This is a genomic window from Sneathiella sp. (assembly GCF_036960985.1).
Lineage (GTDB): Bacteria > Pseudomonadota > Alphaproteobacteria > Sneathiellales > Sneathiellaceae > Sneathiella.
In genome coordinates, this window is sequence record NZ_JBALWD010000003.1 from 1 (window position 1) to 57,671 (window position 57,671).

56 protein-coding genes (1 of these 56 running past the window's edge) are annotated in these 57,671 nt (G+C 47.4%); 43 read left to right on the forward strand and 13 right to left on the reverse strand.

Annotated features, from left to right (window positions below; all coding sequences use genetic code 11):
* The 26 genes from V7723_RS02135 to gloA all read left to right on the forward strand — a co-directional run.
* On the forward strand, window positions 1-524 hold a 524-nt coding region (locus tag V7723_RS02135), incomplete at its 5' end, for a biotin--[acetyl-CoA-carboxylase] ligase (RefSeq protein ID WP_335682770.1).
* Window positions 525-546: 22 nt separating this feature from the next.
* Complete coding sequence (locus tag V7723_RS02140) at window positions 547-1,314, forward strand: type III pantothenate kinase (protein WP_335682771.1); 768 nt, start codon at window positions 547-549, stop codon at window positions 1,312-1,314.
* A gap of 8 nt (window positions 1,315-1,322) precedes the next feature.
* The gene (locus V7723_RS02145) at window positions 1,323-3,002 is read left to right on the forward strand and encodes a ribonuclease J (RefSeq protein ID WP_335682772.1); all 1,680 of its coding nucleotides are present in this window, start codon (window positions 1,323-1,325) and stop codon (window positions 3,000-3,002) included.
* Window positions 3,003-3,016: 14 nt separating this feature from the next.
* Window positions 3,017-3,421, forward strand: coding sequence for a methylmalonyl-CoA epimerase (gene mce / locus V7723_RS02150; protein WP_335682773.1), 405 nt, complete (start codon window positions 3,017-3,019; stop codon window positions 3,419-3,421).
* Window positions 3,422-3,433: 12 nt separating this feature from the next.
* Window positions 3,434-3,694 (forward strand): DUF1467 family protein, encoded by a 261-nt coding sequence (locus tag V7723_RS02155; RefSeq protein ID WP_335682774.1) that lies wholly within the window; start codon window positions 3,434-3,436, stop codon window positions 3,692-3,694.
* Between the two features lie 16 nt (window positions 3,695-3,710).
* Window positions 3,711-4,121, forward strand: a complete 411-nt coding sequence (locus V7723_RS02160) for a hypothetical protein (protein ID WP_335682775.1) — start codon at window positions 3,711-3,713, stop codon at window positions 4,119-4,121.
* A gap of 110 nt (window positions 4,122-4,231) precedes the next feature.
* Window positions 4,232-5,545, forward strand: coding sequence for a proline--tRNA ligase (gene proS / locus V7723_RS02165; protein ID WP_335682776.1), 1,314 nt, complete (start codon window positions 4,232-4,234; stop codon window positions 5,543-5,545).
* Between the two features lie 29 nt (window positions 5,546-5,574).
* Window positions 5,575-6,795, forward strand: coding sequence for a lipoprotein-releasing ABC transporter permease subunit (locus V7723_RS02170; RefSeq protein ID WP_335682777.1), 1,221 nt, complete (start codon window positions 5,575-5,577; stop codon window positions 6,793-6,795).
* The gene (locus V7723_RS02175; protein ID WP_335682778.1) at window positions 6,788-7,471 is read left to right on the forward strand and encodes an ABC transporter ATP-binding protein; all 684 of its coding nucleotides are present in this window, start codon (window positions 6,788-6,790) and stop codon (window positions 7,469-7,471) included. The genes V7723_RS02170 and V7723_RS02175 overlap by 8 nt, the downstream gene beginning before the upstream one ends.
* A 336-nt stretch (window positions 7,472-7,807) precedes the next feature.
* Window positions 7,808-11,335: a DNA polymerase III subunit alpha gene (gene dnaE, locus V7723_RS02180; protein ID WP_335682779.1), complete on the forward strand. Its 3,528-nt coding sequence runs from the start codon at window positions 7,808-7,810 to the stop codon at window positions 11,333-11,335.
* A gap of 192 nt (window positions 11,336-11,527) precedes the next feature.
* Window positions 11,528-12,394 (forward strand): 30S ribosomal protein S2, encoded by an 867-nt coding sequence (rpsB, locus tag V7723_RS02185; protein WP_335682780.1) that lies wholly within the window; start codon window positions 11,528-11,530, stop codon window positions 12,392-12,394.
* Window positions 12,395-12,470: 76 nt separating this feature from the next.
* Window positions 12,471-13,394, forward strand: coding sequence for a translation elongation factor Ts (gene tsf / locus V7723_RS02190; protein WP_335682781.1), 924 nt, complete (start codon window positions 12,471-12,473; stop codon window positions 13,392-13,394).
* A 176-nt stretch (window positions 13,395-13,570) separates the two neighbouring features.
* A complete protein-coding gene (gene pyrH / locus V7723_RS02195) occupies window positions 13,571-14,287 on the forward strand; it encodes a UMP kinase (protein WP_335682782.1) in 717 nt (238 codons plus the stop codon).
* 71 nt (window positions 14,288-14,358) lie between these two features.
* Complete coding sequence (frr, locus tag V7723_RS02200; RefSeq protein WP_335682783.1) at window positions 14,359-14,916, forward strand: ribosome recycling factor; 558 nt, start codon at window positions 14,359-14,361, stop codon at window positions 14,914-14,916.
* 3 nt (window positions 14,917-14,919) lie between these two features.
* Window positions 14,920-15,651, forward strand: a complete 732-nt coding sequence (locus V7723_RS02205) for an isoprenyl transferase (RefSeq protein WP_335682784.1) — start codon at window positions 14,920-14,922, stop codon at window positions 15,649-15,651.
* Complete coding sequence (locus tag V7723_RS02210) at window positions 15,651-16,463, forward strand: phosphatidate cytidylyltransferase (protein ID WP_335682785.1); 813 nt, start codon at window positions 15,651-15,653, stop codon at window positions 16,461-16,463. The genes V7723_RS02205 and V7723_RS02210 overlap by 1 nt, the downstream gene beginning before the upstream one ends.
* 1 nt (window position 16,464) lies before the next feature.
* Complete coding sequence (gene dxr / locus V7723_RS02215; protein WP_335682786.1) at window positions 16,465-17,670, forward strand: 1-deoxy-D-xylulose-5-phosphate reductoisomerase; 1,206 nt, start codon at window positions 16,465-16,467, stop codon at window positions 17,668-17,670.
* 28 nt (window positions 17,671-17,698) lie between these two features.
* The gene (gene rseP / locus V7723_RS02220; RefSeq protein ID WP_335682787.1) at window positions 17,699-18,850 is read left to right on the forward strand and encodes an RIP metalloprotease RseP; all 1,152 of its coding nucleotides are present in this window, start codon (window positions 17,699-17,701) and stop codon (window positions 18,848-18,850) included.
* Between the two features lie 70 nt (window positions 18,851-18,920).
* Window positions 18,921-21,197 (forward strand): outer membrane protein assembly factor BamA, encoded by a 2,277-nt coding sequence (gene bamA, locus V7723_RS02225; protein WP_335682940.1) that lies wholly within the window; start codon window positions 18,921-18,923, stop codon window positions 21,195-21,197.
* Between the two features lie 8 nt (window positions 21,198-21,205).
* Entirely contained in the window at window positions 21,206-21,775 is a 570-nt protein-coding gene (locus V7723_RS02230) for an OmpH family outer membrane protein (protein ID WP_335682788.1), read from the forward strand.
* Window positions 21,775-22,803, forward strand: coding sequence for a UDP-3-O-(3-hydroxymyristoyl)glucosamine N-acyltransferase (gene lpxD, locus V7723_RS02235; RefSeq protein ID WP_335682789.1), 1,029 nt, complete (start codon window positions 21,775-21,777; stop codon window positions 22,801-22,803). The genes V7723_RS02230 and lpxD overlap by 1 nt, the downstream gene beginning before the upstream one ends.
* Window positions 22,800-23,264, forward strand: coding sequence for a 3-hydroxyacyl-ACP dehydratase FabZ (gene fabZ / locus V7723_RS02240; RefSeq protein ID WP_335682790.1), 465 nt, complete (start codon window positions 22,800-22,802; stop codon window positions 23,262-23,264). The genes lpxD and fabZ overlap by 4 nt, the downstream gene beginning before the upstream one ends.
* A gap of 105 nt (window positions 23,265-23,369) precedes the next feature.
* The gene (gene lpxA, locus V7723_RS02245; RefSeq protein WP_335682791.1) at window positions 23,370-24,155 is read left to right on the forward strand and encodes an acyl-ACP--UDP-N-acetylglucosamine O-acyltransferase; all 786 of its coding nucleotides are present in this window, start codon (window positions 23,370-23,372) and stop codon (window positions 24,153-24,155) included.
* Complete coding sequence (locus V7723_RS02250; RefSeq protein WP_335682792.1) at window positions 24,133-24,990, forward strand: LpxI family protein; 858 nt, start codon at window positions 24,133-24,135, stop codon at window positions 24,988-24,990. Before lpxA ends, V7723_RS02250 begins: the two co-directional genes overlap by 23 nt.
* A complete protein-coding gene (gene lpxB / locus V7723_RS02255; RefSeq protein WP_335682793.1) occupies window positions 24,990-26,156 on the forward strand; it encodes a lipid-A-disaccharide synthase in 1,167 nt (388 codons plus the stop codon). The genes V7723_RS02250 and lpxB overlap by 1 nt, the downstream gene beginning before the upstream one ends.
* Window position 26,157: 1 nt before the next feature.
* The gene (gene gloA, locus V7723_RS02260; RefSeq protein WP_335682794.1) at window positions 26,158-26,565 is read left to right on the forward strand and encodes a lactoylglutathione lyase; all 408 of its coding nucleotides are present in this window, start codon (window positions 26,158-26,160) and stop codon (window positions 26,563-26,565) included.
* 203 nt (window positions 26,566-26,768) lie between these two features.
* On the opposite strand, the gene gltA is transcribed toward gloA, so the two are convergent.
* On the reverse strand, window positions 26,769-28,076 hold the full coding sequence (gltA, locus tag V7723_RS02265) for a citrate synthase (protein WP_335682795.1): 1,308 nt from the start codon (window positions 28,074-28,076) through the stop codon (window positions 26,769-26,771).
* A 134-nt stretch (window positions 28,077-28,210) separates the two neighbouring features.
* Window positions 28,211-29,617, reverse strand: a complete 1,407-nt coding sequence (gene gltX / locus V7723_RS02270) for a glutamate--tRNA ligase (protein WP_335682796.1) — start codon at window positions 29,615-29,617, stop codon at window positions 28,211-28,213.
* Between the two features lie 110 nt (window positions 29,618-29,727).
* Here gltX and V7723_RS02275 point away from each other — a divergent pair, with 110 nt between their 5' ends.
* A complete protein-coding gene (locus V7723_RS02275) occupies window positions 29,728-31,818 on the forward strand; it encodes a ComEC/Rec2 family competence protein (protein ID WP_335682797.1) in 2,091 nt (696 codons plus the stop codon).
* Window positions 31,819-31,862: 44 nt separating this feature from the next.
* Here V7723_RS02275 and lexA read toward each other — a convergent pair whose 3' ends face one another.
* The 6 genes from lexA to V7723_RS02305 all read right to left on the reverse strand — a co-directional run bounded on the left by lexA (window position 31,863) and on the right by V7723_RS02305 (window position 36,822).
* Window positions 31,863-32,594 (reverse strand): transcriptional repressor LexA, encoded by a 732-nt coding sequence (lexA, locus tag V7723_RS02280; protein ID WP_335682798.1) that lies wholly within the window; start codon window positions 32,592-32,594, stop codon window positions 31,863-31,865.
* A 93-nt stretch (window positions 32,595-32,687) separates the two neighbouring features.
* Window positions 32,688-33,917 carry a molybdopterin molybdotransferase MoeA gene (locus V7723_RS02285; protein ID WP_335682799.1) on the reverse strand — a complete coding sequence of 410 codons (1,230 nt, stop codon included), beginning with the start codon at window positions 33,915-33,917 and terminating at the stop codon, window positions 32,688-32,690.
* The gene (moaC, locus tag V7723_RS02290) at window positions 33,914-34,390 is read right to left on the reverse strand and encodes a cyclic pyranopterin monophosphate synthase MoaC (protein ID WP_335682800.1); all 477 of its coding nucleotides are present in this window, start codon (window positions 34,388-34,390) and stop codon (window positions 33,914-33,916) included. The genes V7723_RS02285 and moaC overlap by 4 nt, the downstream gene beginning before the upstream one ends.
* Window positions 34,391-34,403: 13 nt before the next feature.
* Window positions 34,404-35,198: an indole-3-glycerol phosphate synthase TrpC gene (gene trpC, locus V7723_RS02295; protein ID WP_443024165.1), complete on the reverse strand. Its 795-nt coding sequence runs from the start codon at window positions 35,196-35,198 to the stop codon at window positions 34,404-34,406.
* Window positions 35,198-36,220, reverse strand: coding sequence for an anthranilate phosphoribosyltransferase (trpD, locus tag V7723_RS02300; RefSeq protein ID WP_443024166.1), 1,023 nt, complete (start codon window positions 36,218-36,220; stop codon window positions 35,198-35,200). The genes trpC and trpD overlap by 1 nt, the downstream gene beginning before the upstream one ends.
* A gap of 8 nt (window positions 36,221-36,228) precedes the next feature.
* The gene (locus V7723_RS02305; protein WP_335682803.1) at window positions 36,229-36,822 is read right to left on the reverse strand and encodes an anthranilate synthase component II; all 594 of its coding nucleotides are present in this window, start codon (window positions 36,820-36,822) and stop codon (window positions 36,229-36,231) included.
* A 220-nt stretch (window positions 36,823-37,042) separates the two neighbouring features.
* Here V7723_RS02305 and V7723_RS02310 point away from each other — a divergent pair, with 220 nt between their 5' ends.
* Window positions 37,043-38,185, forward strand: a complete 1,143-nt coding sequence (locus tag V7723_RS02310; protein WP_335682804.1) for a divergent polysaccharide deacetylase family protein — start codon at window positions 37,043-37,045, stop codon at window positions 38,183-38,185.
* A gap of 3 nt (window positions 38,186-38,188) precedes the next feature.
* Here V7723_RS02310 and trpE read toward each other — a convergent pair whose 3' ends face one another.
* Together trpE and V7723_RS02320 are read right to left on the reverse strand one after the other, a co-directional pair.
* A complete protein-coding gene (gene trpE / locus V7723_RS02315) occupies window positions 38,189-39,706 on the reverse strand; it encodes an anthranilate synthase component I (RefSeq protein ID WP_335682805.1) in 1,518 nt (505 codons plus the stop codon).
* Window positions 39,707-39,708: 2 nt separating this feature from the next.
* On the reverse strand, window positions 39,709-41,595 hold the full coding sequence (locus V7723_RS02320) for a SurA N-terminal domain-containing protein (RefSeq protein WP_335682806.1): 1,887 nt from the start codon (window positions 41,593-41,595) through the stop codon (window positions 39,709-39,711).
* A gap of 196 nt (window positions 41,596-41,791) precedes the next feature.
* Here V7723_RS02320 and tpiA point away from each other — a divergent pair, with 196 nt between their 5' ends.
* The 14 genes from tpiA (at window position 41,792) to V7723_RS02390 (ending at window position 54,851) form a co-directional block, all read left to right on the forward strand.
* Window positions 41,792-42,550, forward strand: a complete 759-nt coding sequence (tpiA, locus tag V7723_RS02325; RefSeq protein WP_335682807.1) for a triose-phosphate isomerase — start codon at window positions 41,792-41,794, stop codon at window positions 42,548-42,550.
* A gap of 102 nt (window positions 42,551-42,652) precedes the next feature.
* Window positions 42,653-43,009, forward strand: a complete 357-nt coding sequence (gene secG / locus V7723_RS02330) for a preprotein translocase subunit SecG (protein ID WP_335682808.1) — start codon at window positions 42,653-42,655, stop codon at window positions 43,007-43,009.
* Between the two features lie 88 nt (window positions 43,010-43,097).
* On the forward strand, window positions 43,098-44,729 hold the full coding sequence (locus V7723_RS02335) for a CTP synthase (RefSeq protein ID WP_335682809.1): 1,632 nt from the start codon (window positions 43,098-43,100) through the stop codon (window positions 44,727-44,729).
* A 2-nt stretch (window positions 44,730-44,731) separates the two neighbouring features.
* Window positions 44,732-45,565 (forward strand): 3-deoxy-8-phosphooctulonate synthase, encoded by an 834-nt coding sequence (gene kdsA, locus V7723_RS02340; RefSeq protein ID WP_335682810.1) that lies wholly within the window; start codon window positions 44,732-44,734, stop codon window positions 45,563-45,565.
* Window positions 45,566-45,583: 18 nt separating this feature from the next.
* Window positions 45,584-46,861, forward strand: a complete 1,278-nt coding sequence (gene eno / locus V7723_RS02345; protein ID WP_335682811.1) for a phosphopyruvate hydratase — start codon at window positions 45,584-45,586, stop codon at window positions 46,859-46,861.
* A 90-nt stretch (window positions 46,862-46,951) separates the two neighbouring features.
* Entirely contained in the window at window positions 46,952-47,263 is a 312-nt protein-coding gene (locus V7723_RS02350; RefSeq protein ID WP_335682812.1) for an FtsB family cell division protein, read from the forward strand.
* A 289-nt stretch (window positions 47,264-47,552) separates the two neighbouring features.
* On the forward strand, window positions 47,553-48,587 hold the full coding sequence (gene pdhA, locus V7723_RS02355) for a pyruvate dehydrogenase (acetyl-transferring) E1 component subunit alpha (protein WP_335682813.1): 1,035 nt from the start codon (window positions 47,553-47,555) through the stop codon (window positions 48,585-48,587).
* 72 nt (window positions 48,588-48,659) lie between these two features.
* A complete protein-coding gene (locus V7723_RS02360) occupies window positions 48,660-50,009 on the forward strand; it encodes a pyruvate dehydrogenase complex E1 component subunit beta (RefSeq protein ID WP_443024167.1) in 1,350 nt (449 codons plus the stop codon).
* 13 nt (window positions 50,010-50,022) lie between these two features.
* Window positions 50,023-51,300, forward strand: coding sequence for a pyruvate dehydrogenase complex dihydrolipoamide acetyltransferase (locus V7723_RS02365; protein ID WP_335682815.1), 1,278 nt, complete (start codon window positions 50,023-50,025; stop codon window positions 51,298-51,300).
* A gap of 10 nt (window positions 51,301-51,310) precedes the next feature.
* Window positions 51,311-52,714, forward strand: a complete 1,404-nt coding sequence (gene lpdA / locus V7723_RS02370) for a dihydrolipoyl dehydrogenase (protein WP_335682816.1) — start codon at window positions 51,311-51,313, stop codon at window positions 52,712-52,714.
* A gap of 35 nt (window positions 52,715-52,749) precedes the next feature.
* The gene (locus V7723_RS02375) at window positions 52,750-53,151 is read left to right on the forward strand and encodes a hypothetical protein (RefSeq protein WP_335682817.1); all 402 of its coding nucleotides are present in this window, start codon (window positions 52,750-52,752) and stop codon (window positions 53,149-53,151) included.
* Window positions 53,152-53,186: 35 nt separating this feature from the next.
* Window positions 53,187-53,360, forward strand: a complete 174-nt coding sequence (locus tag V7723_RS02380) for a hypothetical protein (protein WP_335682818.1) — start codon at window positions 53,187-53,189, stop codon at window positions 53,358-53,360.
* A 40-nt stretch (window positions 53,361-53,400) separates the two neighbouring features.
* Window positions 53,401-54,351, forward strand: coding sequence for a lipoyl synthase (gene lipA / locus V7723_RS02385; protein WP_335682819.1), 951 nt, complete (start codon window positions 53,401-53,403; stop codon window positions 54,349-54,351).
* Between the two features lie 32 nt (window positions 54,352-54,383).
* Window positions 54,384-54,851, forward strand: a complete 468-nt coding sequence (locus V7723_RS02390) for a type II toxin-antitoxin system RatA family toxin (RefSeq protein ID WP_335682820.1) — start codon at window positions 54,384-54,386, stop codon at window positions 54,849-54,851.
* Here the strand turns inward: V7723_RS02390 and V7723_RS02395 are convergent.
* The 3 genes from V7723_RS02395 to V7723_RS02405 are packed head-to-tail and all read right to left on the reverse strand — an operon-like array spanning window position 54,841 to window position 56,991.
* Window positions 54,841-55,338 carry a CinA family protein gene (locus V7723_RS02395; protein WP_335682821.1) on the reverse strand — a complete coding sequence of 166 codons (498 nt, stop codon included), beginning with the start codon at window positions 55,336-55,338 and terminating at the stop codon, window positions 54,841-54,843. The genes V7723_RS02390 and V7723_RS02395 overlap by 11 nt on opposite strands.
* Window positions 55,339-55,354: 16 nt before the next feature.
* Entirely contained in the window at window positions 55,355-55,843 is a 489-nt protein-coding gene (locus tag V7723_RS02400; RefSeq protein WP_335682822.1) for a phosphatidylglycerophosphatase A family protein, read from the reverse strand.
* Window positions 55,840-56,991, reverse strand: a complete 1,152-nt coding sequence (locus V7723_RS02405) for a bifunctional 2-C-methyl-D-erythritol 4-phosphate cytidylyltransferase/2-C-methyl-D-erythritol 2,4-cyclodiphosphate synthase (protein WP_335682823.1) — start codon at window positions 56,989-56,991, stop codon at window positions 55,840-55,842. The genes V7723_RS02400 and V7723_RS02405 overlap by 4 nt, the downstream gene beginning before the upstream one ends.
* A 128-nt stretch (window positions 56,992-57,119) precedes the next feature.
* Here V7723_RS02405 and dusB point away from each other — a divergent pair, with 128 nt between their 5' ends.
* Window positions 57,120-57,671, forward strand: partial view of a tRNA dihydrouridine synthase DusB gene (gene dusB / locus V7723_RS02410; RefSeq protein WP_335682824.1) — the 5' portion only. 435 nt of this gene lie beyond the right edge of the window; 552 of the gene's 987 nt are visible here — the first part of the coding sequence; its start codon is at window positions 57,120-57,122; its stop codon lies beyond the right edge, outside the window.

Consider the following 57,671-nt stretch of genomic DNA (forward strand, 5'->3'; position numbering starts at 1 on the left):
CTCGCTTATCCTTTTTAATCGCGGTAGCATTACATAAAGCGATTGCCGCTGAATTGCCGACTGAAGCAGATGTTAAAGTCAAATGGCCTAATGATGTCCTTATCAAGGGCCGCAAAACATCCGGAATATTACTCGAAAGTAAAACACGGGCTGACGGCATACTAGACTATGTTGTTGTTGGTACGGGTGTGAATGTGATTTCGTTTCCCGAAGTCACCGATGGGTTAGCCGCGACATCGTTGAAGCAACATGGTGCAAATCCCAAACTTGAAACATTGCTGTCCGCCTATCTTCATAATTTTTTAGAATTATACATGATGTGGAAGCAAGCCGGATTCGCACCAATTCGCCGGGAATGGCTTGAAAGAGCCGTGGGAATTGGCCAAAGAATCACTGTCAAATTGAGTGATGAGACCATATTCGGCATATTTTCTGATTTGGATCAAGATGGCGCGTTAATTCTTCGCATGGACTCAGGCGAAGAAAAGCTGATTACTGCGGGAGAAGTGTTTATAGTCCCGTGAAAGTTACAAATAGGAGATTGAGATGTTACTGGCAGTAGATGTTGGAAACACAAATATTACCTGCGCGGCATATAGTGGTCGCGAATTAGTGAACGAGTGGCGGATCGCGACGTCCAGCTCGCGAACAGCGGAAGAGTATGGGGTTTGGCTTAGCCAGGCCATGGCGCTTGATGGTCTGGTTCTGAGTGAGATCAAGAATGTCATCGTGGCCACAGTCGTTCCGGAAGCGACTTTCAATATCAAGGGATTTTGTAAAAGATACTTTGGTGTATCACCTATGATAATCGGCGAAGACGGCGTTGATCTTGGGATGAAGCCACTGATTGATAACCCCAAAGAAGCGGGCGCGGATCGATTGGTGAACGCAGTTGGCGCTCATGTTATTTACGGCGGCCCGTTGGTCGTGATTGATTTTGGAACGGCAACGAATTTTGATGTTGTTGATGGCGATGGGAACTATATCGGTGGTGTTATTGCGCCAGGAGTAAATTTGAGTCTCGATGCTTTACATAAAGCCGCCGCGAAATTACCTCGTATTGCCATTGACCGGCCGGAACGCGTAATCGGGAAAAATACAGTAGAATGTATGCAAGCCGGTATATATTACGGTTATTTAGCGATGACCGAAGGACTGATTGTCCGGATTCGTGAGGAATATGGGGAAAAAATCAAGACAGTGGCGACAGGTGGATTAGCGCCGTTATACCACAAAGGAACAGACATTATTGATCATGTCGATAGCGATTTAACGCTAACCGGGTTGGTCGAAATTTTTTACAGGAATAACTGAACTAACCAATGAATGAATTTAAAGGCGATCTGAAAGACTCTCTTATTTTTCTACCCCTTGGGGGAAGTGGAGAGATAGGCATGAACCTGAATTTATATTGTTGCAATGGTAAATGGTTGATGGTCGATTGTGGTATTTCTTTCGCCGATGATCGTGCCCCTGGCATTGATGTCATTGTTCCAGACGCTTCATGGATTTCAGAAAGAAAAGAAGATCTTCTGGCAATTATTGTTACTCATGCTCATGAAGACCATGTTGGTGCGGTTGCGCGCCTATGGCCATTATTTCAATGCCCGGTTTACACCAGTCCGTTCACGGCAGAGATTCTATCGTTGAAATTAGCGGAAGAAGGGCTGGAAAAAGAGGTTGAGGTCAACGTAATTGCTGCCGGGAGTTCCATGTCGATCGGCGAGTTTCACATAGATTTTGTCGACCTGACTCATTCAATACCTGAAATGCAGGCGTTGATGATTACGACGCCTTATGGCCGCGTCCTTCATAGTGGGGACTGGAAGCTTGATCCCAATCCTGTCGTCGGCCCGGCGAGTAATCTTACTAAAATGGCTGCTGTTTCAGAGCAGGGCGTTCTCGCAATGATTTGCGACTCTACCAATGTTTTCAAAGAGGGGGTATCCGGGTCGGAGTTGGATGTTCAAGCAAGCCTGGACAAGCTACTAGGAACTATAACAACCGGCCGTGTTGCCGTGACAACTTTTGCATCAAATATTGCTAGGCTGATGACCATCGCCAGTGTGGCTGAACGGCATGACAGGCATGTGGTGCTCGTTGGCCGGTCGTTGCATCGAATGACACAGGCCGCCAAAAAATCTGGCTATCTCGGTGATTTACCACCGTTTCTTGATGAAAAAGATGCAGGACATATTCCGCGAAATAAAATTTTACTTTTATGTACAGGAAGTCAAGGAGAGCCGCGCGGTGCAATGGCGCGGATAGCGCGGGACGAACACTCCCATATCTCACTTTCTTCCGGTGATACGGTGATTTTTTCGTCGAAAGTGATCCCCGGAAACGAGAAAACACTCTATGCCATGCATAATAAACTGACAGAATCTGGCGTCAATGTCATCACGGAAGCGGATGAATTTGTTCATGTTTCTGGACATCCTGCACGTGCTGAACTAACGGACATGTATAATATCGTAAAACCTGAAATTGCCGTTCCAGTGCATGGAGAAGCGCGACATTTAAGGGCTCATTGTGATCTTGCATTGTCCTTGGGCGTTAAATCGGCAATTGAAATTACTAATGGTAATCTTTTGAAATTGGCGCCTGGAAACGCAGAAATAATAGGTTCAGTGCCTTCCGGGCGGTTTGCGGTAGATGCAGGTGGGTTGACGGCATTAGATGGTGATTTTCTAAGCACTCGCCGACGTCTAGTTTATAATGGTGCAATCAGTGGTATTGTTATTGTTAATGAAAATGGGAAAATAACGGAAGACCCTGAAATTCGTTTGCGGGGTGTCGTGGATGAAGGTCTGTTTCCAACGTTGCAAGCTGATCTGCGCCAGGAAATTTTCATGAAACACGCAAAATTGACAAAGAAACAACGCCTGTCGGACGACGATGTCGGAGAATCTGCTCGGCAAGCTGTACGGAAGGTCTTCAGGAGAATAGCGGGTCGTCGGCCAATAACGGATATTTATGTGATAAGATTTGAAGACGAATAGGAAAGTATATCAAAATGATAGGAAGACTAAATCACGTTGCCATAGCAGTGCCGGATTTGGAGGCCGCTGCTGCCGTATATAGAGATACGTTAGGCGCGACGGTAAGCGCACCACAGGATGAGCCAGATAATGGCGTTACGGTCGTGTTTGTTGAGTTGGATAATACCAAGATAGAATTATTGTATCCGTTGGGTGAAAATTCACCAATTGCGGGATTTCTTGCAAAAAACACTTCTGGCGGAATGCATCATGTTTGCTACGAAGTGGAAGATATTATTGCGGCCAGGGATCAATTAGTAGAAAAGGGCGCCCGGATTCTTGGAGACGGGGAGCCAAAAATTGGGGCTCATCAGAAACCAGTTTTATTTTTACATCCCAAGGACTTCTCTGGAACTCTTGTCGAGCTAGAACAAGTATAAAAGGTAATATTTATGTCCATCGTCGGCGGAATTGTTATTTTTGTTGTGGTTTGGTTACTTGTTCTCTTCATGGTATTGCCCTGGGGCGTAAGGACGCAGGATGAATCCGATGAAGGTGTCGAACCCGGGACCGTTGAAAGCGCTCCCGTTGATCCGAGAATATGGACAAAATTCGCCATTACCACAGGCATTACTGTTTGTCTTTTCGTCATTATTTCGGTGATCATTGAGCTTGAACTCATTGATCTCAGAGCATTTTTTCAAAATACGTAATGAGAGGGAGCCGGGTTTGAATTTTATTCGGGTGACGATAGTTTTAATCTTATTTCTAGTGCCTGCTCAAGCATTTGCTGAGGATGTTGAGCTTGAAGTCTCGAAAAAGAACTGCTCCCGCATTACAAAATATGTTGCGGATGCAGATGTAGACTTTAAGCCCGGTGTTGATGTTCATGGTAAAGCGGTTGTTCCAGCTGATTTAGATGGACAGCAGATTAAAATTCCGGATACGATTTTTATTAATTTGGCATTACCATTCAAGGACTTACTAAATAATTATAACCCGAAACTTAAAAACGCTGAAGTGTATGTCGGATTAATCGAGTATAATATCAGCAGTGGTAGAATGTTGTATAACGGGCAAGAACTCTCTGATCCAGCGCTCAACGCAATTGCCCGAGAATGTCAGAAAAGATACCAATAACCGGCAAATCCTTGCAATCTGCAGGAATCCCGTTAAAAGTCTGGAAAATACTTCGCTCGCACCCTATTTGAGGCTATGCCCTCGCGTACAACAGTTTTAAGGCTTTACTCATGCGCCTCTCGCAGTTTTTTTTACCGACTCTGAAAGAAGATCCCAAAGAAGCACAAATTGTTTCTCATCGCTTGATGTTGCGAGCCGGAATGATCCAGCAATCTTCTGCGGGTATTTACTCATGGTTGCCGCTTGGGCATAGAGTTTTAAAGAATATTGAGAATATAGTTCGTGAAGAGCAAAATCGTGCCGGTGCATTGGAAATTTTGATGCCTACGTTGCAGCCTGCCGATTTGTGGCGTGAGTCTGGGCGGTATGACGATTACGGTAAAGAAATGTTACGGATTACGGATCGTCACGACCGGGACATGCTCTATGGTCCAACCAATGAAGAACAAGTTACTGATATTTTTCGTTCTCATGTAAAAAGTTACAAAAATCTACCGTTAAACCTCTATCACATCCAGTGGAAATTCCGGGACGAAGTTCGCCCTCGCTTTGGAATTATGCGCGGCCGTGAATTCCTGATGAAGGATGCTTATTCCTTTGATTTGGATTACGAAGGTTCGAAGATCGCCTACAATAATATGTTTGTTGCTTATTTGAAAACTTTCGCACGACTTGGGATAAAAGCAATTCCCCTTCGAGCAGATACAGGACCTATTGGCGGCGATTTGTCTCATGAATTTATCGTCTTAGCGGATACTGGAGAAAGCGAAGTCTTTTATCACAAGGACCTGTTGACGTTGGATACACCTACTGAGGCTGCATACTCACCTGATCAATTGCAGTCTATTGTCGATGAATGGACGGGTTATTATGCGGCAGCAGACGATATGCACGATGCGGCGACTTGTGATGTCGCTGCAGGTGATTTGATAACCCGACGCGGTATAGAAGTTGGACATATTTTTCATTTTGGAGATAAATATTCGAAAGCAATGGGTGCGTCTGTTGCGGGACCCGATGGCAAAGAAACACTGGTTTCAATGGGATCATATGGTATTGGCGTTTCTCGCCTTGTTGGTGGAATTATTGAGGCGAGTCATGATGAAAACGGCATTGTCTGGCCGGCTTCAGTGGCGCCATTCGATGTTGGTCTGATAAATTTGAAGAGCGGAGATGACGCCTGTGACGCGGCATGTGAAGATTTCTACGGGAAACTTATTTCGGCAGGCGCGGACGTATTGTATGATGAAACATCTGGTCGTGCTGGCGAAAAATTTGCGAAGATGGATCTTATCGGTTTGCCCTGGCAAGCGACAATTGGCCCGCGGGGAGTAAAAGCGGGTGTTGTTGAGGTTAAAAATAGAGCTTCTGGTGATAAGCAGGAACTCTCCCTTGATGATGCGTTACAACTGCTGGTGGGCTGAGCTCTGTGTTTTCCCGATTTGAATGGACAATGGCCCTTCGATATTTGAGAGCTCGCCGCCAAGAAGGCTTTATCTCGGTTATTGCGTTGTTTTCGTTCTTGGGCATTGGCCTTGGTGTCGCAACATTGATCATTGTGATGTCTGTCATGAACGGATTTCGTGCGGAACTACTGGATAGAATACTCGGGCTGAACGGACATTATGAAATTCGGGCCCCTGAAGAAACACCGCTCGTTGATTTCGATGGGGTTATTGCCCGACTGAAAGATGTTCCCGAAGTTGTAAGGGTTGCCCCCATTGTTGAAGGTCAGGTTATGGCTTCTGGCAAACAGGCTAGCGGAGCTTTGGTGCGAGGAATGTCGCCTGAGCAGCTAAGTAGCCTGAATGTTCTTTCTTCGAATATAATTGATGGATCGTTGGATAATTTTGGTGACAATAATTCTTTGCTTATCGGGTATCGTTTGGCACGTACTTTAGGCGTCAAAGCTGGGGATAAATTGAAGCTCATTTCGGCGCAAGGAACGGCGACGGCCTTTGGCACGATGCCCAGGGTGAAAACATTTAAGGTTGGCGGACTTTTCGAAACGGGCATGTACGAGTATGACAATGGTTATATCTATATGTCGTTGAAAGCTGCGCAGACCTATTTTCGACTAGGGGACGGTGTCACAGCGCTCGAAGTATTCGCGTCGGACCCGGATAGTGCGCTCGAAGCGCGCCGTGAAATTGTCAATGCTGTCAATATAAGAGCCTATATCTATGATTGGCAGCAGTCGCGGGCGAGCTTCTTTAATGCCTTGCAAGTTGAACGAAATGTCATGTTCCTTATTCTTACGTTGATCATAATTGTTGCTGCATTCAATATTATTTCCAGTCTCATTATGCTGGTCAAAGACAAGGGCAGGGACGTCGCCATTTTACGAACCATGGGCGCAACGCGCGGAATGATAATGCGGGTATTCTTTATTGCGGGTGCCAGTATTGGCGTTGTCGGCACAGCATTTGGTTTTGTTCTAGGATTGGGATTTTGTGCGAACATAGATAGAATAAAAGGCCTGATTGAGGGATTAACGGGAGCGGAACTTTTCTCCGCTGAGATCTATTTCCTTTCTAATCTGCCAGCCAAAATTGATCCGACTGAAGTAACAACGGTAGTTGTAATGGCACTTGTGCTTTCTCTACTCGCGACGATTTATCCATCCTGGCGGGCGGCGCGTCTCGATCCAGTAGAGGCTCTTCGTTATGAATGACGCTGTTCTAAAGCTAGAGAATGTTGGGCGCGTTTTTTCACAGGGACAAGAGGATCTCCTCGTTCTTGATCAAGTTGCGTTGGAAATCGCGCCAGGGGAAATTGTTGCACTGTTAGGTCAATCTGGTTCTGGAAAATCCACTTTGCTTCAAATTGCGGGCCTTCTGGAACCACCGACTACAGGTTCCGTCTGGATTACGGGTGTAGATTGTAGTAATTCGAATGATTCTAAGCGGACCGAGATTAGGCGCGATCAAATTGGTTTCGTTTATCAGTTTCATCATTTGCTCCCCGAATTTTCAGCGCTTGAAAATGTCATGATGCCCAACTTGATTTCTGGAGTAAGCAAATCGGCAGCTCGGGAAAAAGGGACAATGCTACTCACACGTATGGGCTTGCAAGATCGATTGTCCCACCGTCCAGCCAAACTGTCAGGTGGCGAACAACAACGTGTGGCAATTGCGCGTGCTTTGGCCAATGATCCGGCACTTCTACTTGCTGACGAACCGACAGGAAATCTGGACGAACAAACTGCTGAGATGGTATTTCAACAGTTTCTTGATTTGGTGAAAGATCAGAATGTCGGTGCTTTAGTGGCGACGCACAATACGGAATTGGCCGCTCGTATGGATCGGATTGTCCATGTCCGTGACCACCATCTTCTTGAGGAAAAGTAGTTTCCGTTGTTAAAATATCAATTTTCCCCAGTTTCCAGTACTTTTTTGCCCTATAAAAAATTGTTCCAGCGGGTAGTTGACAAAAGAACAAAACAGGAACATTATTGCTTCAAATATAAAGGAGCGAATAATGAATATATTCCAAATGATGAAAAGTGGATTTGAAACAGCAGCGTTCGGGGGAGCACTTGGAACTATGTTCTTTTGGGCAGAAATTGTGTCGAGCTTTACTGGCTAAATTTTTGGGGGTTTTAAATACTGGGAATAAAAGTTATCCACAAGATTTTGAGGTAGGGTGCATGTGAAGCCCTGACCTTTGTTAAAGGGTGTGCAATAGTGGGACGGCTGAAATCACTACTGGAGGAATTGCCCTTGCCTCAAACTGGGTCGGCACCCGATAATTCTCACAAGTTTGTTCATTTGCGGTTGCATTCGGCGTACTCCCTCTCAGAAGGCGCTGTGCCGGTGAAAGATATTGTAAAGCTGTGTAAGGCAAACAATATGCCGGCCGCAGCTATAACTGACACCAGCAATATGTTTGGCGCATTAGAATTTTCTTTGGCGATGCAAGCGGGGGGTATCCAACCCGTTCTGGGATGTCAGATAGCCGTTACCCGAAGAGACGCGGCGGATCGATCCGGACGGCGGCCAGACCCAGATCCGGTTGTTTTATTGGCCCAGAATGAAACGGGTTATCATAATCTTCTCAAGCTCACATCTCATGCTTTTTTGAAAACAGATGCAGGTGAGACTGCACAAGTTGATGTTTCTGTCCTGACGAAACATGCGGATGGTGTCATCTGTCTCACGGGTGGTGTGGAGGGCCCGATCGGGCGGCTTCTGGCAAATGATCAGATCGAGGAAGCCGAAAGGTATATTAGTGACTTACAGGAAATCTTTGGAAACCGCCTGTATGTCGAAATTCAGCGCCATGGATTGGCTATTGAACGAAAGACGGAACCGGGTTTTCTACAACTGGCGTATGATAATGAAATACCACTTGTCGCAACAAATGAAGTATTTTTTCCTAATAAGGAAATGTATAGCGCCCATGATGCGTTGATTTGTATCGCGGACGGAAAATATGTTGGCGACTCTGATCGTATTAAGAGAACGCCTGAACACTTCTTTAAGTCGCAAGTCGAAATGGTATCGCTGTTCGAAGATTTGCCTGAAGCCATTCGTAATACAATTGTGATTGCCCAAAGATGCGCCGTTGCAGCCAAACGGCATGATCCCATCTTGCCAACCTTTTCGTCTGCGGATGGGCGCGATGAAGCCACAGAACTTGAGGACCTTGCTAACAAAGGTTTGCGAATACGGATGGCGAACGAAGTTTTCACCGCCGAGATGCCGGAAGAGGAACGGGTTGAGAAAAATACGGAATATTTTGACCGTTTGAATTACGAGATTGGTGTCATTAACGAAATGGGGTTTCCAGGATACTTCCTCATCGTTTCAGATTTTATCCAGTGGTCAAAAGAAAATAATGTCCCTGTTGGACCGGGGCGTGGTTCCGGTGCCGGTTCCGTTGTCGCTTGGGCTTTGACTATTACAGATTTGGATCCTTTACGATTTGGATTGCTGTTTGAGCGATTTCTTAATCCTGAACGGGTGTCCATGCCCGATTTCGATATTGATTTTTGCCAAGACAAACGTGAACTTGTCATACGATATGTGCAGGAAAAGTACGGCCATGAACAAGTAGCGCAAATTATTACTTTTGGAAAACTGCAGGCGAAGGCTGCTATCCGCGACGTCGGGCGCGTTCTGCAAATGCCTTATGGCCAGGTTGATCGAATTAGTAAGATGATTCCTTCAAATCCGGCTAACCCTGTTACGCTGCAAGAAGCTTTGGATACAGAACCCAGATTACGTGAAGAGCGCTTCGGTGACCCTGAAGTGGCGCGCCTTATTGAAATTGCCCTGCAATTGGAAGGACTTTATCGGCATGCATCGACCCATGCTGCGGGTGTTGTCATAGGTGACCGGGCATTAGATGAATTGGTCCCGCTATACAGGGATCCGCGCTCGGATATGCCGGTGACACAATTTTCTATGAAATATGCGGAGGCCGCGGGGCTAGTCAAGTTTGATTTCCTTGGCTTGAAAACGCTTACGGTATTAGACCGCGCAAAGGATCTTTTGAAAAAGCGCGATATCGTTATTGACTATGCTAAAATACCGTTAGACGATCCGGCAACTTTCGATTTATTGTCGACCGGTAATACTATCGGCGTGTTTCAGCTGGAAAGTTCAGGCATGCGCGACATGTTGCGTAAAATGCGCCCTGATGCTTTTGAAGATATCATCGCCATTGTTGCGCTGTATCGCCCGGGGCCAATGGAAAACATCCCGACTTATATTCGTAGGAAGCATGGGGAAGAGGAACCTGATTATTTGCATCCGCAGCTCAAGTCGGTATTGGAAGAGACATATGGCGTCATTATCTATCAGGAACAGGTGATGGAAATCGCCAAAACTTTGGCGGGATATAGTCTTGGTGATGCAGATCTGTTGCGTCGGGCCATGGGTAAGAAAATTCAATCGGAAATGGACGAACAACGGTCAATTTTCGCAAAGGGCGCGAAAGAAAAAGGTGTAACGACGAAAGACGCCAGTCACATTTTTGATTTGGTGGCTAAATTTGCCAATTATGGTTTTAATAAATCTCATGCTGCGGCCTATGCGCTCGTCTCTTATCATACAGCATATCTGAAGGCGAATTACCCGGTTGAATTTATGGCGGCCTCCATGAGCTTGGATTTAAATAATACGGATAAATTGAACCTATTCCGACAAGATCTGGAGCGGATGAAAATCCCAGTAAATCCGCCATGTTTAAATGCCTCGGAAGTAGAATTCTCTGTGGAGTTTGAAGGAGATTCTGGTGCGGTGCGCTACGCTTTGGCGGCGGTCAAGAATGTTGGTCGTGAAGCCATGGCTGGCATTATTCGCGACCGCGAGGAAAACGGACCATATAAGGATGTATTTGATTTATCAAATCGCCTTAACCCCAGGCACATGAATAAACGGCAGGCGGAAAATTTATGTCGGGCTGGGGCATTTGATGCCTTATTGAGTGATAGGGCCCAGGTATTTGCATCAATCGAAATGCTGCTCCGGCAGGCGCAACAATCGGAACAAGAAAGGGATACTGGGCAAGTTAATTTATTCGGTGGCGCGACGGAAAGCGTTGCGGCGACACCTTTACTCCCATTGGTCTCGCGGTGGACTACCATGGAACAGTTGAAACAGGAATTCGATGCTGTGGGTTTTTATCTATCCGGTCACCCTTTGGATGCGTGGGCTAAGACTTTGGATAAAGTCGGTGTACGAGAATCTGCTGTATATATTGCGAGTTTGGGCGTATCCGAGAGTGCGGCAAAGCTCGCCGGGACGGTAATGGGGAAAAGAGAATTACGGACGAGAAAAGGCAAGCCCCTTGCCTTCGTTCAGTTATCTGACAGTACAGGGGCATATGAAGTGACCATGTTTGCAGAAACGTTGGAACGAAGCCGGGACCTATTAGTAGTTGGACAATCACTTATATTGAATGTGACAGGCAATCTTGATAACGAACAGCCTAGGCTCACGGTTCAAGGTATCCAACGTCTTGAAACGATGGCCGCCAATATAACAGATGGTGTCCGAATTTTTATGGATGACGATAAACCCATTGAACAACTTGCTTCTGTTTTAAACGAGGGAGGAAAGGGTCGGGGCCGCGTCGCATTAGTGCTTAATATGGAAGAGGAAGCTCGCGAGATAGAAATCGATCTTTCTAGCCATTTTAATATCTCTCCGGAGGTGCGACAGGCGTTGAAATTTGTGCCGGGAGTTATAGATGTTCATGATATTTAGAGAATAATGTCGAATTGCACTGTTTAGCGTACGTTTTCTCTTGCAATTCCTGTATTAGGAGCGTAATCACCGTCCTGTTAAATTCGCACGTGGGTTCGGGTTTTATTGTGTTGATAATTCCCATCCGGTGTTCGGACAATGATGTCCAGGACCACTACCCACGGAGGCTCAACCGGAAAAGGAGATAGCAGAATGGCTCTGCCTACTTTTACTATGCGTCAGCTCTTGGAAGCTGGTGTACATTTTGGTCATCAATCCCGTCGTTGGAACCCGAAAATGGGTCCTTATATCTTCGGGTCCCGTAATAAAATTCATATTCTCGATCTACAACAAACTGTTCCATTGTTGTATCAGGCGCTAAAAGTCGTTCGTGATACAGTTGCTGGCGGCGGTCGCGTGTTGTTTGTTGGCACAAAACGCCAAGCTTCAGAAATTGTTGCGGACAGTGCAAAACAGTGCGCCCAGTTCTATGTCAATCATCGCTGGCTTGGCGGTATGTTGACCAACTGGAAAACCGTATCAAACTCGATTAAGCAGCTTCGTAAACTGGAAGAACAACTGTCAGGCGACAGCAGCGGATTGACCAAAAAAGAAGTTCTGAGAATGACACGTCAACGCGACAAACTTGAGCGCGCGCTAGGCGGCATTAAAGAAATGGGCGGTCTGCCGAATGTTATCGTCGTGATCGATACTAATAAAGAAGAACTTGCTGTTCAGGAAGCTAACAAACTTGGTATCCCGGTGATTGGTATTTTGGACAGTAATTCTAATCCGGATGGCATTACTTACCCGATTCCAGGAAATGATGATGCACTGCGTGCAATTAACTTATATTGCGACTTATTCAAGCAAGCAGTGATCGACGGCATTTCTGTCGAAATGGCTGACGATGGCGTGGATCTTGGCGCGGCTGAGACACCGATCATGGAAGAAGAAATACCAGCAGCGGAAGCTGTGGCTGAAGAAGTTGTTGCCACGGAAGAAGTGGCTGCGGAAGAAGTTGTTGTCGCAGCGACCGAGGAAACGGCAACCGTTGAAACGGACGCAAAAGCTTCTTAAGTAATCTTTTGCCCCGGATTTTTTTGAAACCGGGGCAATTGCCTTTATCACATTCTTATTACGTGAGGACTGAGTTATGGCTGCTATTACAGCTGGACTAGTGAAAGAACTCCGCATCAAGTCAGGTGCGGGCATGATGGATTGTAAAAAAGCGTTGACCGAAACAGACGGCGATGTCGATGCTGCCATTGATTGGCTGCGGACCAAAGGTTTGGCGACGGCTGCCAAGAAATCTGGCCGTGTTGCGGCTGAAGGGCTTGTCGCTGTTGTCTCTAGCGGGACATCTGGTGCCGTTGTTGAAGTGAACGCAGAAACGGACTTTGTTGGTCGGAATGAAGATTTTCAAAGCCTGGTGATGAGCATTGCAGAGGTTGCCGCTGAAATCGGAGGCGACGTTGATGCAATTAAAGGGTCAATATATCCTGGCTCTTCGAACACCGTGGAAGAAAAGCTGACATCTGCTATTTCGACAATTGGCGAAAACATGAATTTGCGCCGAGCAGAAAGGCTTTCCGTCAATAGCGGTGTTGTTGCGTCATACGTACATAACTCGGTTGCGGACGGATTGGGTAAAATTGGTATTTTAGTGGCACTGGAAAGTGCCGGCGATACTGCTGCCCTTGCAGTGTTAGGTAAGCAGATTGCCATGCATGTGGCAGCGACAAGCCCGCAGTCAATAAGCGTGAATGATCTTGATCCAGCAGCCATCGAGCGTGAACGCGCTGTGCTATCACAGCAGGCACGTGAATCAGGAAAGCCGGAAGAAATTATCGGCAAAATGGTCGAGGGTCGTCTGAGTAAATTTTATAAGGATGTTGTTCTATTAGAACAAACTTTTGTCGTTGATGGTGAAAATTCTGTAAAAGCAGCAATTGATCTAGTAGCCAAAGAAATTGGTAGCCCGATCGAAGTTGCAGGAATGGTTCGCTACGCAGTTGGTGAAGGTATCGAGAAAGAAGAAACTGATTTTGCCGCAGAAGTTGCCGCAGCAGTCAGCTAATTCTAAGAGTAAAATTTATATGGCGGTCTCGATCACGAGGCCGCCATATTTTTATGTCTAAATAAGTTTAGGTGTTTGATTTTCATTGATGAAGTCGTCTGCCTTTTCAAATTCTACTTTTTCTGTATGCTGTCTTTCCGACGCCGGATTATCAACAGTATTCTTTGGGGAATAAAATGTCGAACACACCTCAGTATCGCCGGGTTTTGCTAAAATGTTCAGGAGAAGCGCTTTTAGGAAATCAGCAATACGGGATCGACGTTGAGACAGTCACAAGAATTGCCGCCGATATAAAAGAAGCCCACGATATGGGCGTAGAGGTTTGTGTCGTGGTTGGCGGCGGCAACATCTTTCGCGGTGTTTCCGGTACAGCTCAAGGTATGGATCGCTCGAGTGCTGATTATATGGGAATGATGGCGACAGTCATGAACGCCTTGGCGCTTCAAAATGCAATCGAACGACAGGGCATGGATAGCCGGGTGCTTTCGGCAATTCCGATGTCTGCTGTTTGCGAACCGTACATACGCAGGCGTGCAGAACGGCATTTGGAAAAAGGCAGGGTTGTTATCTTTGCGGCTGGAACGGGTAACCCTTATTTTACAACGGATACAGCGGCGGCACTTCGTGCGGCGGAGATGAAATGCAATGCTTTGCTTAAAGGCACAAATGTTGACGGTGTCTATGACAAAGATCCTCAAAAGCACGATGATGCGACAAGATATGAATCCCTTTCTCATCTGGAAGTTCTCGCTCAGGATCTTAAAGTAATGGACGCTGCCGCAATATCGCTCGCGCGCGAAAACAATATTCCTATTCTTGTTTTTTCAATTCAAGAAGAGGGCTCGTTTGCGCGGGTCTTGAAAAAAGAAGGTTGTTTCACAGAAGTGATCTAAAGGGTATAAGGTCTGCCAGACAAAAATACGTTTTATTGAGGATTGTTCTTCAATAGTGAGGGAGAAGAAATATGGCTGCCGGAAATATGAAAGATCTTGAAAAACGTATGCAAGGGGCATTGGATGCGTTAAAGCATGAATTCGCGGGACTACGAACTGGGCGAGCTCATGTGAGTTTACTCGATTCTGTCATGGTTGAAAGTTATGGCGCTCAAATGCCGATCGTTCAAATTGCAACTGTTAGTGCGCCAGAACCTCGCTCATTGTCAGTTCAAGTTTGGGATAAAACAAACGTCAAAGCTGCTGAAAAAGGTATTCGAAATGCTGGCCTTGGTTTGAACCCTGTCGTGGATGGTACGACCGTGCGTGTTCCCATACCGGAACTCACGGAGGAGCGGCGTGCAGATCTGGCTAAAATAGCTGGGACTTATTCTGAAAACGCTAAAATTGCCATCCGAAATGTTCGCCGTCATGGCATGGATGATGTAAAAAAAGCTGAAAAAGACGGAGATATTTCTAAAGATGAGTTGAAGAAGTCTGAGGATGAAATACAGAAGCTAACGGATGACTACGTTACATCGGCAGATAGCCTGCTAAGTGACAAACAAGCGGAAATCATGCAGGTCTGATTGATGGACGCCGCAACCACCCAAAAAATTACCGATTCTAAAGTTCCCACTCATGTTGCCATTATTATGGATGGCAATGGGCGTTGGGCAAAAAAAAGAGCACTTGGTCGATTGAAAGGCCATGAAAAAGGCGCGGAAGCGGTTCGCGAAGCTTTAAAGGGCTGCGAAGATCTCGGTATTCAATACCTGACTTTATATGCCTTCTCGTCGGAAAATTGGAGCCGGCCGCCTGAAGAAGTAAGTCACTTGATGGGATTGTTTCGTTTCTTTTTCAAAAAAGAACTGAAAGCCTTGTTGGAAGCAGGTATCCGCGTCAAATTTATAGGTAATATACGAAAATTACCCGAGGATATTCAACTACTTGCGAATACGGTTGTGGAGCAAAGCAAATCGAATACAAAGCTTGTTCTAACAATTGCGCTGAGTTACGGAAGCCATGCGGAAATTACTGCCGCGGTTCGGAAAATTGGAGAGTGGATTGAAGCGGGCGAGTTGAAACCAAACGATATCACCGAAGATCTAATCCATCAAAATTTGGACACTGCCGATACTCCCGATCCCGATTTGCTTATCAGAACGAGCGGTGAGAAGAGGTTGAGTAATTTTTTACTATGGCAAAGCGCGTATACTGAATTGGTTTTCCTGGATGTATTATGGCCTGATTTTTCGAAAAGCGATCTTAAAGAAGCGGTGGCGGAATATGCGGGCCGCTGTCGTCGCTTTGGAGCTCTGTAGTGACGGATAACAGATTTTCTTCGTTACAGCTAAGAGTGATGTCGGCCTGTGTTCTTGCACCGATTGCCGTTGCTGCGCTTTATTTCGGTGATCTATATTTCGCGACATTTTTAGGCTTGGCGTCGGTCGCGATGTGCTATGAGTGGTGTATGGCCTCTCTGTCCAGCCGGCGATTGTTGTTTACTGTTGTGACAACTGTGACAGTTTTGATAGCCCTGTGCGTCTCCTATTATTTTTCTCTATCTCAATCAATTATGGTGCTTATATGTGGCGCGATCGTAATGGCGCTTGCAGGATCTTTGCTTAAACAAGGAAAAGATTTCCAGTGGCTCTTTTTGGGCCCTTTTTGTATAGGATTACCAGTGGTATCTCTTTTGGTTATCCGAAATATTCCGGAAGACGGGTTTGCTCTTGCAATAACGTTATTTTTTGTAATTTGGGCGACTGACATTGGTGCATATTTCGCAGGTAAAACCATTGGTGGCCCGAAGATAGCGCCCTCAATTAGCCCAAATAAAACGTGGGCAGGACTCATCGGCGGCATGGTTGCGGCCATGATCACCGCGTTTTGTATGGTGTATTTCTTGATTAATGCCGAAACTGCCCCATTTGGAATAGTAATTCTTGGGGCTATTTCTGCAATATTGGCGCAAGCAGGTGATTTTTCTGAATCTGCCTGGAAAAGAAAATTCGGTATTAAGGACGCGAGTAACCTAATTCCGGGCCACGGGGGTGTTCTTGATCGGCTGGACGGTATTTTATTCGTTGCACCTGGTTTGATGGCATTGTTACTGCTTACGAGTGGAAATTAGGATGATCACCGGTATGGGTGCTAATGAATTTTCTCGAAAACCTAGAGGTGAACTCCGTCGAATAAGCGTATTTGGATCGACAGGATCAGTAGGGATTAACACGCTTGAGTTAGTCGCGGCTTCTGCGGAAGAATTTCAAGTAGAAGTTCTGACAGCCAATGAAAATGTCGCTCTACTCGCTGAACAGGCTAAGAAGTTAGATGCTAAATTAGCCGTCGTTGCAAATGAAGCGTATTTTGGCGAACTTAAAGACTTGCTTTCCGATACCGAGATAGAAGTCGCCGGCGGCCAGAAAGCACTAATTGAGGCAGGCTCCAGGGACGTGGATTGGGTTATGGCAGCGATTGTTGGCGCTGCCGGACTGGCACCGACTTTAGCGGCAATTCAAACAGGGGCGATTATCGCTCTTGCCAACAAAGAATCGTTAGTTTGCGGCGGATCGCTTGTTTTGGATAATGTTCGAAAATACGGCGCGACGCTTTTACCTGTCGATAGCGAACATAATGCGATATTCCAAGTACTTGATTTCAATCAGATTGATAAAGTGGAACGCCTTATATTGACCGCTTCCGGCGGCCCTTTTCTAAATCTAAGCTATGAAGAAATGCGGCTTGTCTCCCGCGAGCAAGCATTGGCTCACCCCAACTGGGACATGGGGGCAAAAATATCCATTGATAGCGCAACGATGATGAATAAAGGGTTAGAGCTAATAGAAGCCGCCCATCTATTTCCCCTTCCACCAGAACAGATTGATATTCTAGTACATCCTCAATCAATTATTCATAGCATGGTTGAATATCGTGATGGATCCGTTTTGTCCCAGATGGGATCGCCGAATATGAAAACTCCTATTTCCTACACGTTGGGTTGGCCGGATAGGCACCAATTTAACGCTGATCGGTTAGACCTTGCGAAAGTTGGGTCTTTAACTTTTCTTAACCCTGATCCAATAAGATTTCCGGCATTAAGGTTAGCAAGAAATGCTCTGAAAACTGGAAAATCTGCGCCAACGACACTAAATGCAGCTAACGAGGTAGCGGTAAAAGGGTTCCTTGACGGAGAACTGGGATTTTTGGATATTTGTTCCGTGGTGGAAGAAACATTGCAACGAAGTAAGATTGTTGAACTCAATTCTATTGAAGACATAGTTGACATTGATCAATTGGGAAGAGAACAGGCCCTCTCTATTGTTAAACAATTTGCGTAGAAAATGAACGGGAAAACGGTAGTACACTATGAATTTCATCATTGATAATTGGATTTATATTCCAGCCTTTGTCGTCGTGATAACGGTACTCGTTTTTGTCCATGAATATGGGCATTATAAAGTCGCTCGCCTTTGTGGAATTAAAGTAGATGAATTTTCCATCGGCTTTGGTCCTGAAATCTTTGGCCGAGTTGACAAAAATGGATGCCGCTGGAAAGTAGGATCTATTCCTTTTGGTGGCTATGTGAAATTTCACGGGGACGCAGGCGTGGCGAGTAACGCTTCGACTGATGTTGAGGAAATTTCCGAGGAAGAAAAAAAAGTAAGCTTCCATCACAAACCGTTATATCAACGGGCGGCCGTTGTTTTAGCTGGACCTGCTGCAAATTTTATTTTTGCCATTGCGGCACTTGCTATACTTTTCATGGTTTTGGGGCAGGCACAAACGCCGCCGGTAGCAGGTGAAATTGTTGCAGACAGCGCGGCAGCGGCAGCCGGTATGGAGCCGGGCGACAGAGTTCTATCTGTCGATGGCGTCAGTATCGCGAGTTTCGAACAACTACGTCGCACTGTTGTCGTTGGACTAGATGAACCATTGCAGATGAAGATTGATCGTGCGGGGACAATAATTCCACTCGCGATTACGCCCAAGATAGTCGTTCAAACCGATGCGGATGGGAATGTTCAGAAAATAGGCCAGCTGGGAATCAAATCTACAGGACGTGAGTTCGTCAAACATGGACCAATAAGCGCTCTGGCAAGTGCAGTTGATCAGACTTTGTTCATAACGACGGCAACCTTTAAAGGCGTCGGTCAGATGATCAGCGGGGCACGGGATGTCGCCGAGCTTAGTGGACCGCTTGGTATTCTTAAAATGTCTGGTGACGCCGCGAAACGTGGAGAGGATTTCACTGATAAAGCGCTCTCTCTGTTTAACTTTATGATATTTGTCTCTATTAGCCTTGGACTTATTAATTTATTCCCGATTCCCATGTTAGACGGCGGGCATCTGGTTTTTTATATTTATGAGGCCATTGTCGGGAAACCATTAAACGCAAAAGCGATGGAATATAGCTTTAGAATTGGCTTGTCGCTTGTATTAATGTTGATGGTTTTCGCCACTTGGAACGATATCAATAAACCTTGGGTAAAAGATTTTTTCACGGGCCTGTTTTCCTAGAGGCAAAGGTCTGATAAAACATATGCAAAATTAGTCTTAAGATTTCCTCTTCGGGGTTAAAAATTTGCGTGTGATTATATTATTCGTGCTGTTCGCGTTTACAGCGCTGACAGTAACAGCGACAACGGGTTCGGTGACACACGCCCAATTGTCTTCTATCATCTCAGAAATTCGCATTGATGGAAATCAGCGGATTGAAGACAGTACGGTGAAATCCTACCTTTTGGTAACAGAGGGAAATCCCTATGACAGAGCTCGGGTCGACAGGTCTTTAAAATCACTTTTTAATACTGGTTTATTTGCCGATGTTTCTATCCGGCAAGAAGGTACCGTTTTAATTGTTGATGTTGTTGAAAACCCAATTATAAATCGACTTGCCTTTGAGGGAAACCGAACTCTTGAGGATGAAGTTCTTTCAGCGGAAATCCAACTCAGACCACGTATTGTATATACACGTGCACGCGTTCAAAATGATGTTCAGCGCCTGATTACTGTATACCGCCGAAGTGGTCGGTTCGCCGCAACAGTTGAACCGAAAGTAATTTTGTTGCCGGAAAATCGTGTCGATTTGGTTTTCGAAATTACGGAAGGGCAGCAGACAGGCATTAAAAAAATTCGTTTTCTAGGTAATAAAAAATTTAGCGATAGCAAACTCTTAAGTCAAATTTCTACAGAAGAAACCCGCTGGTATAATTTTCTCTCGGATTCAGATACCTATGATCCTGATCGTCTGACCTTTGATCGAGAATTACTCCGAAAATATTACCTATCGAAGGGATATGCAGACTTCAGAGTTGTTTCAGCAATTGCGGAACTTACCCCCGATCGCGATGGTTTTTTTATTACTTTTGCCGTTGACGAAGGCCCTAGATATGATTTTGGAGCGATTAGCGTTGAAACAGAAATAAAGGATATACAGCCAGAAGCATTGATGGAGTTCGTCACAACTATTGAAGGGGATACTTATAATGCTGACAAGATTGAAGGTAGCGTCCAAAATCTCAACTTTGAGCTTGGAAAGCTCGGATACGCCTTTGTTAATGTACGTCCACAAGTTTCCCGAGATCGTGAATCATTAACAATTGGATTGATCTACGAAATTCGTAAAAGTCCACGTGTTTACGTGGAAAAAATAAATATCACGGGTAATGTGAGAACTCTTGATTACGTCATCCGCCGCGAATTTGAATTGGCGGAGGGCGATGCGTTCAATACTGCCTTATTGCAAAAATCTAGATCCCGTGTTCGAGGCCTAAATTTTTTCGAAAAAGCGGAAATTTCTCAAGAAGAAGGATCCGCACCTGATAAAACAATAATAAATGTTGACGTTCAAGAAAAGTCGACTGGTGAACTGAGTGTTGGTGCAGGCTTCTCAACTTCAGAATCCGTTTCCGCTAATATGCAAATTCGCGAGCGTAACTTGTTAGGAAAAGGTCAGGATTTAAGGCTGGGGATTTCGTTTGGCGCAGATAGCCAGCAGATTGATCTTGGATTTACGGAACCTTATTTCCTCAACCGTGATTTGAGTGCTGGTTTTGATATATTTAGTACGAAGCGAGATTTACAAGATGAAAGCGGGTACAACCTTGAAAGACTTGGTCTAATTCTAAGTACAGGCTTTCCAATAAAAGAAGATATTCGGGGGTCAATTAATTACAGTTTAGTAAATGAAAAAATTGATAATTTGAATAGTGACGCGTCGACCGTGATCCAGAAATCGGAGGGTGAGTATCTTATCTCATCTATCGGGTATAATATAACGATAAGTGATTTGGATGATATTTTATTTCCAACGACCGGTAGTAAGTGGATCTTTGGTAATAATGTTTCTGGTCTCGGTGGGGATGTGCGCTCACTCGAGACCACGGCAAGTTACATACGGTTTTTCCCTGTTTATGAAAACGATGTTGTGTTTAGCACTGGAGCAACCGGTGGCTATATCGTAGGGTTGGGAGAGGACGTTATAATCTTGCAACGTTTTAACGCCGGGGGCAGCAATTTTAGAGGATTTGAAAATCGTGGTATTGGTCCGCGGGACATAGCAAGTGGGGATGCTCTTGGAGGAAATGCGTATATAATCGGGTCGGCAGAGTTACGTTTCCCGCTCGGTCTTCCACAGGAATATGGTATATTGGGGAGAACGTTCGTGGATGTTGGAACGTTAACTGGAATTGACGATAACGATTCAGGAATTGCCGATAGTGGTAGTATTCGGGCATCTGCGGGTGTCGGCATGAATTGGGTTTCTCCTTTTGGACCAATTCAAATTAATATTGCCTACGCGTTCTTGAAAGAAGATTATGATAAAGACGAAATTTTTGCCCTTGATTTTGGGACGCGGTTTTAGGAAATCATATGACGAAAACAAAAACGGTTCGATTGTTTCTTCTCTGTACCGCAATGTTTGTATTTTCAGTACAATATGCAAACAGCCAGACAGTGCGCAATGACGTTATCGGCGTTATTGATATTAGACTTATAATGCAGAATTTGTCTGTCGTTCAGGATATTGATACTCAGGTTAAATCTCTCGAAGAAAAAATAAAAATTGAGTTCAGAGATAGGGAGCTTAAATTAAAGAGCGAAAAAGAACAAATAGAACGCCAGAAAGTTCTTGTTACCCCCCAAATTTATGCGCAAAAACAAAAAGAATTTAATCTGAAGGCCAAAGGATTCCGCCGTGAAATTGAAGAAAAATCCCGGCGTTTACAGCAAGCCCGAGCGATGGCATTAACTGAAGTTCGAGAAAGCATGATCCCGCTTACGCATGTGATAATGAGTAATTATGGCGCGACTGTCGTTTTTGATCAGAACGAAATATTGTTTGCGGATCAATCATTAGATCTTACGCCCCAAGTTATTAAAGAACTTAACGGGAAACTGAGCAAAGTGGTTGTTAAATTGCCGCCATTGAAGAAAAGCTAATGCCAGATTCAGTGTTTTTTTCGTCAGAAGGTCCTTTTTCTTTAGGGGAAATTGCTACCTTACCTGGTGTCAAATTAGATTCTGAGGCGGATCCGAATACGATAATTTCGGACGTAAAGCCTCTTGATTTAGCTGGTGAGGGAGATTTGACGTTTCTAAGTAATCCTAAGTATGGACAAGCATTTTTAGAAACTAAAGCGACTGCGTGCGTGGCACCGGAAAAAGCACGGGGTAACCACCCAAAAGGCTTGTCTTTATTGATTTCGCCGGATCCGTATAAAGCATATGCGCATATTGCCGCCAAGTTTTACCCACCTGTCCCGGGATCAGGAGTTATTGATTCAACAGCTATTATTTCGCCGTCCGCCAAACTGGGCCCACATGTCTCTGTCGGACCGTATACTATTATCGAAGATAACGTTGAAATCGGAAATAATTGCATAATTGGACCACTATGCCACCTAGGAAAAAACATAAAATTGGGTACCAATTGCCGTCTTGGAACAAGCGCTGTGTTAAGCCATTGCTTTTTGGGAAACAATGTTTCCATCTATAATGGCGTAAAAATCGGACAGGATGGTTTCGGGTTCGCACCGGATGCTGTTGGACATGTTAAGGTACCGCAGTTGGGCCGGGTAATTATTGGTTCCAATGTTGAAATTGGGGCTAATTCTACAATCGACCGAGGAGCAGGCCCGGATACGATGATTGGCGACAACACTTGGATCGATAATCTCGTCCAAATCGGACATAATGTAGTCATCGGAAAAGGCTGTATTATTGTGGCGCAAGTTGGTATCGCAGGAAGTTCTAAAATTGGCGACTATGTAGTTTTTGGGGGGCAGGCGGGAATGGCAGGTCATGCGACCGTCGGAACCGGCGCCAAAATATCTGCCCGCGCCGGTGTAACAACAGATGTTCCCGCGGGCGAAGTATATGCTGGTTTTCCAGCGCGGCCAATAAAGCAATTCTTCCGCCAACTGGCAACATTAAATAGATTATCCAAAGGTAAAGGGTCGAAGAAATGACTGATAAACCACGGGCCGATCTGGTTGAAACCCTCGATATCCAAGACATTTTGGAAATGATTCCGCACAGGTATCCTTTGTTGCTGGTGGACAGGCTAATAAACATCATTCCTGGAAAATCAGCGACTGGCGTAAAAAACGTCACTATGAACGAGCCGCAGTTTCAGGGGCATTTTCCGGGCCGACCGATTATGCCCGGTGTCATGATAGTTGAATCAATGGCACAGACGGCAGGGGTACTGGTTATAAAAACACTTGGTGCGGAGTCCAAGGGTAAACATGTTTTGTTTATGTCCATTGATAACGCAAAATTTCGCAAACCCGTGGTACCCGGCGATACCATGCATGTAAATGTTGAAATAATGCAGCAACGAGGACCTGTCTGGCGGTTTTCAGGCGTCGTATTGGTGGATGATAAAAAAGTCGCGGAAGCCGATTTCTCGGCAATGATTGTCGATTAATCCCGGTAACTCGCTGTAACATAGCTTGATTTGAGCAATCAAACGTTCCTTGTTAGCTATAGTATATAATATCCTTAGTAAAATTTGCAGGTAGCAAGGTGTTTTATGACCATGATACATGAGACGTCGATCATCGAAGATGGCGCTGTTGTTCATCCCGAAGCGACGGTTGGCCCTTTTTGTGTGGTAGGGAGAGATGTAACTCTTGCAGCCGGCGTAATCCTTAAATCACATGTTGCTGTGTCCGGCAATACGTCAATTGGTAGTGGAACAACCATATTTCCTTTTGCTTCAATCGGTCATGCCCCTCAAGATTTGAAATACCAGGGTGAGAATTCCGAATTGGTAATCGGCAAGAATTGCACGATTCGCGAACATGTGACAGTCAATCCCGGGACAACAAGTGGTGGAATGTTGACGCGTATCGGAGACAATTGTTTATTAATGATTGGCGCTCATGTGGCCCATGATTGTCTCATTGGGAATGACGTTATCCTGGTTAATAACGCCACGTTGGGTGGCCATGTTGAAATTGGAAACTACGTTATCATTGGCGGTCTGTCTGCTGTTCACCAATTCGTTCGCATTGGTGAACACGCGATGATAGGAGGCGCATCGGGAATTGAAACGGATGTAATTCCATTCGGCTCTGCGACAGGCAATCGGGCAAATATTAATGGGCTGAATTTGACGGGTATGAAAAGGCGCGGGATTGAACGCGAAGACATTCATATTTTGCGCAGTGCTTATAAATATTTATTCTCGGATGAGGGAACCTTCTCTGATCGAGCCAGTGAGTTATCAGAGAAATTTCCAAATTCAGCTTCTGTTCAAATTGTTCACAAATTTTTAAATGAAGAATCAAAACGTGGATTCTGCCAAACAAACTAAAACCCTGGCACGTCGCGTCGGCATTATTGCTGGGCGAGGAAATTTACCTATTGCTTTGGCGCGGTCTTTACGTGCAGACGGCGAGATGCCTTTTTTACTCCTGATTGAAGGGGAAGCAGATCCAGATCACTATGCTGACTTCCCCTACAAAGTCGTTAGAATTGCCAAAGTTGGGCAATTTTTAAAAACTCTTGCTGCGGAAAAATGTACCCACATAACGTTGGCGGGACCTGTTAATCGACCCGATTTTAAAAAGCTGGTCCCTGATTTCGAAGGCATAAAGCTTCTCGCGAAAATAAGTGGAACGTTAAGCAAAGGGGATGACGGATTGATGACCGCCATTACGACTTTTATCAAGAACAAGGGGTTTGAGATTGTTGGCGCTCACGAGCTAACCGGCAGTATGTCCATAAGTAAAGAGCAATTGGGATCAGTCAGTCCCTCAGAACAAGACCGCAAGGACATCAAAGAAGGTATCCGGATCGTTAAGGCGATAGGAGAACTGGATATTGGACAGGCGGCAATTGTTCGGGATGGCTATGTCCTAGCAGTGGAAGCCGCTGAAGGAACAGATGGGCTATTGCAACGCGTTAAAACCTTTTCCTGGGATAACCCGGCCGGTGTTCTCATTAAGCTTTCTAAACCGGGACAAGATCTTCAAGCAGACATGCCGACAATCGGCCCTGAAACGGTCACTGAAGCCATTGACGGAAATTTACGGGGTATTGCTGTAGAAGCAGGCCTAACACTTGTTCTGGATAAGGCAGAGATCATTCGGCGTGCGGATGAGGGAGGAATATTTGTTCTCGGTGTAAGCGACAGTTTTAAAGTCTGATGGATGGAAAAAGGAAATATAGAATATTTCTAACCGCCGGAGAACCATCTGGCGATGCCCTGGGCGTCAAGCTTATGCAAGGCCTGAAGATAAAACTGCCTGATCAAGTAGAATTTTTTGGTGTGGGCGGCCCTTTAATGTGCGCAGAAGGTATGTGTTCTCTATTTCCTATGGAAGAATTGACCGTCATGGGATTATTCGAAGTTCTTCCAAGGCTTCGGCTTATTCTGAGCCGTATTTCCGAAACAGCCAAAAACGTATCAGAGACGAAATCTGATATCTTTATTTCCATTGATGCGCCGGATTTTAGTTTTCGGGTGGCCAAAAAACTAAACGGATCCGTTATCCCTAAAGTGCACTATGTGGCTCCCTCTGTTTGGGTGTGGCGGCCGGGGAGAGCGAAAAAGATCGCTGCACTGTACGACCACCTCCTTACTGTTTTGCCATTCGAGCCCCTCTATTTTACAGCCGTTGGCTTACCCTCGACATTTGTCGGACATTCTGTTGTGGAAACCGGCGCGGACAACGGCGATGCGGCTGCTTTCAAAGCGGCTTACCAGATCCCGCAGGACGAAAAAATTCTCTTACTTTTGGCAGGTAGTCGTCGCGGAGAAGTGGCCCGGCATTTACCCATATTCGAGGAAGCGTTGAAACGAGTGAAAGCTGACGTTGGAAACTTCACCGTAGTTGCCCCAGTAATTGGTCCCACCGGCAAAATTGTCAGCGATGCCCTGCGGTCCTGGCCTTTCAAAAGCATCATCATTGACGGTGCGGCAGAAAAATATGATGCCATGGCGGCAGCTGATGTTGCACTTGCGGCTTCTGGCACAGTGGGATTGGAACTCGCACTTGCCGGCTTACCAAATGTGATTGGGTACAAAATGAACCCGTTAACGTCTTGGTTTGCGCGGCGGATGATCAAAATTAGACATGTAAATTTGGTCAACATTCTTTTGAAGAGAGATGTCGTGCCCGAACATATTCTGGAATTCTGTACGGTCGAAAATTTGCACCGGTCATTGACTGAACTTTTCCGGTCTGAACAAAAAAGAAAAGCCCAGATTGATCAGTTTCAAGAGGCCATGTTATTATTAGGGCAGGGCGGTCAAGCCCCCGGGGTGCGTGCAGCAAACGTAATAGTGAAACTTCTCACTGAGAAAGACTAAAATGAACGAAAAAAATACTAGTAATTTCAGAATGTTACACACGATGATTCGTGTAAAAAATCTAGATAAATCTATCAAGTTTTATGTGGAGAATTTGGAAATGAAACTTCTACGTAAAACAGATTTTCCAGGCGGTAAATTTACGTTGGCCTTTGTTGGTTATGGAGATGAAAAAGATACAACGGTTGTTGAACTAACACATAACTGGGATCAAGCTGAACCCTATGATCTGGGAAACGGTTTTGGACATCTGGCGTTAGGTGTACAAGATATTTATGGAATCTGCGAAAAACTTGAAGCACAAGGCGTTGAAATTCCAAGGCCGGCCGGTCCCATGAAACACGGAAAATCGGTCATTGCTTTCATTAAAGACCCAGATGGTTACATGATTGAACTAGTAGAGCGCTAGTTTAACCTACGTACCATGCGCCCGCGAAAAAAAGTATGCCGGCCAACGGCAAAACATAGACGAAAGCTTTTTTCATACGAAACGCGAATGGCGCACCGTTATCGTTCGCCGCGCGCAGATATAATTTTGTTGGTTTTGCGACCCCTTCGGAACGAACCGAAGGGGGCGTTTTGATATTTATGTTGGAGCGGAATGCCACAATACTATCGCTTATTCAAATCAACATAAGGCCGCTCATCGTACCCTGTATAAAGCTGACGCGGGCGGCCAATTTTTTGTGATGGATCTTCCATCATTTCATTCCATTGAGCGACCCAGCCAACTGTCCGTGCAAGTGCAAATAGAACGGTAAACATACTTGTTGGAAAACCTAAGGCCTGCAATATGATGCCGGAGTAAAAATCGACATTTGGGAACAATTTCTTTTCAACAAAATATGGGTCTTCGAGCGCAATGCGTTCAAGTTCTATGGCCAGCTTGAGCATGGGTTCGTCGCGAATGCCCAGTTCGTCCAAAACTTCGTGACATGTTTGTTGCATGACTTTCGCCCGAGGGTCGTAGTTCTTATATACCCGATGGCCGAAACCCATTAACCGGAAAGGATCGTTTTTGTCCTTGGCTTTTGCTATATACTCTTGGACCCGATCGACGGTACCAATTTCGTTTAGCATCGCCAGAACCGCCTCATTAGCGCCGCCATGGGCAGGGCCCCAAAGGCAGGCAATTCCCGCGGCAATACATGCGAAAGGATTAGCTCCCGATGAGCCCGCCAGACGAACTGTTGACGTGGATGCATTCTGTTCATGGTCAGCATGTAGAATAAAAATGCGATCCATGGCACGGGAAACCGTTGGCGACATTTTATATTGCTCGGCTGGAACACTGAACGTCATATGCAGAAAGTTCTCGGCATAGGACAAATCATTGCTCGGGTAGATGAACGGTTGTCCAACCGAATATTTATACGCCATGGCGGCAATCGTCGGCATTTTGGCGATTAGACGGTAGCTGGCGATCATCCGTTGTTTTGGATCGTTTATATCTGTGCTGTCATGATAGAAAGCTGAAAGTGCACCTACGACACCCACCATAATAGCCATTGGATGTGCGTCACGACGGAAACCCTTGAAGAATTGGATCAGTTGTTCGTGCAACATTGTATGATACGTAATGTCGTGGGAGAATTTATCTTTCTGAGCAGAATTGGGCAGTTCACCTTTTAGCAATAGAAAGCAGACTTCCATGAAATCACTGTGTTCTGCCAACTCTTCGATTTTGTAGCCACGGTGCATCAAAACGCCTTCGTCGCCGTCGATATAAGTGATGGCTGACTCACATGAGGCTGTCGATGTAAAACCCGGATCATAGGTAAAATGGCCGGTTTGCGCATAGAGTTTACGAACATCAACGACAGAGGGACCAACACTTCCGGATAACAACGGTAAATCCGTCGCGCCATCTTGTTTATCTTCGCTAAGTTTTACATTTCCAGTGACAGTTGAGCTGCTCATTAATTCCCTATCCTTCATTAAGCAGGCACCAATTTGCCCGCGTCAGGTTGCAAAAACTCGAAACAGAGTTTAACTTTTTGCCATTATAAGAGACTAGTCCGTTTATGTCCAAAGGGACACATGACTGGCGCGGCTTATGACATAGATACCGCATCTCGGATTCGTCCGATTGATTCTTCTCGCCCAAGTACCTCGAGAACATCAAATATTCCGGGCGAAACAGTGGTGCCCGTTAACGCCGCCCGCAAAGGCTGCGCAATTTTCCCCAATTTTAACTCTTCTGATTCCGCCGCTGCCCGAACAGCAGATTCTGCAGATTCTTTCGTCCACTCACTCTGTTGCTCCAACCGGTCGGCTAACCGGGAAAGAACACCTTTTGCAACATCGTCCAGTAAATTACTGGCTTTGTCGTCTAATGCCAAAGGTCGGTTGGCAATAAGGAAGAGAGAGCTATCTGCGAGGGATATTACTGATTTTGCTCGTTCTTTCAAGCCGTTCATGGATTTTTCTATTAACTGTTCGCCCTCTGGCGACACGGATTTACCAGTTTTCTGCTCGATAACTGGTAAAATTAGGGCGGTTAAATATAGGTTATCTGCCTCTCGTATGTAGATGCCATTGAGGTTCTCCAGTTTGGTAAAATCAAATCGAGACGCCGATTTCCCTACGTTTTCAAGATTAAACCACTCGATAGCCTGTTCTGTGGAAATGAGTTCATCGTCGCCGTGTGACCAGCCTAACCTTATAAGATAATTTCGGAGTGCTTCTGGCAGATATCCCATATCCCGATAAGCTTCAACGCCTAACGCTCCGTGTCGTTTTGACAATTTCGCGCCGTCCGGTCCATGAATCAAGGGAATATGGGCGACTTTTGGAACTCGCCAGCCAATAGCTTCAATCAGTTGCTGTTGGCGCGCTGCGTTAGTTAGGTGATCATCGCCGCGAATAATATCCGTTACGCCCATATCATAATCATCGACAACCACAGAAAGCATATAAGTGGGCGTCCCATCCGCGCGCAGCAGTATCATATCGTCCAACTGTGCATTTGAAAAAGTAACCGGTCCTTGAACGGCATCCTGAACGGTTATGGTGCCTGTATCGGGTGATCTGAAGCGAACTACTGGATCAACACCCTCAGGGGCCTCTGAGAGGGCTTTGTCGCGCCACCGGCCATCATAGACGGGCGGGCGGCCTTCCGCTTTTGCTGTTTCTCTCATTTCCGTCAGTTCTTCTTTAGAAGCATAGCAATGATAGGCTTTTCCCTGACGTAAAAGATCGTTTGCCACTTCCGCATGCCGATCCCGTCGGGAGAACTGAAAAATCGGATCTTCATCCCAGTCCAGGCCGAGCCAGGTCATGCCATCTAAAATTGCGTGAATTGCTTCATCTGTTGAGCGTTGGCGATCGGTATCTTCAATTCTCAAAAGAAACTTGCCGTTATTGTGGCGGGCATAAAGCCAATTGAATAGCGCCGTACGGGCACCGCCGATATGGAGAAAACCAGTAGGAGAGGGGGCAAATCGTGTTACAACTTCCATGAGTATTCACTTTGCAGTTAATTCTTACAATGGTTTTGTAAGAATTTGGATTGATAAATTTAGACATTTTGTACTCTGTGTGATGCCGCAGAGCAAGTAGAGCGTGACAGATGGTTGTTACGAAAATTAAAGCTAACTTCGGTGTGTCCAAATTTTTGACACTGGTTGACCGCGATCGTTCACGTTGGTTTTTCTGGTTTCCTGTTGCACTAGCCAGTGGAATTGCGCTGTATTTCAGTTTGACTTGGCATCCTTCACCCTTCTGGATTTCGGCAACTCCTGCTGCAATACTCGTCGTGGCTTTTGTCAGGCATTCTCGATTTAGGTCAATACGTCTTTTCTTATTCTTTGTATTAGCTATGAGTATGGGGTTTTCAGCCTGCATAATTCGGACATATGTTGTTGGCGCCCCTGTTTTGCAGAAGAAAAAAGTGACCACTGTGTCCGGCGTTATTCTAGACATCTCATCGGGTCTTTCGGCGCACCGACTTTTATTGGGTGAACTAGAATTTGGTGTTGGAAGCGATATCCCCAAGCTGAAATATTTAAGGTTCACTGCCCGGATGCCCGTTGATCATCTACACCCCGGACAAATAGTTGAAACGAAGGTTGTATTGTTGCCGCCGCCGGCACCGGCATATCCCGGCGGTTTCGATTTTCAAAGACATTCCTATTTTAAGTCCATTGGGGCCGTAGGGTATAGCATCAGCAATATTCGGGTTGTTGGTGAGATATCTGGAACTATCGAAACTTTCCGTCGCCTTTCTTCGCGCCTTCGCGGAGCAATTTCCGACAATATAAAAATGTTGGCGCCTCCGGTCGCGGCAGGATTTATCACCGCCGTTTCAACAGGGGATAAACGTGCGATGCCTGATGAGCAGATCGACAATATGCGTCATTCGGGTTTGGCACATTTGCTCGCTATATCTGGTTTGCACATGGGGATGATTGGCGGGTTAATTTTCTTTATTACGCGTTTCGTGCTCGTTCTTATGCCCTATGTTGCACTCCACTATCAGATTAAAAAAAATGCGGCAATTATTGCTCTTCTCGGTCTTACTGGGTATCTGTTTATCAGCGGCATGAGTGTCTCCGCAATTCGGGCCTATATCATGATTTCGGCTATATTTTTGGCCATTTTTTTTGATCGGACGGCGCTGTCATTTCGCATGGTTGTCCTTGCGGCATTAATTATTCTCCTTCTGTTTCCGGAAAGCCTGACGACAGCAAGTTTTCAAATGTCATTTGCAGCGGTTTTTGCGCTTATCTCGCTATATGAAACGATTGGTCCCAAACTAGGACAGTTTGCACGAAGCGGTGGGCTTCCCAGACGTCTTATCGCTTATGTATTTGGAATTGTTCTGACGTCCCTTGTCGCAGGGCTAGCAACGGCTCCTTTCGCCGTTTTTCATTTTGGCCAAGTTGCCGCTTATAGTTTGATCGCGAATTTATTTGCCGTACCGATTATGGGGCTTTGGGTCATGCCTTGGGGTATTGTTGCCTTTATCGCTATGCCATTTCAGATTTCATTTCCGTTTGAAATGATGGGCGTTGGAATTGATCTTATTCTCTGGATTGCTGATGAAACAGCTCATTGGCCAAATTCTGTTCAATATTTAGGAACATTTTCAACATCAAAACTAGTTCTTATCACTTTGTTCAGCCTATGGTTTATGATCTGGCGTACTTCAATTCGCTGGGCAGCTTTGCCTTTTCTTTGTGCGCTTCTATTTGCTTATAAACCATCTCTGGCTCCTGATATCCTGATTTCAGAAACAGGCAATTTATACGCTGTTCGATTATCTGATGAAAAATTGTATTTGTCATCGAAACGTGTTGAAAAATTTGAGGCAGAGCGTTGGCAACTACTCTTCGGACCTATTATCAATGTCACCGCCTCGAAAAAAGTTAACTGTGATCCGTATGGTTGCGTTTTTTTATCGGGCACAGAAGTAATAGCTTTGCCGAAAAATGAACAAGCTCTGGCGATGGATTGTGGTCGGGTGGATATAATCCTTAGCAGGACGCCGGTTAAACGCCCTTGTGCTGCCTTGGAGATAATCGACAAATTTGATCTTTGGAGAAAGGGTTCCCATAGCATTTGGCTTGAAAAATACGGGACACTCCGGATTGAAACGGTTAATGGCGTTCGTGGCGATCGTCCTTGGGTGCCAAACCGTTATTCTTTCGCAAAAAAATGATATATACTAAGCGTATTCAATTGCTTACTAGATTTTTCGAAGTTTTAATATTTCCGGAAAAGGCCGACTAATTGTCCTTGAACCTTCACCTGATCCGGTCCAAAAATACGCGTTTCATAGTCTGGATTAGCCGCTTCCAGAGCGACAGACCCGCCTCTACGGCGCAGTCGTTTCAAGGTTACTTCTCCATCATCAATTAAAGCGACAACAATTTTACCATTTTCCGCCGTATTACTTTCGCAAATAACCACTGTATCCCCATCATGTATACCTGCATCAACCATTGAGTCACCTGCAACTTCAAGGCAATAATGCTTGCCGCTACCGACCATGCCAGCTGGAACATTTATAAAATTGCTAGGATCCGCCAATGCTTCGATCGGAGTACCTGCAGCAATCCGGCCATAAAGTGGCAGTGAAATGCTGTTTTCGTCCGGCTCATTTACATCTAGAAGCGGTTCTTTGGTAGTTTTGCTGGAATTACCAAAATCACCTTGAATAAGGCTCAGGGTGACTGGCGAGGCGCTCGTATCTGCCGTCGCCGCATTCATGGGCACAACATCATCCGGCAATTTCAAAATTTCTAGCGCACGGGCGCGATGGGGCAAACGCCGAATAAATCCTCGTTCCGTTAATCCCGTAATAAGCCGATGAATTCCTGATTTCGATTTTAAATCAAGTGCTTCCTTCATTTCGTCGAACGAAGGAGATACCCCTCTGGTTTCAAGGCATTTATGGATATACATAAGAAGTTGATGTTGTTTATTGGTAAGCATGACCTCTTTCACCATCAAAGAACAAAACGAAAACAATAGCTAATGTTCTACAAAGGTTCTCATTCCACGTCAAGCGCTAATATAGGATTTTTCTTAGACGTCCGGATAGGCAGCCCGAAGTTTTATAATCATTACACGTGACTGCGCCGTAAGCGCGGATGCGGAGGGGGACCTTAACACAAGGCAGTCGGCATCAGCGAGAGGCGACAGCATGGAACTATCTTGTTTTTCAAATAACTCAACAATCGGTAAACCGCCGTCTTCACCAGTAATTCTGGCTCTCAGATAATCCTCACGTTGATCATTTTCTTTAACAGAATGGCTAATGATAGCGGGTGAAAGCGGGGGGAGACGTGGGGGAAGGCCTAAAAGCGCATCGATCGCCGGTATCAAGAAAAGAAAACTGCAAATCATGCTGGACACAGGATTTCCCGGCATTCCTAACATCGGAGTTCCGTTTAGATCACCTGACATCAGCGGTTTTCCCGGTCGCATGGCAATGCGCCAAAAATCGATGGACAGGCCTTCCTTGCCCAATACGGACTGAACCAAATCATGATCACCGACGGAGGCTCCTCCCAACGTAACCAACATATCAGCTGACTGAGCACCGGCAGCCATCTGACGCAAGGAGTCTTCATTGTCCTTGGCGATGCCTAAATCGATGGCTTCGCCGCCAGTTTGTTGAATAAGAGCGGCAACAAGCAAGCTGTTGGAGGAAATAATTTGATTATGGCCCACAGGTTCTCCGGGGCGGACTAGCTCGTCACCAGTTGATAGCAGCGCAATCCTTGGTCGGCGGCGTACTGTGACCCATGGAACATTCATGGCGGCAAGTAACCCTATGTCGCGCGCTGAAAGCCGTCTGTTGGCTTTCAGACCAACGGCTCCTTCCGTGAAATCGAGGCCGGCAGGACGGACATAATGCCCAACAGGTGTTATTTCACGTATTTCGACGTATTCATTTTGCTGGCTGTCTTCACCAAGGTTGGTGTCCTCTTGAATAACAATGCTGTCTGTTCCCTCAGGCAAAGGGCCACCGGTAAAGATGCGAACTGTTTCACCTACTTTAACCATACCGTTATAGCTCCCCCCCGCGGGAGCTTCACCAATAATTTTGAGTTTTGCTGGTATGGTTTGCGTATCCGAAGATTTAACGGCAAAGCCATCCATCGCGGACATATGCGAGGGTGGTTGAGTGCGCCGCGCCAATACATCTTCCGTCAGGACACGGCCGAGGGCCTGGTCCAGGGAAACAACCTCGGTATCAACGGTCGAAATTTCTTTGAGGATCTGGGATCTGGCTTCATCTACCGATATCATAATACGCTATAACTTCCTGATTTTCCGCCGCTTTTTTCCAATAACTTGGTATTGGATATGTTCATGCCACGATCGACGGCTTTACACATATCGTAAATTGTCAGAACAGTAATACTGGCTGCTGTCAACGCTTCCATTTCGACGCCTGTTCGTCCCTTAAGCTTGCAGGTTGCCAAAGCCTCTATGGCATTATCAGTTTCATGGATCGTAAATTCTATTCCTACATGAGTTAGGGCCAGGGAATGGCAGAGGGGAATGAGGTCGGCGGTTTTCTTGGCGGCCATAATTCCCGCTAGCCGAGCTACTCCGAGTACGTCGCCTTTTTTTGCCTTGCCGTTTTGAATTAACTTTAAAGTTTCAGGTTGCATGGTGATGGTTGCAGTAGCTTTCGCAACGCGCTCAGTAATGTCTTTTTTACCCACATCGACCATATGGGCATCACCTTTATCATCGAAATGAGTAAAGTCTCCCATCTTATTAATATCCTTATGTTTTTTTGAGTAAATGATGGACAGCCGCCGCAACGTCTTGTTGCCGCATCAAGGATTCACCAACCAGAAAGCACCCGCATCCGACCTTTTCCATTCGGGAGAGATCTGCCGGTGTATACAAACCGCTTTCACTGACAGCCAGACATCCATCGGGAAGATTAGAGGAGAGTTCTTCCGTCGTCGCGATATCAACGGCCAGGGTTTTCAGATTTCTGTTATTTATCCCGATAAGTGGACTTTTTAATACGCTTGTTCGTTCCAATTCTGCCAGGTCATGAACTTCAATTAAAACATCCATGCCCCATTCTGTAGCGCATTGCTCTAATTCTTGAGCCAGTTCATCACCGAGCGCCGCCATGATCAGAAGTATGCAGTCGGCGCCCAAGGCCCTTGCCTCCGTAACCTGATACGGGTCAAGCATAAAATCCTTTCGCAGGACAGGTAGGGACGTTGCATTGCGGGCGGCGACGAGGTAATCGTCGCATCCTTGAAAATACGGTTGATCCGTCAAGACAGATATACAAGTTGCTCCGCCGACCTCATATGCTTTTGCGAGGCTCGGAGGATCAAAATCTTCACGGATTAATCCTTTCGAGGGAGAGGCTTTTTTGATTTCCGCAATCAAACCGTAATCTCCAACCGCGCGCCGAGATCGTAAGGCGCTAATAAATCCGCGCGTCGGCGAGGCTGCTTTCGCCAACTTGTCCAATTCCGACAGCGACATCTGGTTTTTGCAAGATTGGATATGTTCGCGTTTATCGTCGCATATTTTGGCTAAAATACTCATGATCAAGCCATAGTTTCATTGGTGATGCGTTTCATATTTTCAAAAGCGGCAAGTGCTTTACCTTCATCGATAGAGGCTGCGGCCAGCGAAATTCCTTCTTCGACAGTTTGGCATTTTCCGCCAATCATAATCGCCGCGCCTGCGTTCAGCAGAGTCACATCGCGATATGGACCTTTGTCACCATTTAATAACGAGAGCATGGCTTTAGCGTTCTCTTCAGGCAATCCACCTTTAAGATCGTCCAGGCTCACTCTTTTCAACCCAAACTGCTCCGGCGTAATTTTAAATTCGCTGATTTCACCGTTTTTCATTTCAACGACTTGAGAGGGGCCTGTGGTCGTTAATTCATCTAGGCCGTCAGATCCATACATGACCCAGATATGTTCGGAACCCAACTCCCGCAATGTCTCCGCCATTGGGCGCATCCAACGGGGATCATAGACCCCAATCAGCTGTCGTTTTACGGCGGCCGGGTTTGACATGACTCCCAACAGGTTAAAAATTGTCCGAATGCCCAACTCAATTCGCGTAGGGCCCACATGGCGCATGGCACCATGATGCCGGTAGGCAACCATAAAACCAATGCCTGCCTCATCAATTGCTCGTTGCGTAAGAGAGAAATCGCATTCCGTATTGATTCCGAGCACAGCCTGTACATCTGCCGTGCCTGACCGTGAGGAGGCTGCTTTATTTCCGTGTTTTGCGACGGGAACACCTGCACCAGCCGTTACAAAAGCGGCTGAGGTTGAAATATTTAGTGTTCCGTGGCCATCACCCCCCGTGCCGACAACATCAACCGCGCCTTCCGGTGCTTTAAGGTAGATCGCTTTTTCCCGCATTATACTGGTTGCACCGATAAGCTCTTCGACGGTTTCCCCGCGAACATGCAGACCCATGAGAAAGGCGCCCATTTGAGATGGTGTCGCGTCACCAGACAAGATGATACTGAATGCCTTGCGGGTTTCATCAATACTCAAGCTTTGTCCGGCGGCGATCTTGGAGACCAACGCCTTAAAATTTGCCATATTGTCGGTCATGCAGCTGCCTTTGCGTCCGGCTTCGTAAGATTTAGAAAATTCTGGAGGAGGGCATGACCATGTTCTGAGGCAATGCTTTCCGGGTGGAATTGAACACCATGGAGCGGCAGGTCTTTATGGCTCAGTCCCATAATAACGCCGTCAGAAGTTGTCGCCGTAATTTCAAGGGTATTTGGGACTGTCGACGGATCGATGGTCAGCGAATGATACCTTGTCGCGATAAAATCATCGGGTAATCCTTTGAAAACACTTGTTCCTGAATGCTTTATTTTTGAGGTCTTACCGTGCATTAATTGATCAGCCCGGACGACTTTGCCGCCAAATACCTGTCCGATCGCTTGATGTCCCAAACAGACGCCAAGCACTGGGGTATTTTCGACTGCAGCCCTTTTGACCAGATCAAGGCATATTCCGGCTCGATCAGGATCGCAAGGTCCTGGTGAGAGCACAATACCTGATGGGCTTTCAGCCATAACTTCTTCGACAGTGACAACATTATTTCGATAAACCTTTACATCCGCCCCCAATTCTCCCAGGAAATGAACGAGGTTATAGGTGAAACTATCGTAATTATCTATAAGTGTAATCATATCAATATCTTGTACGGTTTAGTTAATTATTGAACTGAAAAAGACAGCTGCAAATTCGATGCCTACACGGCATCTTAGCAGTTTCTATTATTTTACGATATGGTCAAGTCGTGAAAAGAGTGCTTGCCATAATTAAACCGCAGTCTTTATACCTTATTAACCATAGTGTTATAGCGTCTCTAGTTGTGAAACTAGATATCAACGTCGGGGGAAAATGAAGGTGCAGAAACAGTCCCGGAAAAAGGGAAATAGAAAATCCGCGGATCGTCGCAAATTCTCGTCAGATCGATTGCTGGATTCCCCACCGAGATTAATCATCTTATGCTTGGCTGTGCTGGTCATTAGTGGCAGTGGTGGAATATTGCTAGGAAAAGTTCTGACCCACTATGAGGTAAGTTATGAAATTTCTTCCGTAAACGCGTTTTTTGGCCCTACAGTTACTGAAGAGGCCACGGTGGAAAGTCCTTATTCATCGAACGACTATCCATTCGAAAGCCCTTACGTTTATAACGATTATCCGTTACCTGATATTCAAAAGGTTCAAGTAGCGGCTTTGACTCCCGAGATAATCAATATTCAACCGGCAGACAAAACCGGCGACGCATTAGCATTACCCACTGAAAATACAGATAATATTGATCAACCGCCGTGGAAGAAATATGCGGTTCTCGCACCACCATCTAACGGCAGACCAATCATTGCCTTGATAATTGATGATGTCGGGCTAAGTCGGGATCGCGTACAAGATCTCGTTGATTTGCCGGAACTGCTAACACTTGCTTATCTGCCTTATGCTCCTGCTATACAAAGTAAAGTGGAAATGGCGCGACTGCGAGGCCATGAAGTAATGCTGCATTTGCCCATGCAACCTTCTGATAACCATACAGATCCTGGCCCAGATGCCTTACTTGTTGGTTTGTCGGATGAAGAAATTCGTCGGCGGACAATTAAAAATCTGGATAGCTTTGATGGATATGTTGGTGTGAATAATCACATGGGTAGTCGGTTTACAGCGGATGGGCGATTGATGGCAATTGTCATGGATATAATGGCGCAACGCGGTCTGCTTTTCCTGGATAGCAAAACAACACCACGATCTACCGGTTATAAGTTGGCGGTACAGCGGGGCATGCCGTCTGCAAAACGGGATATTTTCATCGACAATATAATTGAGGAAGCCGCAATATTAAAGCAGCTTGAAAAAGTCGAGAAAATTGCCGTCCGAAAAGGCGTCGCAATTGCCATTGGCCATCCCCATAAGCAAACTATATCGGCTTTGAAAAAATGGCTTCCGTTGGCAGCCGACAAAGGTTTTATATTTCTTCCGGTGAGCGCCATAACATCGTTGACCTTTAACGGTTAGCCTCTAACGGTTTCGGTTTGTATCCGATGCATAGCGAACAGCTTCCTGGGCTGCACGAACCAGGGCCTTAGCCTTATTGACTGTTTCCTGGTACTCGGCTTCAGGATTGCTGTCGGCAACGACGCCGCCGCCAGCTTGAATATATACCTTATTATCCTTCACTACAGCCGTGCGTAGGGCGATACAGGTATCCATGGATCCGTTTGCTGAAATATAGCCGACGGCGCCGCCATATATCCCGCGGCGGCTCTTTTCAAGTTCGTCAATAATTTCCATGGCCCGTACTTTTGGAGCTCCGGAGACCGTGCCCGCTGGAAATCCAGCTTTCAAGGCATCGATGGCCGTTAGTCCATCTGCGATATCGCCTTCAACATTGGAGACTATATGCATAACATGAGAGTAATTCTCGATTTCCATTTTTTCAGTGACAACCACTGAGCCAATTTTAGCCACGCGGCCAACGTCATTCCGTCCTAGATCCAACAGCATTAGATGCTCGGCCAGTTCTTTAGGGTCAGATAACAAATCTTCGGCTAACGCCGTGTCTTCCGCTGCGGTTACGCCGCGGGGGCGCGTTCCCGCTATGGGGCGGATGGTAACTTTGCCATCACGCAAGCGAACGAGAATTTCCGGGCTTGATCCGACGACAGAAAAGGTTCCAAAATTCAAATAGAACATGAAGGGTGATGGATTTGTCCGTCGAAGAGCGCGATAAAGGGCGAGGGATGTCAAATTGAAGGGCAATTCGAACCGTTGAGACGGGACAACCTGAAAGATATCGCCAGCGCGGATATATTCTTTGGCTTTCTCAACCATACCGAAATATTCGTCTTTTGACGTGTTCGATGTTGGTTCCGGCAAATCTAGGGTGCCGCTATCCAATGTGGCGATATGAGGTAAGCTGCGTTCGAAATCATGGACGGCATCCGAAAGCCGTTCCGCAGCCTGATTATACGCATTCTGCGCAGATCGATCGTCATTGGCCCATACGGGAGTAACAATGGTGACAACATCAAGGATTGAATCGAAAATTGCCATTACAGTCGGCCGAATAAACATTCCGTCAGGAACACCTAATTCATTGTCATTACCGTCCGGAATGTCTTCCATCAGGCGGACCGTATCATAGGACATGTAACCGACTAATCCGGCAGCCATGGGCGGTAGATTTTCAGGAAGATCAATGTGGCTCTCGTCGATTAATGCCTGCAAGCTTTCCAAAACAGGCATGTCACAAGCAATAAAAGCATCAGGGTCGAACCTGGCGGTCCGATTAATACGCGCTTCCGTGCCATCACAGCGCCAGATCAAATCCGGTTTTAGACCAATAATAGAGTAACGTCCGCGAACGGCACCGCCTTCGACAGATTCCAGTAAAAAGGAATTTGGCTGGCCTTCCGCGAGTTTCATCATGGCAGAAACCGGTGTTTCCAAATCGGCAACCAAAGTTGTCCAGAGGATTTGCGAACCGCCTTGGCTATGGGTTTCTTTAAACTCCGCGAAGGAGGGTTGTATGGACATGCTTAGAAATATTCCCGGATCAAATCTTCTTTGACGGAAATACCAATCTCTTTTCGCAGATAATTTTCATATTGGGTCAAAATGCTCGCTCGAACACTGGAGCCAACTTGTGTTGCCATCTGCGCTGCTGCTTCCTTATCTGCGGTCGCATCCGCGGGAATGACGTCTGCAATACCATAAATCACATAGCCGTTTCCGGTGACATTGACACCAACGCCATAAGCCGCTGGCTGTAAATCAAACAGTCCTGCCTGAACAGACGGCGCTAGTTCGGATGATTGGCCGGATCTGAGAACCGGAGCGGAATATTTTACGGAGGCTTGTTCTTGCTTGGCTATTTCTTCAAGTGTGGCACCGCCGTTAATTTTAACGAGCAAGTCATCGGCTTTTTTCTTCGCCTGATCGTTGCGCCAGTTTTCTTGCCAACCCTTTGTTGCATCAGCCTTCACATCGGCTAATGGTTTAACGGCTGCTTCGTAAATTTCGTCGACGAGTACAGCGTAAAAACCTGCTGACTGGCTATCGGATAATTCAGGTTCACTGTCTTTTGGCTTAGCAAAGGCTTCTACTAAAAAGGCATCGCCACCGGGAAGGCCGGTAACAGGCTGACCCTGTTTATTTAAACCTTGAATGTCAATCCAATCTGTCGTGACGACATTAACCCCGATTGTCTTCCCAGCTTCCGCAAGCGTTGCACCGCCGGCGAATTCGTCTTCCAACTTGGTAGCTTCCTCAAACATGAGATCAAACGCTTTTCGCAAATGAATATCTTTTTTCAACTGCTCCCGAACTTCTTCTTTGGTTTTAACGGACTGCGACGCAACTTCAGTAACTTGAACCAAATGCCATCCCAATACCGTTTTAACAGGCGCGGAGATTCCGTCTTTTTGTAAATCAAAGACAGGACCTTGTAGTTCGGGGAGCAAATCCTGCTGGGTCATCAGGCCCAAATCAATATCTTCCGGCGTCAATTGCAACTCGGAAAGGGCAATTTTCTGGAAAGTTGCTCCGCCGTCAATTTTTGTAAGCGCTGTTTTTGCCTGCTCTTCATTTTCAAAAATCATTTGCGATACGCCGCGCTGTTCAGGCACATTAAATTCGCTGACCCGTCCATCATATTCCGCAGTCAAATCAGCATCGCTGATTTCACCTTCTTCAGCGAAATTCTCAGGTGTCATGGTGATGTAGCTCAGTTTGCGATATTCAGGCGCCGAAAACCGCTCCGGGTTACTAGCAATAAACTCTTTCAGGTCATCATCTGAAGGCGTGGCCGCAAATTCGATGGTACTATCTAGAATTTCAACATAATTAGCCGACCGTTTTTCCGCTTGATATGCGTATAGTGTATCGACCAAGATCCTTGGAGTTGCGGCGGCTGGTATAGCCATGGAATTAATTAATTGCTGACCCGCGATATCATGGCGGACGATTTCGATATATTCGCCTTCACTATATCCATTCTGGCGTAGAAATTGTTCGAACCTGAACCGATCAAATTGTTTGAATTCATTTTGAAAATTCTGTTGGGAACGGATCATTGCTAGAATTGCCGCATCGTCAGCGCTTAGGCCCAGGCTTTTGGTTTTTTCTTCGATAAGCGCTCGGGAAGCGATTTGGTTTACTGTCATTTGCGCCAGACCAAATTGTCGCGCTTGTTCGGCGGTCAATTGAGTCTGGAAGCGTTGCGACAATATATTCAGATTGCGCTGATAATCCCGTTGAAACTCGCCGATGGAAATAGATTTATCTCCGACTTCAATAACGTTGCTACCGACAGAGCTTGAAAGCATGTCACCGCCAATCCCCCAGACACCAAAACTGGCCACTAGAAGAAGTAACAAACCTTTTGCGAGCCATCCACTGGCTCCTTTGCGCATCGCATGAAGCATATTATCGGTTACCAAATATTGTTATGAACAAAATTACTATTTATTGGAGCTGTTTGTCGCAGCGGGCTGATTATAGGGTCCCGGCAGGTCGGAGCAACATTGAATTTTGCAAAGTGTATCTTTCTGGCTTAAAAAGTGGCATACGATCCTAAATTAGGACTAATAGCCAAATTTCAATGAACATCTGAGGAAGAATATGCCTGAAACTAGACGTCCCCTGATCGCTGGAAACTGGAAAATGAACGGATTGGCAGATGAATCGCTCCTGCAGATCAAGGATTTGGCGGCTCGTGCCAGTAAAATTTCAGCGCCTGCATGTGATGTTTTGATCTGCCCACCTGCCACGTTGTTACGCGATCTTGCAAAAGCAGCTGTTGGAAGTCCGGTTACGGTCGGCGGGCAGGATTGTCATGCAAACGGAAAAGGTGCGCATACGGGTGATATCAGTGTGGCGATGCTAAAGGATTCTGGCGCGCATTATTGTATCGTCGGCCATTCCGAGCGCCGCGCTGATCATGGCGAGACAAATGAAGATGTAAAATCCAAAGCAGAAGCGGTGCTTCGTGAAGGCTTGATTGCGATTGTCTGTGTGGGCGAAACACTTGCTGAACGGGAAGCGGGAACAACCCTCTCGGTCATATCTGATCAGGTTAAAAACTCGTTGCCTCTTGGCGCGACAGCCGTCAATACGGTGATTGCCTATGAACCGGTTTGGGCAATCGGAACAGGAAAAACGCCGACGGTACTGGACGTGCAGACTGTCCATGCCCATATACGGTCAGATCTGACGGGTTTGATGAATGATGCAAACCGGGTTCGGATTTTGTATGGCGGTTCTGTAAAGGGAAGCAATGCCGCTGAGTTGATGGCCGTGGAAAATGTCGATGGTGCACTAGTTGGTGGTGCGAGTTTAACGGCCGAGGATTTCTGGCCAATTGTTAACGTCTGTATATGAAAACTTGTGTCTGGTAATCTGATTAACTTTGGTGTAGAAGCCCAGCAATCGTAATTCTTTTGTGACGGCTTTGGTCGTCTGATGTCCGGGATTGAATATAAAATGCAAACTGTACTTTTGGTGATTCATGTTTTGATTGCCATATTCTTGATTGCAGTCGTACTGTTGCAACGCTCTGAAGGCGGTGCGTTAGGTATTGGCGGCGGCGGCGGCGGGGCTATGAGCAGTCGGGGGGCAGCGAATCTGTTGACCCGCACCACGGCTGGTTTGGCGGGGGCCTTTATGGTCACCAGTATTTTACTGGCCATCGTCAGTGGATCACATACTGCGCCAACATCTATTTTGGATTCTCCTTTGACAATGCCGGCACCAGCGGGATCAACCGCTCCAGCAAGTACAGAGACAGCACCAGCGGTGCCTGCGGCTCCGGCGGAGCCATCTGCTCCGATATCGGAATAGCGGCAAAATCAAAAAAAAATCACGAGGCGGCGTTTTTGCCACCTCTTTTACTTCACGGCTCTGATTTAATTGGTTATAACGTAACTCCATGACACGGTTTATTTTCATTACCGGTGGTGTGGTTTCCTCTCTTGGCAAGGGTCTTGCCGGGGCAGCATTAGCTTCCCTGTTGCAAGCGCGCGGCTATAAAGTACGACTACGGAAACTTGACCCCTATATTAACGTCGATCCTGGTACGATGAACCCATATGAACATGGGGAGTGCTATGTCACCGACGATGGCGCCGAGACAGATTTGGATCTCGGTCACTATGAACGCTTCACCGGCGTTCCCTCCAAGCAGAGTGATAACGTCACCACGGGGCGTATTTACCAGACGGTTATTCGTAAAGAACGCCGCGGCGACTATTTGGGCGGCACGGTTCAGGTCATTCCGCACATTACGAATGCAATCAAAGAATTTGCGACGTCAGATCTGGACGACGAAGATTTTGTTTTGGTTGAGATTGGCGGAACCGTTGGCGATATTGAAAGCCTTCCTTTTTTGGAATCCATTCGGCAACTTGGATATGAATTGCAGGATAACGCAATATTTGTTCATCTGACATTGGTGCCGTATATCGCAGCTGCAGGGGAACTTAAAACAAAGCCGACGCAGCATTCCGTTAAGGAACTCCGCTCCATTGGTATTCAGCCTAATATCCTGCTATGCCGGAGCGAACAGCCTATCCCGGCGGGTCAACGTCGGAAAATAGGGCTATTCTGTAATGTGCCCGAGGAGGCCGTTATCCAGGCACTAGATGTTCGAAGCATTTATGAAGTGCCCGTGACCTACCATAAAGAAGGATTCGATGTTGAAGTTCTGAAAGCTTTCCATATTGAAGATGCGCCGGAACCGGACTTATCGAAATGGGAAGATATTATGGACCGGGTCGTTAATCCGGAAGGAGAAGTTAATATAGCCGTTGTCGGTAAATATATTGAGCTTCAAGACGCCTATAAGTCGCTTACAGAATCTCTGGTTCATGGCGGCATCGCCAATCGGGTGAAGGTCAATATCAAGTGGTTGGAATCCTCGATTTTCGACGATGAAGAAGTTACACCGGCCAGCAAATTCGAATCTGTGCATGCTATTCTTGTCCCTGGCGGCTTCGGAGAACGTGGAGCGGAAGGCAAAATCAAGGCAGCGCAATACGCTCGTGAGCACAATATTCCTTATTTCGGGATTTGCTATGGCATGCAAATGGCGGTTATAGAAGGCTGTCGAAACCTGGCGGGTATGCCGAATGCGGGCACCTCTGAATTTGGCTCATACGATCCTAATGTCGTCGGTTTGATGACCGAATGGACGCGCGGCAATGAAACCGAAACTCGATCCGAAGATGGCGACCTTGGCGGTACAATGCGGCTGGGATCCTACCCATGTGATTTGGTAGAGGGAACACAGGTGCGAGAGATTTACGGGCAGGATCACATAAACGAGCGGCATCGGCATCGGTTTGAAGTAAATATCGCGTATCGAGAGGTGTTGGAGAAAGTAGGATATAAATTCTCCGGGTTGTCACCTCATGGTGATTTGCCGGAAATCGTTGAATTTGTGGATCACCCCTGGTTTATTGGCGTGCAATTCCACCCGGAATTGAAATCCAAGCCGTTCGAACCACATCCACTATTCAGCAGCTTTATTGAAGCCGCATTGAAAAAATCACGGTTGGTATAGTCATGACAGAAATGCGCCACGTTCAGATCGGAAATATCAAAGTCGGAAATGACCTGCCGCTCGCTATTATTGCGGGGCCTTGCCAAATGGAAAGTATGGTCCATGCCATGGATATGGCTGGACGGCTGGTTGAAATGACACAAAAGCTCGGGATCGGGCTTGTTTATAAAACGTCTTTTGACAAAGCCAATAGAACGTCAATCGCCACGGAACGCGGAATGGGCCTGGACGCTGCTATTCCCGTGTTTGAGCGGATCAGAAGCGAATTCGGTATTCCCGTCTTAACCGATGTCCATGTGGCGGAACATTGCGCTGCTTTGGGCGATGCGGTTGATGTTTTGCAGATACCCGCGTTTCTCTGCCGACAGACCGATCTGTTGGTTGCAGCGGCTAAAACCGGTAAAGTTATAAATGTGAAAAAGGGCCAGTTCCTGGCGCCTTGGGACATGAAAAATGTTGCCAATAAAATAATCGAGAGCGGTAACAATAAGGTTCTCCTGACAGACCGCGGTACCAGCTTCGGCTATAACACGCTCGTATCCGACTTGCGGGGCCTGCCAATCATGGCGGAGCAAACGGGATGTCCCATCGTTTTCGATGCGACCCATTCCGTGCAACAACCGGGCGGGCAGGGTGCCACTTCCGGCGGCCAGCGGGAGTTCGTGCCTGTCTTGGCGCGCGCCGCAGTAAGTGTCGGTGTCTCCATGGTCTTTATGGAAACCCATCAAGATCCGGATAATGCGCCGTCCGATGGCCCGAACATGGTGCCCATTGATGAAATGGAAGCTTTGTTAAGCACCCTTCAGAAATTCGATAACCTTGCGAAAAACCTTTGAGAAACAGGACTTAATCCCATGAGTGCAATTGTTGATATTATCGGCCGTGAAATTCTTGATAGCCGGGGCAACCCGACGGTTGAAGTGGATGTTCTATTGGAATCCGGTGCTTTCGGGCGTGCGGCTGTACCGTCTGGTGCCTCGACCGGTGCTCATGAAGCGGTGGAGCTTCGTGACGGGGATAAAAGGCGCTATGGTGGCAAGGGTGTTTTAAAAGCGATCGAAAACGTCAATGGCGAGATCTTTGATGTTCTTTCCGGTCGTGATGCCGACAATCAGATTGCCCTTGATCGGGCGATGATCGCGCTTGATGGAATGACTAATAAAGGCCGGCTTGGCGCCAATGCTATTTTAGGTGTGAGCATGGCCATTGCCAAAGCCTCGGCAGAGGATTGCGGCTTGCCGCTTTACCGGTATATCGGCGGTGCATCAGCCCGCACGTTGCCTGTTCCCATGATGAATATCATCAATGGCGGTGAACATGCCGATAACCCAATTGATGTGCAGGAATTCATGATCATGCCAGTATCGGCAGATAGCCTGAGCGACGCGGTTCGCATGGGATCGGAAGTCTTCCAGACATTGAAACAACAACTCAGCAACGCCGGGCACAATACAAATGTCGGCGACGAAGGCGGCTTTGCCCCAAATATCGCCAGCACACGCGATGCTCTTGATTTCGTTATGAAATCAATTGAGGTCGCGGGCTATAAACCGGGAGAGGATATGTATCTGGCGCTTGATTCCGCCTCTACGGAATTTTTCGCTGACGGAAAATATCATCTAAAAGGCGAGAACAAGGTTCTCGAGCCCGGCGAGATGGTGGATTACTACGCGGCGCTTGTTGGCGATTATCCGATCATCTCCATCGAAGATGGCATGAGCGAAGATGACTGGGCGGGTTGGAAGTTGTTGACAGATAAAATCGGCGACAAAGTTCAACTGGTCGGCGATGATCTGTTCGTTACCAACCCGGTTCGCCTGAAAGATGGCATAGAGCAAGGCGTTGCCAACTCCATCCTTGTTAAAGTCAATCAGATCGGCTCCCTGACGGAAACCCTGGAAGCCGTCGAAATGGCCCATAAAGCAAGCTATACAGCCGTCATGTCCCATCGCTCCGGTGAAACCGAGGATGCCACTATCGCTGACCTAGCTGTCGCCACTAACTGTGGCCAGATCAAAACCGGCAGCCTGTCCCGCTCAGACCGTTTGGCCAAATATAACCAGCTTATCCGGATCGAACAGGAGTTGGGAGACGCGGCAGAATATGCGGGTCGCGGGATTTTGAAGCGATAGAATGCCAGGTATCGACTGAACCTTAAAGGTTTATGCCGTTTTTCCAATATTTACGTTGACCTAGGCTGTAGGATTTGATTCACTGACAAAATGAGTATTGGTTTAGAAATTCGAAAGCGGGCGAAGGCTGGGGCGGGGCCTATTTTGGGGATCCTCGCGGTGGCTTATTTCAGTTATCATCTGATCGAAGGGGATCGGGGATTGTTTGCCTATCTCAAGCTTCAACATAAAATTGATAAAGCGGAAGCCGTCTACCTGGTTTCAGAAGGCGAAAAACATGCGCTGCAAAAACGCGTTTCGCTCCTCCGTCCAGAGAATCTGGATACAGATATGCTCGAAGAACGCGCCCGGGATGTTTTAGGGCTCGCTCATCCGGATGAAATTGTCATCTACCGCAAGTAAAACATTAAAACCCTCTTTCTTTTGGTTTATGTCGTCTGAGCGTCGACTTGGATGCCGAATATTACCTAAAGCGCAATAAATGTATGGCGTTTGTGTCGGCAGGCCAGATCTGTTACTTGTTCCAGAATTTCTTACCACGATACGCCAAATTAACGTAATTAACCGTAATTCAGTTAATAATAGCGATATTTCTTGTTTATTAACACCTGATCCTCCACATTCCAGTTAGTCAGACAAGCGACGGCGACCAAATCAAGGTTTCCGGATGCCTAAATCAACGGGAGGTGATATGGCACGACAAGCCACACAGACGTCTAAAAAATCGACAACCCCTGCGAAGAAAAAGGCGCGAAAATCAGCGCCCAAATTTGCGAAAGAATCCGTCCAGAAATTTTATCGTGACATGCTCTTGATCCGCCGCTTTGAAGAAAAAGCCGGACAGCTTTACGGTATGGGACTGATCGGGGGCTTTTGCCATTTATATATTGGTCAGGAAGCGGTGGTTGTCGGAATGAAATCGGCGATTGGCGAAAATGACGCAATGATTACCTCTTATCGGGATCATGGTCATATGCTGGCCTCCGGTATGGATGCCAAAGGTGTTATGGCGGAACTGACCGGTCGGGAAGGCGGCTATTCCAAGGGCAAAGGCGGCTCCATGCATATGTTCAGCAAAGAAGCCAATTTTTACGGCGGCCATGGAATTGTTGGCGCCTGCGTGCCGCTCGGCACCGGATTGGCGTTCAGCCAGAAATATCAAGGCACCAATGATATCACCCTTTGCTATATGGGCGATGGCACGGCCAACCAGGGCCAGGTTTATGAAAGCTTCAATATGGCAGAGCTCTGGGGCTTACCAGTGGTCTATGTGATTGAGAATAACGAATATGCCATGGGAACCTCGGTCAAGCGATCCTCAGCTCAAACACAACTCTATCGGCGCGGCGAAAGCTTCAATGTACCCGGTGAGCAAGTGGATGGCATGGATGTTTTAGCCGTCGCCGAAGCCGGCCGCAAAGCGGTGGAATGGGTGCGGGCCGGTAAGGGGCCGTATATCCTTGAGATGAAAACCTATCGTTATCGCGGTCATTCCATGTCCGACCCGGCCAAATACCGGTCCAAGGAAGAGGTCAACAAGAAACGCGCAGAGCATGATCCCATCGAACAAATTCGCCTGAAAATCATCGAAGATAAAATCAACACAGAAGATGAATTGAAGGAAGTCGATCGGGAAGTAAAGGCCATTGTCGCCAGTGCTGTTGAGTTTGCCCAGAATAGTCCGGAACCACAACCGGAAGAGCTTTATACGGATGTCGTGGTTTAACGCCGCGCGACAGGTTTAAAAGGACTGTAAATAATGCCAACAGAAATCTTAATGCCGGCACTCTCGCCGACCATGACCGAAGGCAAATTGGCCCGGTGGATGGTAAAAGAGGGCGATGACGTCAGCTCCGGTGATGTGCTAGCTGAAATTGAAACAGATAAAGCGACCATGGAAGTGGAAGCCGTCGATGAAGGAAAAATCGGAAAAATCCTGATCGCCGGGGATACTGATAATGTGGCGGTCAATACGCCCATTGCCGTTCTATTGGAAGACGGTGAAGATGCCGCCAGCATGGAGACTATGACAGCATCAGCAGCCCCCGCGGCAGCGCCAATTGCAGAAACACTCAGTGCACCGGCGCCGGCGATATCGGTTGTAACAACCACGGAAACCCATGACGCGTATGATGCCAGCGGCGAAATTCCGGCTGGTACGGAAATGGTCTCGACGACTGTTCGCGACGCCCTTCGCGATGCCATGGCGGAAGAAATGCGCATGGATGAACGGGTCTTTGTCATGGGTGAGGAGGTCGCCGAATATCAAGGCGCGTATAAGGTCACGCAAGGATTGCTCGACGAGTTTGGCGCCCGACGGGTCATAGATACCCCCATTACCGAACATGGCTTTGCCGGTGTCGGTGTCGGTGCGGCGTATCATGGCCTGCGACCGATTGTCGAATTTATGACGTTTAACTTCGCCATGCAGGCCATTGACCAGATTGTAAATTCTGCGGCGAAAACCCGCTATATGTCCGGCGGTCAAATGGAAAGCCCGATTGTCTTTCGCGGCCCTAATGGCGCTGCCTCACGTGTGGGAGCTCAACATTCACAATGTTATGCGTCCTGGTACTCCCATGTCCCGGGCCTGATTGTCGTCGCGCCGCATTCTGCCGCCGATGCCAAGGGACTTTTGAAAGCCGCCATTCGCAACCCTAATCCGGTGATTTTTCTGGAAAATGAGATGCTTTATGGTCAAAGCTTCGATGTGCCGGTTCTTGATGATTTCGTCTTGCCTATCGGTAAGGCAAAAGTTGCCCGCTCTGGTGATGATGTAACAATTGTCACCTTTGGTATGGGTGTGGAATATGCCACTGCCGCCGCGACGGCCCTGGCAAGCGAAGGTATCAGCGCCGAGGTTATCGATTTACGGACCATCCGCCCTATGGATATGGAAACGGTTCTGGCCTCGGTCCGCAAGACCAATCGTTGTATAACGGTGGAAGAAGGCTGGCCGCAAAGTGGTGTCGGCTCCGAGATTTCGGCTCAGATCATGGAACATGCCTTTGATTATCTGGATGCGCCGGTCATAAGGATAACGGGCAAGAATGTGCCGATGCCGTATGCCGCAAATCTTGAAAAGCTGGCATTGCCGCATGCGGATGACGTGATCAGCGCCGCAAAATCAGTCTGTTACCGCACTTAACAAGGGGGCTCACATGCCAATTACAATTACGATGCCCGCCCTCTCGCCAACCATGACCGAAGGCACTTTGGCCAACTGGCAGGCAAAAGAAGGCGACAGCATTTCTTCCGGCGATGTACTGGCGGAAATCGAAACAGATAAAGCGACCATGGAAGTGGAGGCAATAGACGAGGGGACCCTGGCAAAGATTCTTATTGCCGGGGGCACCGAAAATGTTGCGGTGAATACTCCGATCGCCGTCATGTTGGAAGAGGGCGAGGACGCCTCTGCTCTTGATGGGTTTAATGTTGGGTCGGCACCTGCGACGGCGGATACGCCAGTTGTAGAAGAAGTACCAGCGGCGGCACCTGCCGCTGCGGCTGCAACGCCCGCTGCTACGGCGGCACCCGCCGCGAGCGGAACCCGGGTTTTTGCCAGCCCACTGGCCCGTCGTATTGCCGGTAATGCTGGTTTGGATATCGCTGCACTGGCCGGAACAGGCCCACGCGGTCGGATCGTCAAGGCGGATGTGGAGCAGGCGATTGCGTCAGGTGGGGCACAAGCGCCCGCGCCCGCTGCCGCACCGGTTGCCGCGGCAACCCCGGCGGCGATAACGCCACCTGCCGGTGGTAATTATGAAGAAATTCCGCTGACCAGCATGCGCAAGACCATTGCCCGCCGGTTGTCGGAAGCCAAACAGACCATCCCGCATTTCTATCTGACGGTGGAATGCGAGCTGGATAATCTGATGGCCCTGCGTAAAGAACTCAATAGCCGCTCTGACGAGTATAAAATATCTGTCAATGATTTCATTATCCGCGCCTCCGGCTTGGCCCTCAAAAAACTTCCCGCGGCGAATGCCAGCTGGGGCGGGGACAAAATCCTGCAATATAAGGATTTTGATATTTCCGTTGCCGTTGCCATTGACGGGGGTTTGATTACCCCGGTTATCCGCAATGCTGACCAGAAAGGTCTCGCCAGTATTTCTGATGAGATGAAAGAACTGGCAGGTAAAGCCAAAGCCGGGAAATTGATGCCCGAAGAATATCAAGGCGGATGTTTCTCCATCTCCAATCTCGGGATGTTCGGGATCAAGGAATTCTCGGCTGTGATCAATCCACCGCAAGCCGCTATTCTGGCCGTGGGTGCCGGAGAGCAACGGCCTGTCGTCAAGGACGGCGCGTTGGCTGTCGCCACCATCATGAGTGTCACGTTGTCCTGTGATCACCGGGTTATTGACGGTGCCATGGGCGCCGAACTTCTTAAATATTTCAAAGGCTTCATTCAAGAACCTTTGACCATGATGCTGTAAGGGGCGGGATATGAGCGATACAAATTTTGATGTTGTGGTCGTTGGCTCTGGTCCAGGCGGTTATGTGGCTGCAATTCGCGCGGCTCAGCTGGGCCTGAAAGCCGCCGTCGTCGAGCGGGAGCATATTGGCGGTATATGCCTGAACTGGGGCTGTATTCCAACAAAGGCTCTGTTACGCACCGCCGATGTGCTGACACTGATCAATCACTCTGAGTCCTTTGGCATCAAGGTGGAAGGTGTATCCGTTGATCTTGAAAAAGTCGTCAAGCGCTCCCGTCAGGTGGCAGGCCAGCTTTCGGGCGGTGTGCAGCATCTGCTCAAGAAAAACAAAGTGATGGTTGTTGATGGCCATGGCAAGCTTGCCGGCAATGGTAAGCTTGAAATTTCCAAGGACGGCAAGGTTATCTCTACCCTCACAGCCAAGCATATTATCCTGGCAACCGGTGCCCGTGCGCGGATACTGCCGGGTTTGGAGCCAGACGGAAAACTGATCTGGACGTATAAGGAAGCCTTGGTTCCCGATGTGATGCCGAAGAAATTATTGGTCGTCGGATCTGGCGCCATTGGCATCGAATTTGCCAGTTTCTTCAATGCCTTGGGGGCAGAAGTTACGGTGGTTGAAGTTATGGATCGGGTCTTGCCCGTTGAAGATGCGGAAATTTCCGCCATGGCCGAGAAAGCGTTTAAAAAGCTCGGTATGAAAATTCATAAAAATACGACGGTGTCCGAACTGAAAAAATCCGCGAACTCGGTGACGGCGACTTTCACGGATAAAAAGGGAAAAACCTCCTCCGATACGTTTGACCGGGTTATTCTGGCGGTCGGCATCGTTGGCAATGTGGAAGATATTGGCCTTGAAGGGACAAAAATCAAGGTCGATCGGACCCATGTGGACGTCGATGAATATTCACGGACCGCGGAGCCCGGTGTCTATGCCATTGGTGATTTGACAGGACCGCCCTGGCTTGCCCATAAAGCATCCCATGAAGGGGTGATTTGTGTGGAGAAAATCGCGGGTGAAAAAGATGTTCATCCGCTTAATACGAAGAATATCCCCGGCTGTACCTATTGCCATCCGCAAGTGGCGTCCGTTGGCTTGACGGAAGAGGCGGCGAAAGAGGCGGGCTATGAGCTGAAAGTCGGACGCTTCCCGTTTCTTGGCAATGGCAAGGCAATTGCTCTGGGTGAGCCCGACGGCATGATCAAAACCATCTTTGATGCCAAAACCGGCGAAATGCTGGGCGCCCATATGATCGGCACGGAAGTAACGGAACTTATTCAGGGATATGGCATCGCCAAAACCCTGGAAACCACCGAGATTGACCTGATGCACACCGTCTTCCCGCATCCGACCCTCTCGGAAATGATGTATGAATCAGTTCTTGACGCGTATGACAAAGCGATCCATTTCTAGTAGGGAGTGTATACTCTCTAATTGATGGATGAAAAATGCTGTATATCTATGTTTCGTTTGTATTTTCATTGCTTTCCCCACTCGTATTTGGGTATCTGGCGGACAAGTATAATTGGTTTGGATTTGCGAAGAAATGGCCAAATTGGGTGAAAATGTGGGGACATACCCTCTTCATTTGCTTAGTTTTGGTATTTGTTTTTCCGGATTACTGGACACAAGAGATTGAGAATATTGCCGGAAATGAAGGTGGGTTAGCAAGTTTCACGCGAGTTGTAGGTAGCATATTGGTGATAGCAGGGTATGTTGGTCTAGGCATAAAAAACAAATGGGCGGAACGGCTTGATAAAGTACCCATTGGAAAACGCATTGTGTTTGGTTTTCTGTTCATGGGTCTGACTTGGGTAGCTGCTATTGCCTATATGTGGCTTATGTTTTGAGCTTATGGGGTTAGCCCTGATGCGGCGGGAATAGTATGTTGGAAATGTACGGCTTGCTTGCCGTGAATTTGGTTGGTCTCTGGATCTTTATTTATCTGGAGAAAAAGTATAATTGGTTTGGTTTTATCGATAAAGTTCCTAACTGGCTCATTGCAACGATCTTAATTGCGTTTTTTGGGTTTATCGTGATCGCCGTATTTGTGCACTAGGAACAAAAGATCGCTTCTTAGAGAGAATGGCAGAGAGATTATGACAGAGATTACATCGCTACAGCGTGTCCGCCATCCGGAAAAAGCCAACCGGCCGGACAATCCGATCCAGCGTAAACCAGCCTGGATCCGCGTCAAGGCGCCAGTCTCCAAGACATATAACGAGACGCGGGAACTGATGCGCGGGCTGAACCTGACCACGGTGTGTGAAGAAGCATCCTGTCCTAATATCGGGGAATGCTGGTCGAAAAAACATGCGACCATGATGATCATGGGCGAAATTTGTACCCGGGCCTGCGCCTTTTGCAATGTCTCTACTGGTAAACCCAATGCCCTCGATCCGTTTGAGCCCACCAATGTGGCAACGGCCGTCAAGACCTTGGGCCTCAACCATATTGTGATCACATCTGTCGATCGGGATGATCTGGCCGACGGCGGCGCGCAACATTTTGCTGATGTGATTAAGGCTATACGTGAGGCGGCACCCACAACCACCATTGAGATTTTGACCCCGGACTTTCTCAAAAAATCCGGTGCGTTGGAAATTGTCGTGGCGGCGAAACCCGATGTGTTCAATCATAATCTGGAGACCGTGCCGAAACTTTATACGACGGTGCGTCCCGGTGCCCGCTATTATCATTCCTTGCGGCTGCTGGACCGGGTGAAAGAACTGGATCCGACGATCTTCACCAAATCCGGCCTGATGGTGGGATTGGGAGAGGAAAAAGATGAAATCATGCAGGTAATGGATGATATGCGCGTTGCCGATATTGATTTTATTACCATCGGCCAGTATCTGCAGCCGACAGTCAAACATCATGCCATTGACCGCTTTGTGACCCCGGACGAATTTTCTGTACTGGAAAAGCAAGCCTATGCTAAAGGGTTTCTTATGGTTTCTGCGTCACCCTTGACGCGATCCAGTCACCATGCGGGCGAAGATTTTGCGAAATTGAAAGCCGCCAGAGACAAAATTGAGGGCGTAAAGTAAAGCCGCGCAAGAGTACAGGTAAAGTAAAGCGTATGCCGACACATTCAGATGAACGGGTTCTTCCCTACACACCGAAACAGTTGTTTGATCTGGTTGCGGCAGTCGATTTATATCCCGAATTTCTGCCCTGGTGCGTGGGTGCGCGGATCAATAAGCGAGAAGAGAATGTGATTTATGCCGATTTGGTTATCGGTTTTAAGCTGTTCCGCGAAAAATTTACCTCAAAAGTCACCTTGGATGAGGCAAATCAGACCATTGATGTGGAATATCTGGATGGCCCGTTTCGTTATCTGAACAATCATTGGGGATTTTTTGATCACCCGGATGGATGCAAGATCACTTTTTTTGTCGATTTCGAATTCCGCTCCATCATCCTGCAAAAAACCATTGGTATGTTGTTCAATGAAGCCGTGTCTCGGATGATTTCTGCCTTTGAGAAACGGGCGAAAGAACTCTATGACCTGCCGGACGGGGCGGAAAAATCATCCGCTACGAACTGATCTCGTTGAGCATTTCAAGCGCTGTCATCACCGTCGCTATCCGCACTTCCGAGCGGCCGATATCCCCGTAATCCATTTTCCGGTGGAGGGTATTACCGTCAATATTTGTCGCGGCCAGATGCACCCGTCCGACTGGTTTTTCCGCTGATCCACCGCCCGGACCGGCAATACCGGTCACGGCAACGGCGATTTGAACTGCTGCGGTTTTAAGGGCACCTGCGGCCATGGTTCGGGCGACTTCTTCGGAAACCGCGCCGAAATTTCGCAAGGTATCGATATCGACCCCGATAACTTTGTGTTTTGCCTTGTTGGTATAGGTAATAAATCCGCGATCAAACACATCACTGGATCCGGCAATTTCGGTGAGGGCACCGCCAATTAATCCCCCGGTACAGGATTCTGCGGTGGCCAACAGCCATTTGCGCTTACGGCAGTTTTCCAGAACGGTCGTCGACATTGATACGATTTCTCTATTAAAAACGCTCATTAATCAGGATTCCCTATTAATTGATTTTGAAGAAAGCCAGCTGGGCCAGCAGCAGGACGGCGGCGGCGGCGAAGATGCCGGCCAGAATATCATCGATCATCACCCCAAAGGCCCCTTTGACATGATGGTCAAGCCAGCGGATAGGCCAGGGTTTCCAGATATCAAACAGCCGGAAAAATAAAAAAGCCGCCAGAGTTAAAATCAAATCGCCACCGGTCACCAAAAGGGCGATCCACAAGCCCGCAACTTCATCAATGACCACTTCTCCCGGATCGGAAGTGCCGGTTTCACGCACATAAATATGGCAGCTCCACCATCCACTGAAAAACACAAACACCGTTGCCACAGCAAGGACAATCGGACCAAAATACAGGAAAATCACATACCCCACAGGCAGTGCTGCGAGGGAGCCCATGGTCCCGGGGGCCTTTGGTGATAATCCGGACCAGAACCAGGTTGACCAGATCACGGCGGGATGCCAGCGGGTGAGGGGGGAAATCTTCATTCGGGCAACCTGACAGTGGCGATAGCCTGCGCCGCAATGCCTTCACGGCGCCCCGTAAATCCCAGTTTTTCGGTTGTGGTCCCCTTGATGCTGACCCGATCTTCAAAGATGCCGAGAATTTCAGCGATGCGCGAGATCATGGCCGCTCGGTGCGGGTTGATCTTGGGTTCTTCACAGATAATCGTCAGATCAATATGGCTTATCATGCCGCCTTTTTCTGCGATCAGATCACCGGCATGGGAGAGAAATATGTGGGATTCGACATTGCGCCAGCGTTCATCCGACGGCGGAAAATGCACGCCGATATCCCCGGCGGCAATCGCCCCCAAAAGCGCATCGGTGACCGCATGCAACGCCACATCAGCATCGGAATGGCCTTTCAAGCCGCGGTCGTGGGGAATTTTAACGCCGCCGAGCCATAAATCTCGGTCGGCAATAAAGGCATGCACGTCAAACCCTTGACCGGTGCGGATATCGGTAAGCTGATCGGTCAAGCGTTTCCTGGCCGTTGCCACGTCCTCTTTGGTGGTGATTTTAAAATTTTCCGGCTCCCCTTCAACGGTGAGTATGGGAATGCCGGCGAGTTCCGCCAGACCAATATCATCGGTTGCCGTCATATGGGCGAAGGCCCGATGGGCCGCAAGAATGGGTGTGTATTTGAACGACTGCGGTGTCTGCGCGGCGACGATATGGGCGCGATCCAGTGTGCCGGTTACATGATCCTGTTCGGTGGTTTTGAGCGTGTCCGTAAGGGGCAGGGCGGGCAACACGGCATCTGCCGTATCCAGCGCCGTGACGCATCGATCAATCAATAGCGCACTGACAAAGGGGCGGGCGGCGTCATGAATAAGAACCCGGGTTGGATTAAGTGATGCCAGGGCTTCCAGTCCGTTTCTAACGGATGCCTGACGGCTATCACCGCCGATCACCCAGGGCAGGAGGTTCCGGTCCGCGATGGCGGCGTTGTAGAGCGGTTCATCATCGGCGTGCAGGACGACGCAAATCTGATCAATTTTGCTATGGTTTAAGAACGCGTCAACCGTCCGCGTCAACACAGGTTTCCCCGCAAGATCAATATATTGCTTGGGAAGGTCCAGTCCGGTGCGATGGCCGCGTCCGGCGGCAACAATAAGGGCGATAGTTATCATGGGGTGACAATAGGTCGGGACGCCGCCACGTTCAATAAATTTGATGGTATGCCAATGAAACTATTGCTATCCCGATAATGTGCAGATATGTTGCCTAAATATTAGCCAGAAACTAAATTGCATAAAAAATGATCATTCAGCTTGGATCCATCAAAATTGATACGCCAGTCTTCCTGGCGCCTATGGCCGGGATTACGGACTTGCCTTTTCGCCGTATCGTTTCGCGTTTTGGAGCTGGCCTTGTGTTCTCCGAAATGGTGGCGAGCAAGGCCATGGTTGCAGAAACCCGAAGATCCTTGCGTTTGGTGAAGACTGAGAAGAAAGACAGCCCTATGGCGGTGCAGCTTGCGGGCTGCGATCCGAAGATTATGGCCGAGGCGGCGAAACTCAATGAGGATCTCGGCGCCCAAATCATTGACATTAATATGGGTTGCCCGGTCAAAAAGGTAACATCCGGCATGGCAGGCTCCTCTTTAATGCGCGATCTGGATCATGCTGCAAGTATTTTGAAGGCCACCGTCGAGGCGGTGAGTATTCCGGTCACGCTAAAAATGCGGACGGGTTGGGATGACGACAGTCGCAACGCGCCGTTACTGGCAAAAATAGCGGAAGATATTGGGATCAAAATGCTAACGGTGCATGGTCGGACCCGCTGCCAATTTTTTAAAGGTGAGGCTGAC

What these genes read in the sequence shown, in the direction of transcription:
- trpD (WP_443024166.1), bottom strand. Translation starts at nt 36,220, where the DNA reads ATGGCAAATTTTAAGGCGTTGGTCTCCAAGATCGCCGCCGGACAAAGC.
- V7723_RS02155 (WP_335682774.1), top strand. Translation starts at nt 3,434, where the DNA reads ATGTCCATCGTCGGCGGAATTGTTATTTTTGTTGTGGTTTGGTTACTT.
- tsf (WP_335682781.1), top strand. Translation starts at nt 12,471, where the DNA reads ATGGCTGCTATTACAGCTGGACTAGTGAAAGAACTCCGCATCAAGTCA.
- pdhA (WP_335682813.1), top strand. Translation starts at nt 47,553, where the DNA reads ATGGCACGACAAGCCACACAGACGTCTAAAAAATCGACAACCCCTGCG.
- mce (WP_335682773.1), top strand. Translation starts at nt 3,017, where the DNA reads ATGATAGGAAGACTAAATCACGTTGCCATAGCAGTGCCGGATTTGGAG.
- lipA (WP_335682819.1), top strand. Translation starts at nt 53,401, where the DNA reads ATGACAGAGATTACATCGCTACAGCGTGTCCGCCATCCGGAAAAAGCC.
- gloA (WP_335682794.1), top strand. Translation starts at nt 26,158, where the DNA reads ATGAACGAAAAAAATACTAGTAATTTCAGAATGTTACACACGATGATT.
- V7723_RS02285 (WP_335682799.1), bottom strand. Translation starts at nt 33,917, where the DNA reads ATGATATCGGTAGATGAAGCCAGATCCCAGATCCTCAAAGAAATTTCG.
- V7723_RS02170 (WP_335682777.1), top strand. Translation starts at nt 5,575, where the DNA reads ATGGCCCTTCGATATTTGAGAGCTCGCCGCCAAGAAGGCTTTATCTCG.
- V7723_RS02390 (WP_335682820.1), top strand. Translation starts at nt 54,384, where the DNA reads ATGCCGACACATTCAGATGAACGGGTTCTTCCCTACACACCGAAACAG.
- V7723_RS02140 (WP_335682771.1), top strand. Translation starts at nt 547, where the DNA reads ATGTTACTGGCAGTAGATGTTGGAAACACAAATATTACCTGCGCGGCA.
- V7723_RS02365 (WP_335682815.1), top strand. Translation starts at nt 50,023, where the DNA reads ATGCCAATTACAATTACGATGCCCGCCCTCTCGCCAACCATGACCGAA.
- lpxD (WP_335682789.1), top strand. Translation starts at nt 21,775, where the DNA reads ATGCCAGATTCAGTGTTTTTTTCGTCAGAAGGTCCTTTTTCTTTAGGG.
- V7723_RS02145 (WP_335682772.1), top strand. Translation starts at nt 1,323, where the DNA reads ATGAATGAATTTAAAGGCGATCTGAAAGACTCTCTTATTTTTCTACCC.
- V7723_RS02320 (WP_335682806.1), bottom strand. Translation starts at nt 41,595, where the DNA reads ATGCTTCATGCGATGCGCAAAGGAGCCAGTGGATGGCTCGCAAAAGGT.
- fabZ (WP_335682790.1), top strand. Translation starts at nt 22,800, where the DNA reads ATGACTGATAAACCACGGGCCGATCTGGTTGAAACCCTCGATATCCAA.
- moaC (WP_335682800.1), bottom strand. Translation starts at nt 34,390, where the DNA reads ATGGGAGACTTTACTCATTTCGATGATAAAGGTGATGCCCATATGGTC.
- eno (WP_335682811.1), top strand. Translation starts at nt 45,584, where the DNA reads ATGAGTGCAATTGTTGATATTATCGGCCGTGAAATTCTTGATAGCCGG.
- V7723_RS02335 (WP_335682809.1), top strand. Translation starts at nt 43,098, where the DNA reads ATGACACGGTTTATTTTCATTACCGGTGGTGTGGTTTCCTCTCTTGGC.
- lpxA (WP_335682791.1), top strand. Translation starts at nt 23,370, where the DNA reads ATGACCATGATACATGAGACGTCGATCATCGAAGATGGCGCTGTTGTT.
- gltA (WP_335682795.1), bottom strand. Translation starts at nt 28,076, where the DNA reads ATGAGCAGCTCAACTGTCACTGGAAATGTAAAACTTAGCGAAGATAAA.
- V7723_RS02405 (WP_335682823.1), bottom strand. Translation starts at nt 56,991, where the DNA reads ATGATAACTATCGCCCTTATTGTTGCCGCCGGACGCGGCCATCGCACC.
- V7723_RS02275 (WP_335682797.1), top strand. Translation starts at nt 29,728, where the DNA reads ATGGTTGTTACGAAAATTAAAGCTAACTTCGGTGTGTCCAAATTTTTG.
- V7723_RS02400 (WP_335682822.1), bottom strand. Translation starts at nt 55,843, where the DNA reads ATGAAGATTTCCCCCCTCACCCGCTGGCATCCCGCCGTGATCTGGTCA.
- lpxB (WP_335682793.1), top strand. Translation starts at nt 24,990, where the DNA reads ATGGATGGAAAAAGGAAATATAGAATATTTCTAACCGCCGGAGAACCA.
- V7723_RS02305 (WP_335682803.1), bottom strand. Translation starts at nt 36,822, where the DNA reads ATGATTACACTTATAGATAATTACGATAGTTTCACCTATAACCTCGTT.
- dxr (WP_335682786.1), top strand. Translation starts at nt 16,465, where the DNA reads ATGATCACCGGTATGGGTGCTAATGAATTTTCTCGAAAACCTAGAGGT.
- V7723_RS02205 (WP_335682784.1), top strand. Translation starts at nt 14,920, where the DNA reads ATGGACGCCGCAACCACCCAAAAAATTACCGATTCTAAAGTTCCCACT.
- kdsA (WP_335682810.1), top strand. Translation starts at nt 44,732, where the DNA reads ATGACAGAAATGCGCCACGTTCAGATCGGAAATATCAAAGTCGGAAAT.
- V7723_RS02230 (WP_335682788.1), top strand. Translation starts at nt 21,206, where the DNA reads ATGACGAAAACAAAAACGGTTCGATTGTTTCTTCTCTGTACCGCAATG.
- pyrH (WP_335682782.1), top strand. Translation starts at nt 13,571, where the DNA reads ATGTCGAACACACCTCAGTATCGCCGGGTTTTGCTAAAATGTTCAGGA.
- frr (WP_335682783.1), top strand. Translation starts at nt 14,359, where the DNA reads ATGGCTGCCGGAAATATGAAAGATCTTGAAAAACGTATGCAAGGGGCA.
- gltX (WP_335682796.1), bottom strand. Translation starts at nt 29,617, where the DNA reads ATGGAAGTTGTAACACGATTTGCCCCCTCTCCTACTGGTTTTCTCCAT.
- proS (WP_335682776.1), top strand. Translation starts at nt 4,232, where the DNA reads ATGCGCCTCTCGCAGTTTTTTTTACCGACTCTGAAAGAAGATCCCAAA.
- V7723_RS02175 (WP_335682778.1), top strand. Translation starts at nt 6,788, where the DNA reads ATGAATGACGCTGTTCTAAAGCTAGAGAATGTTGGGCGCGTTTTTTCA.
- lexA (WP_335682798.1), bottom strand. Translation starts at nt 32,594, where the DNA reads ATGCTTACCAATAAACAACATCAACTTCTTATGTATATCCATAAATGC.
- trpE (WP_335682805.1), bottom strand. Translation starts at nt 39,706, where the DNA reads ATGTCCATACAACCCTCCTTCGCGGAGTTTAAAGAAACCCATAGCCAA.
- secG (WP_335682808.1), top strand. Translation starts at nt 42,653, where the DNA reads ATGCAAACTGTACTTTTGGTGATTCATGTTTTGATTGCCATATTCTTG.
- rseP (WP_335682787.1), top strand. Translation starts at nt 17,699, where the DNA reads ATGAATTTCATCATTGATAATTGGATTTATATTCCAGCCTTTGTCGTC.
- V7723_RS02395 (WP_335682821.1), bottom strand. Translation starts at nt 55,338, where the DNA reads ATGAGCGTTTTTAATAGAGAAATCGTATCAATGTCGACGACCGTTCTG.
- V7723_RS02360 (WP_443024167.1), top strand. Translation starts at nt 48,660, where the DNA reads ATGACCGAAGGCAAATTGGCCCGGTGGATGGTAAAAGAGGGCGATGAC.
- rpsB (WP_335682780.1), top strand. Translation starts at nt 11,528, where the DNA reads ATGGCTCTGCCTACTTTTACTATGCGTCAGCTCTTGGAAGCTGGTGTA.
- V7723_RS02350 (WP_335682812.1), top strand. Translation starts at nt 46,952, where the DNA reads ATGAGTATTGGTTTAGAAATTCGAAAGCGGGCGAAGGCTGGGGCGGGG.
- tpiA (WP_335682807.1), top strand. Translation starts at nt 41,792, where the DNA reads ATGCCTGAAACTAGACGTCCCCTGATCGCTGGAAACTGGAAAATGAAC.
- V7723_RS02375 (WP_335682817.1), top strand. Translation starts at nt 52,750, where the DNA reads ATGCTGTATATCTATGTTTCGTTTGTATTTTCATTGCTTTCCCCACTC.
- lpdA (WP_335682816.1), top strand. Translation starts at nt 51,311, where the DNA reads ATGAGCGATACAAATTTTGATGTTGTGGTCGTTGGCTCTGGTCCAGGC.
- V7723_RS02380 (WP_335682818.1), top strand. Translation starts at nt 53,187, where the DNA reads ATGTTGGAAATGTACGGCTTGCTTGCCGTGAATTTGGTTGGTCTCTGG.